This is a genomic window from Romboutsia sp. 1001285H_161024_C4 (genome assembly GCF_015550185.1).
Classification (GTDB): Bacteria; Bacillota; Clostridia; order Peptostreptococcales; family Peptostreptococcaceae; genus Romboutsia_C; species Romboutsia_C hominis.
In genome coordinates, this window is sequence record NZ_JADNAJ010000006.1 from 1 (window position 1) to 57,671 (window position 57,671).

Here is a 57,671-nt window from a genome sequence, read left to right on the forward strand (position 1 = left end):
AATATCTGGCTTGGTTTGTTTTCGATTCTTTAAGAATCAGTTATATAAATTAACCTACTGTTTAATTTTCAAAGTTCTTACTGTCCTCTCTTGGACAAGTACTACTATATCATCTTATTTTTATATGGTCAACACTTTTTTTAAACTTTTTTATTTTTTTCATTTTTTCTCAATATTTTGTATCAATATTTTTTATAAAAAGCAAGTAATAATCTAGATTTAGGTTATTTTTATTATATTATGTATTAATAAAATTTTTTAAAAATATTTTTATTTGTATTTTTAAATTCTATAAGTTTTTTAATATAAATAAAAGATGAGTATTTTGACAAAATAGATATAATAATTATTATTATTTAATCTATATAATGTATAAATTTAAAGCTTTATTTTAAATTCATATATTTAACTATAGTTTTGTAAACATATGTCAAAAAAGATGTTATAATGCTTATAATAGGTTAGTTAGGAGGGAATTTTATGTATAACGACAGCAATCAAGAATACAAAAAAGACGTACTTAGGTTAGCTTTATTTCTTGGTGAACTTATGCTAATAAATGGGGCTGAAACTTATCGTGTAGAGGATAGCGTTATTAGAGTTTGTAAGTCGAGGGGTTTTAATCATATTAGCGTATTTGCAACTCCTACCGCTATCATCATATCAGATGATAGATTTGATGGTTTATCCTTCATGAAAACGATTAGAAACCGTGGAATAAACTTAAACAAAATTTCTCTACTTAATAATTTTTCTAGAGAGTTTGTTAATGCAAAGGATATGCCTATAAAAGATGCTTTAGCAGAGCTTAAAGTTCTTGGGGAGACTCCTGAACATCCGCCTAAATTAGTTTACATAGCCACAGGTTTAGCATCTGCTTCTTTTGCTTGTGTTGTTGGGGGTAATAATTTAACTAATTTCATATTTACAACTATAATATCTATACTAGCAGTTATATGTTATAAAAAAATTATGAAGATAAGTAATATACCAGCCTTTTCTAGTTTAATAGCTTCAGTATTTATAGCTTTAACTGGGGTTTTAATAACAGAACTTGGCTTCTTAGCAACACCTAAAACCCTAATAGTTGGTTCTATAATGCCACTACTTCCTGGAGTATCTTTTATAAAAGGTATACGTGATTTAATTGCAGGGGATTTAATTTCAGGAGTAGCACGTGCTTTTGATGCAGGCTTAACTGCTATTTCTATAGCTTGTGGTGTTGGTCTTGTTCTAGATTTATGGCTTAAGTTTGGAGGTGCATTCTAATGACTGATATGAGTTTAGTTTGGCATTTTATATTTTCAGCATTTTCTACTGTTGGATTTGCTGTATTTTTAAATGGACCTATATCTACACTAGTTCCAGCAGGAATTACTGGAGGTATAGGGTGGACAATGTATTATTATTTAATGGGAATTACTTCTAATGCAATAATTTCAAACTTCATAGCTACTCTAATTGTTGCTTTTATAAGTGAAATGCTTGCTAGGAAATTAAAACATCCTGCAATATTATTTGTAATACCAGGTATAATACCTTTAGTTCCTGGACTTGGAATGTATAATACTATGCTTTATCTAGTTCAAAGAGATTATGATATGGCTGTATCAGTTGGTACAGATGTATTATTTTCTGGGGCCGCTATAGCACTTGGAATATTAGTTATGACTTCTTTTGTTAGAACTATAAATATATTCAAACTAAAGAAAATGGCAGCATTAATTCAAAAGGTTAATAAATAATTGCTTAGATTTTAATTATAAAACCTTTATAAAAAAGCTATGAAAATAGAGTTTAATTCTATATTCATAGCCTTTTTATTAATATATGAGCATGATTGACTATATACTATAAAGAAATATCTTTTCCACTTGATACTATATCCGTAATTATAGGTATATACTCTCTGCTCTCTCTAAATTTTTTATCTCTTTTTTTAAGTATAAAAAAAACAATCATCATAGTAGTAATACCCACTATAAAACTTATAACTTCTATACTACTTGTCATACTTATGCTATTTAGTATAAAATATGTAGCTATTGTTCCAATCAAAAGACCTGCTAATGGAGTAAGATATACTAAAAAGGCTGCTTTTAATACATTTACACCATCCATATTTACTTTTACCCTATCTCCAACTTTAGCACCTATGTTATTATCAACTTCTACCACTATGTCTTTTGATTCTGAACTAGTAACACATTTTCCACAAGCTGCACAAGCAGAATGCCTTTGCATTTTTAGCTTAGCAGTATTTTTATCTAAAATCTCTATTATATACCCTTGTTGTTCCACAAAACCACCCCTATTTTGTAAACTTAGTTATAGTACCCATTAATTCATTTATAACATCTTCTGTAACTTCTTCATTACCGCTTTTTATGGTGTGAGAAACACATCCTTTTATATGATTTTCAAGCACTATTGTACCCACTTTGTTTATAGCAGATCTAATTGCCGATATTTGGACCAATATATCTACACAATACCTTTCTTCTTCTATCATATTTTGAATACCTTTAACTTGTCCCTCTATTCTTTTAAGTCTTTTTATAAGAGCTTCTTTATCATTTGACTCAGCTAATTTTCTTTCCATATGTTCACCTCTTTTATTGATATATATATTATAGCTTATTTTTATTTTTTCGATGTGAATTTAATTCAAACTATCTAATACTTTATACGAATTTTTTAGAAAATATAGCCTACTAATCATTTTTAATTACAAAATAAATAGTTTTTAATAATGATTAGTAATTATATTATATAATATAATTATTAAATTCTAAATATTTTTCATATTTATATCTTAATTATAATACTATTTTACTCTTTTAAGTATAGTTTTAGCTTATTATGTTGATTATATTAATAGATTACTTTTAAAGGAGATTCTAATATGGATACTAATTCTAAATCAAATGCTAAAAAAGCTTTAAATAACTTAAGAATGGAAATTTCATCTGAACTTGATTATTACGATAGCTCAGATAATAAAACAACTAATAAATATTCACAAGATACTTTAGATGATCATGCTAAAAATTTATTATCTGGAGATAAAGCATATAACATGGAGGGTACTAAACCTTATGCGGGTGGAGAAAGATCCGTTGAAGGTGGAGAAAAGATGCTTGTAAGCAAGTACTATTCTCAAAATAATATTAAATAGTCAAACTTAAATTATAATTTTTATGTATCCACTAGGTTTATACCTTGCTCAAAAATAAATAAATAAAGAAAGTGCCTCTTAATAATCTATCTTGAGGCACTTTCTTTGCTATAATATACAAAATTTGTATATTACTTGTTTATTTCAACTTTTATATTTAATTCTTTTAATTGCGCTTCTTCAGCTACTGCTGGAGCATTAGTCATTGGACATACTGCACTTTGGTTTTTAGGGAATGCTATAACATCTTTTATGTTAGTAGTTCCTGCAAGTATCATAACTAATCTATCAAGTCCAAATGCAATTCCTGCATGAGGAGGAGTTCCATACTTAAATGCATCTAATAAGAATCCAAATTTCTCTCTAGCTTCTTCTTCAGTAAATCCTAATGCTTTAAACATTTTTTGTTGAACGTCAGCGTTAAATATTCTAACACTTCCTCCACCAACTTCGTATCCGTTTATAACTATATCGTAAGCCTTAGCTCTTAAAGATGCTTTGTCATCTCCTTCAAGCTTTTCTATATCTTCATCCATTGGAGAAGTGAATGGATGATGTTTAGCTACCATTCTTCCAGTTTCTTCATCTTCTTCAAATACAGGGAATTCAGTTACCCATAACATTTTGTATTCATTGTTGTCTAATAAGTTAAGTCTTCTAGCAACTTCAAGTCTAACTTGACCTAATGCATCAAATACTACAGAGTTTTTATCAGCAACGAATAATAATAAGTCGCCTTCTTTAGCATTCATTCTGTCAAGTATAGCTGTTAATTCTTCTTCTGTGAAGAACTTAGCTATTGGAGAAGTAACCTCTCTGTTAGCTCCTATTCTCATCCAAGCAAGACCTTTCGCTCTGTAAGTCTTAGCATGGTCTTCTATTTTACTTAATTGCTTTTTACTTATTTCATCAGATTTACCTTCAACATTTATACCTCTAACGCTCATTCCATCTTTAGTAGCATTAGCAAATACTCCAAATCCACAGTTTTCTACTAAATCAGATATATTAGTTAATTCGTATCCAAATCTAGTATCAGGCTTATCACTTCCGTATCTTTCCATAGCTTCAGCATATGTCATAACTGGAAGTGGTAATGCTACATCTACATTTAATATTTCTTTAAATATAGTTTGCACCATTTTTTCCATTATTGCCATAACATCTTCTTGTTCAACAAAAGACATTTCACAGTCTATTTGAGTAAACTCAGGTTGTCTGTCTGCTCTTAAGTCTTCATCTCTAAAGCACTTAACTATTTGGAAGTATCTATCCATACCACTTACCATTAATAATTGTTTGAATAATTGTGGTGATTGTGGTAAAGCATAGAATTTACCTTCATTAACTCTACTTGGTACAAGATAATCTCTAGCACCTTCTGGAGTTGGCTTTATTAAGAAAGGTGTTTCTATTTCACAGAAGTTATTTTCTGTTAAGTAGTTTCTTACTATATTTGCAACCTTACTTCTTAACATTAAAGTCTTTTGCATAGATGGCTTTCTTAAATCTAAGTATCTATACTTAAGTCTTAATTCTTCTGATACATTATCATCATCTTTTATATATATTGGTGGTGTTTGAGATTCATTAAGTATTCTAAGTTCAGTAGCAAATACTTCTATATCACCAGTTGGCATGTTAGGGTTTTTAGATGATCTTTCACAAACTTTTCCCTTAACAGCTATAACATATTCAGAACCTAACTTTTCAGCCTTAGCAAAAGCTTCAGCATTAACGTCAGTATCAAATATTATTTGGCATAATCCACTTCTATCTCTTAAGTCAACAAATACTAATCCACCTAAGTTTCTTTTCTTTTGAACCCATCCCATAAGGACAACTTCTTCATTTATATTGTTTTCTCTTAAGTCCCCACAATAGTGAGTTCTCTTTAATCCGTTTAGAGTTTCCATTATTTACCCTCCAGGCTTTCTTTAAATTTCCTATAGCACATAATAAACTATATTTATTTAAAAATTATTGATATATAATCTTTGTATATGTGCTTCAAAAGTCTTTCTTTAAGACCTTTTGTATAAGACTTATTATAATTTAATATTTTATCATTACTGCAATTTACTTGTCCATTTAAAATTGGCTTTCTATAATTTATGATATATCATAAATTATATTTAAAATTGTATAGTAATTTATAAATTATAATCTTTCCTTTAATTCTTTAACTATATCACTTAGTTTTATAGTAGTTTGCTCTGATGTAGCCATATTCTTAAGTGTAGCACTATCATTTTCTAACTCATCATCACCTATAACTATAGTGAATTTTGCATTTATTTTATCTGAGTACTTAAATTGTGCCTTAACGCTTCTATCTAAGTGGTCATTTTCAGCACTTATATGTTCACTTCTTAAATCTTTTAATATTTTAAAGCTCTTAGTTTTAGCTTTATCTCCTATTGTTACTATGAATATATCCATAGCATGTGGATTTTCGATTTCTATATTATTATTTTCTAAAGTTAATAATAATCTTTCAACTCCTAGACCAAATCCTATACCACTAACTCCTTTAGGTCCTCCAATTTGTTCTACTAGTCCGTCGTATCTTCCTCCACCACAAACTGTACTTTGAGCACCAATATCATTTGATATTATCTCAAAAGCAGTTTTCTTGTAGTAATCAAGTCCTCTAACAATTTTTTTGTCAACTACATAGTTTATTTCCATTTCACTTAAGTACTCTTGTACTTTTGCAAAGTGTTCTCTACAATCATCACATAAGTGATCTACCATAAAAGGTACATCTTGTAAGTTTTCTTGACATGTAGGATTCTTACAGTCTATAACTCTCATTGGGTTTTTATCTTTTCTTTCTAAACAAGTTTCGCATAATACATCTGCTTTTGAATCTAAGTATGCTTTTAGTATTTCGTTGTATTTAGCTCTACAAGTTGGACATCCAACAGAGTTTATGCTAACCACTAAATCTTTAAGACCAACTTCATTGAAAAATTGAACAGCTAAAGCTATTACTTCTGCATCTAATGATGGTTTGTCACTTCCTAAAGCTTCTATTCCAAATTGGTGGAATTGTCTTTGTCTTCCTGCTTGTGGTCTTTCATATCTAAAACAAGGTGTCATATAAAATAACTTTGTTGGTTGAGTTTCTGCATATAATTTATTTTCTATAAATGCTCTAACTACACCAGCAGTTCCCTCTGGCTTTAAAGTTATATCTCTTTTACCTTTATCTTCAAAAGAATACATTTCCTTTTGTACTATGTCAGTTGTATCTCCAACACTTCTTTTGAATAATTCTGTATGTTCAAATATTGGAGTTCTCATTTCTTCGTATCCAAATAATGCACATACCTCTCTAAATTTATTTTCAACATAATTCCATTTGTAAGCATCTTTTGGAGTTATGTCCTTAGTTCCTCTTGGAGCTTTAGTTAACATTTTTGTATATCTCCTTTCTCTTTCTTTCTATCATTTCATCAACTCTGTCTATATATTGCTCTACATTTTTAACATTGTCAACTCTTTCTATTCTATCTTCATCAACATATACAAATTTTGATATAGATCCAGCACCTACTGCATAGTTACTTTGCTTTTCTTCCATTATTTGAATGTTATATATACATTCATAACCTTCTTTAGCATATCCTATGTTTTCTAGATTTCCTAACATATGCTTTTGACGGTACATATAATATGGATTAAGTCCCATATCACGAGCATATTCCATTGATAAATCTATCATTTTTATCATTTCTTCATATCTTGTAAGTTCGTATTTATCTAGATTTTCTTTTAGATTAGATGCTCTTTTTACAGCTAATGTATGTACTGTTAAACTTTCTGGTGAAAGTTTTTTGATTTCTTCTAAAGTATTTCTAACCATATCTAAATCTTCATCTACAAGACCTAATATGATATCCATATTTATATTATCAAATCCTATTGCTCTTGCCATATTAAAACAATCTACTATATCAGCTACAGTATGGTCTCTACCTATTTTAGCTAATGTTTCATCATTCATAGTTTGAGGATTTATACTTATTCTATCTACATTATGCTTTTTAAGAACTTCTAATTTTTCTCTAGTTATAGTATCAGGTCTTCCTGCTTCTACTGTAAATTCTTTTATTGTACTTAAATCTAACTCTTTAAATAAAGCAGTTATTAAAGTATCTAACTCTTCTTTTTCTAAAGCTGTTGGAGTTCCTCCGCCAATATATAGTGTTTCTATTTCTTTATTAGTGTCTTTTAATATTTTAGAAAGTCCCTTTATTTCTTCTATAAGCTTATCTACATATTCTTTTCTTAAATGTCCAAATTGCTTTAATGGATTTGCTGGGAATGAACAATAATAACATCTTGTTGGACAAAATGGTATACCTACATATAAAGAAATTTTATTTTTATCTATTGGATATATAAATATTCTTTCTCTCTTTGCAATTTCTAAGCTTAAGTCTATTTTTTCATCCATTATATAGTATTTTTCTTTTAATATTTTTCTTATAGACTCTTCATCTACACCTTGATCTAATAGAGTGTGTACTATCTTAACAGGTCTTATACCTGTTAGTATCCCCCAAGGTACATATGAGTTTAATCTATTTTTTAAAACTTTAAATATACTTCTTTTTATAGTTTCTTTTGTAGCTTTTTTTATTTCTTGTTCATTTAATCCACTTATGTTTATATGGTCTCTAAACTCATACTTTAAATCATAATTTTCATAGTATTCAGTTTTAGCGATTATTGTATCATTATATTTTAATAATGTATTTGTTAATATTCTTCCGAAGCTTTTTCTTTCTACAAATTCAAAATCCGTAGTAAATAGTTTTATTAATTCAGCTACTTCGTATTTATAATCATGTCCTTTTAAAACTACACCTATCATTTTCTTGCTCCTTCTTAACATAATAGTTAAATTTACTTTAAGTTACTTAAATGCCTAAAAGATAGCTAATATAGCTATCTTTTAAAACTTTAGTTATATATTATCCATAAGTTATTGGAGCAATTATTTTTTATCTGCTCATATATGGATTGCTCGTCTTTTCTATTCCTAAAGTAGAACTTGGTCCATGACCTGGATGAATTTTAACGTCATTTTCATATTTTGATAATTTCTTAAGAGATTTTTCTAACTCTTTATAACTTCCTCCAATAAAATCTGTTCTACCTATACTTCCTGCAAATAAAGTATCTCCAGTAAACATATCATCATTGACCCTTATACACATTCCACCTTTTGTATGTCCTGGTGTATGTATAAATGATAGTTTTAAATTACCTAATGTTAATTTCTCTTTATCATTTACATATATGTCAGCATCTAATTCTTGTGGTCCGCAATGAGGCATCATACAACTTAAATTTTTTCTATTATCATTTAATAGCTCTTTTTCATCAGTATGTGCAACTACCTTAGCACCTGTCTTTTCTCTTATAGATTTTACTGCACCTATATGATCTCCATGTCCATGAGTTAATAATATATACTCAAGTGTTAAACCATTATTTTTTATATAATTTAATATCTTATCTTCTGCTCCACCTGGGTCTACTACTGCACATTTTTTAGTTTCTTCATCTACTAATATATACATATTTTCACCAAAGCTTGGTTCAAGTATTTTTTCTATTTTCATTTTTAAATCCCCCTAGAAAGCTTTATTTGACTCTAATAATATTGTAACTGGTCCATCATTAGTTAAATCTACCATCATATGAGCACCAAACTCACCAGTTCCAACTACTATATCATTATTCTTTGCTTTTTGTACAAACTCTTCATAAAGTTTAGTTGCAACATCTGGTCTTGCTGCATTTGTAAAGCTTGGTCTTTTTCCTTTTCTACAATCACCATATAAGGTAAATTGTGAAACCACTAAAAGTTCTCCACCTACATCTTTAAGAGATAAGTTCATTTTTTCATTTTCATCTTCAAAAATTCTTAGGTTTAGTATTTTATCTATCATGTAATCAACATCTTTTGATGTATCTTCATGAGTCACTCCAAGTAAAACAAGTAGTCCCTTGTTTATTTGGCCTGTAACACGATCACCTACTGTAACTTTAGATGATGATACTCTTTGTACAACTGCTCTCATAGTCCTTCCTCCTAGTTTATTACTCTATATACATCTTCTATTCCTGGTATAGATTTTATCTTTTTCATTAATAAATTTAGCTCATCTATATTATCAACTTCAATAAGTAGATTAACATTTATAATACCTTCTTTTCCTTTTCTGGCATTTATACCATTAAATCCTACTTTTTCAACTGCTACAGCATGAGTTATATCATTAATTATACCTTTTCTATCTACACCTTTTATTTGAATTTCTGCTTCAAATCTACTACTTTCCGAGTTACACCATTCAACTTCTAATAATCTATTTTTAAAGAAGTCTCCATTTACATTTGCATTAGGACAGTCTTTTCTATGAACAGCTACACCTCTACCTTTTGTAACATATCCTACTATTTCATCACCTGGAAGTGGATTACAACATTTTGCAAATCTAACTAATATATTATCAAGTCCTTTTACTGTTACTCCTTGAGATGTATTCTTTCTCTTTTTCTTATATTCAGAATCTGTTAAATTATGATTCTTTAAGTCCTCTACAGCATTTACTTCTTGTTCTTTTTTAGTTTTTTTGACTTCTTTTTCGTATAATTCTCTTACCTTTGGAACAACTTGTGATGCCATTATTCCACCATAACCAATAGTAGCTATTAAATCCTCTACAGTTTGTTGATTGAATTTTTTAGCCACTTGACCTAGGTACTTTTCTATACAAGCTTCTTTTGCTGGTATATTATATTTTTTAAATTCTTTTTCAAGTATTAAATTTCCACGTTCAATATTTTCTTCTCTTCTTTCCTTTTTAAACCACTGTCTTATTCTACTTTTAGCATTTGGTGTTTTTACTATATTAATCCAGTCTCTACTTGGTCCATTTGAATTTGAAGAAGTTAATATTTCTACTATATTTCCGTTTTGTAATTTATAATCAATAGGAACTATTCTTCCGTCTATCTTAGCTCCAACGCATTTATTACCTACATTAGTATGCACTCTATAAGCAAAATCTATTGGAGTTGCACCTGCCGGAAGTTCTATAACGTCCCCCCTTGGAGTGAATACATAAACTTGACTACTAAATACATCATCTTTAAGAGCATCTAAAAACTCTTGAGGATCTTTTAAGTCTTTTTCCCACTCCATCATTTGTCTTAACCATTGAAGTTTCTCTTCAACATTTTGTCTTGTATCTTGAGTTTTACCTTCTTTATATTTCCAGTGAGCTGCAATCCCGTATTCAGCTATTTGATGCATTTCTTTTGTTCTTATTTGTATCTCTACAGGTTCTCCATCTGGTCCTATAACAGTGGTATGAAGACTTTGATACATATTAGGTTTTGGCATTGCTATATAATCTTTAAATCTTCCTGGAATTGGCTTCCATAATGTATGTACCATTCCAAGTACTGCATAACAATCTTTAACATTATCTACTATTATTCTGACTGCTGTTAAATCGTAAATTTCTTCAAATCCCTTGTCTTTGTTTTTCATCTTACTGTATATACTATAAAAATGCTTAGGTCTTCCATATACATTGTATGGTATATTTACAGATTTTAATTTTTCATCTAGTATACTTAAAACTTTTTTTATATACTCTTCCCTTTGACTTCTTTTTTTAGCTACTTTTTCAACTAATTCATAGTATCCATCTGGATCTATATATCTAAGTGCTAAATCTTCTAATTCCCATTTTATTTTAGAAATACCTAATCTATTTGCTATTCCCCCATAGATTTCAAGTGTTTCTTTTGCTTTTGATTTTGCTTTTTCTGGAGGCATAAATTTTAAAGTTCTCATGTTATGAAGTCTATCTGCTAATTTTATAAGTATAACTCTTATATCCTTAGCCATAGCCATAAACATTTTTCTTAGATTTTCTGCCTGTGTTTCTTCTTTTGATTGATACTTAATTTGTCCAAGTTTAGTTACTCCGTCCACTAAATTGGCAATTTCTTGAGAAAACTCTTTTTCTATATCTTCATAAGTATAGTCCGTATCTTCAACAACGTCATGTAATATTCCTGCTGCTATAGTTTCTATATCAAGTTCCATGTCTGCTAGTATATTGGCAACTGCTAGAGGATGAATGAAATAAGGTTCACCAGACTTTCTAAATTGACCTTCATGTGCTTTTTTACCAAGATAATAAGCTTTTTTTACTAAATCTATATCAGCATTTGGAGCATAACCTTTTATTTTTTCTATTAATTCTTGTAATTCCTTATCATGCATAATACCACCTATTTTACATATGTAATTTTATAAAGCCTCATTCATTTACTCAAAGAAACAAAACCCTATATTAATTTAATACCTTTTTAATCCTATTGTGTAAACATTTTAATTCTTTATACTAAAATAGTTGGTATAATACCAACTATTTTAGTAATGCCTTTAAGCACCTTTGTAAAATAATCTAATTTATTAATATTTTATTAGAGAATTTACATCGTATTTAGATAGCTTTTCTCTTCCATTTAAGGACTCTAATTCTATTAAGAATTGCATAGATACAACTTCTCCACCTAATTTTTCTATTAGAGCCGCTGCAGCTTCCATAGTTCCTCCAGTAGCTAGTAAGTCATCAACTATTGCTACTCTTTGTCCTGGCTTTATAGCATCTTTATGTATTTGTAAAGTGTCACTACCATATTCTAATCCGTACTGATAGCTTTCTGTTTCATATGGTAATTTTCCTGGTTTTCTAACTGGGACAAATCCAACTCCCATTCCATAAGCAACTGGAGTTCCTGTTAAGAATCCTCTCGCTTCAGGTCCTACTACTATGTCTATGTTTTTATCTTTTAAATTTTTTATAAATTCGTCTATAGCATATTTAAAAGCTTCTCCGTCTTGCATTAATGTAGTTATATCCTTAAAACTTACTCCTTCTTTTGGGAAGTCTTTGATTTCTCTTATCTTTTGTTTTAAATCCATTACAATTGCTCCTCCTAATAACTTTCTCTGTATTTCTCGTTAAGAGTTTTTAAGTTTTTAAGTATTTTACTTTCATCTAAGTTTAATTTTTTGTCTGGTTTTGGTAATAACTTTATATGTATAGATTTTGTATTTAGTAAGTTATCATATACAAACTCAAAATCTAATAGTAACAATTCTTTAAACACTTTTAATATTGTAAATACTTTTAAAGGTATCATGTTAAATACCTTCTTTATATCCTTAAAATCAACATTTATTTCTTTATTTGAAAGCATAAATTTATATACGTATATAAATTCTTCTCTTTCTGGAATTAAATTATTTACAATATTGTTTAGATATAGTAAATCCGTTTGACTATAATATTTGATAATTATAGCCTCATTATTCGCTTTTTCGTATAAATGAGAATAGTCCCCCATATTATACAAATAATCATAAAGAATAATATTATTATATCTTTTTATATTAATTTTTTCAATATTTGGAGAGAATATAAGCTGAAGTTTATCACTATTTGACATAATTACGTTGTAGTTTATATCAAATCCATCTATTATATCTTCATCTACTAATGATATATCTGATATAGCTCTATAAAACCCATTTATAGTATTTGCTATAACTAATGTATCTTTAGTTATATAATCAAATATATTAATATCTTTATTTCCACTTATCATTTCTTCTATATTATCAAATCCAAATTTTTCATATAATGAATTTTTATCAACTTCTTTTATATCGTATAAGCAATTTTCACTAGGTATAGTCTTTGAAAATAGTTCAATAATATCTTCATTTGTACTACTATTTTTAGGATAAGACATTCTTATATCTTTTAATAAAAGCTGAATACTTCTTCTTCCCATAAAATTATTTTCATCTAATTGAAAAAGTACATCTACCTTATCTCCTGGCATATATCTTTCTTTAAGGTATGCCATATTAAATCCTATACATTCATAAGACTTTTCTTTTTCTATAGTAAACTTTATATGTTGTTTATTTTTACCCATAGTTATTATACTTTTAAGTATTGCATCTCTTACTATGAATCTAGGGTTAGGGTTATTTAATCCATATGGCTCTAGCTTATGAAGTTCTTCTACTAATTCTAAACTTATAGATTCTTCTTTTAATTCAAGTTCTGCTTTTACATTTTCGATTAAGTCTTCTTCAGTAAGTTCATAATCTGCAAACTTATTAACTTCATTAGAAAGCTTGTCTATGTTTTCTTTATCTAAAGATAAACCTGCTGCTTGTTCATGCCCACCAAACTTATTTAATAAATCTTTACATCTTACAAGTGCATCAAATATACTAAACCCTTTTATAGATCTAGCTGAACCTGTAGCTTCACCATCTTCTATAGTTAATAGTATTGTTGGCTTGTAATATTTTTCTGTAAGCTTTGATGCAACTATACCAATAACTCCATGTTGCCACCCTTCATTAGCTATAACTAAAACTTTATCAGTCTTGTACTTTTCATTAGCCTCTATTATAGCCTCTGCTTCTTGATACATTTTTCCTTCTATTAACTGTCTTTCGTTATTTTTCTCTTCTAATAACATAGCTATTTCTTTAGCTTTTTCTGTATCTTTTGTAGTAAATAATTCAACACCTAACATTGAGTATCCAAGTCTACCTGATGCATTTATTCTAGGTCCTATAGAAAATCCTATATGAGATGAACCTATTTTTTCTGTTTCAACTCCACAAACCTTTATAAGCTCCCTTAAGCCTATATTATTGCCCTTAGACATAAGAGTTAAACCATTTTTTACTATTATTCTATTTTCGTCTACTAGCGGTACTATATCACATATAGTAGCTAGGGTTGTTATTTCTAAATATTTATATAAACTATTTTTAAATTCTTCTTTAGGAGTAAGTGCTTGTATTAATTTAAAGGCAACACCGCATCCACAAAGCATATCAAAAGGATAATTACAATCTTCTTGTTTTGGATTTATAACAGCTAGAGCATTAGGTATTTCACTTTGACACTCATGATGGTCTGTTATTATAACATCTATACCTAATTCATTTGCTATTTTTACTTCCTCTACAGATGTAATACCACAGTCTACACTTATCATTAGGTTACATCCTTGATTATGTATGTGTCTTATAGCTTCTTCATTTATGCCATATCCTTCTTCTAATCTATTTGGTATGTAATAATTAACTGGATAGTTAATAGAGTCAAAATATAAACATAATATTGAGGTAGAAGAAACTCCATCTACATCATAATCTCCATATATCCATATGCTCTCTTTATTGTCTATAGCTTTTTTTATTCTATCTACGGATTTATCCATGTCCTTCATTAAAAATGGGTCTCTTAAATATTCTAATGATGGATTCATAAATATTTCTGCATCTTTTTCGTTATTTATTTCCCTATTTTTTAAAATTTGACTAATTTCCGGGGAAATTTTTAATTTTTTACTTAATTCGCTTTCACATACATCTCCCGTATGTTTAAGTGTCCATTTTTTATTGAACATAACTTATCCCCCTCTATTTCTTTTTATATTGAATTCTTATAATTTTGACTACTATTAATATACCTATTATAAATGATATAAAGAAACCGCTTAATGCAGTAAACCTTATCCATATATTATTAGTTATATTAGGTGATGAAATTATAAGTGAGGAACCGACTATTATAGCAGCTAATACTAAACTTAAAGACACTTGTGTAGTTAGATCCCTCATTATTTCCTCTAGTGAAGCAAACTTTATGTCTTCTAATTGAATTTTTATATTGTTTTTTTCTATATTTCTAAGTATACCTCTCATTTGCTTAGGTATAGTTTTCATATCTGATATTATCTCTTCTGTCATATGTTTTGACTTTAAGAAAGCATTTTGAGGATTAAATTTATTTATATAATAATGCTTCATAAATTCTTTACCTATAGATGACACGGAGAAGTTTGGATTTAAATCTCTTCCAGTTCCTTCTAGGGTTATTACTGCTTTTGCAAGTGTAGAAAGCTGTGATGGTATTGATACTTTATATCTTCTAAAGAATCTAAATACTTCATTCATAATATCCGATATATTTATTTTTTCTATTGGAACATCATAATAATAATGAATTAAATATAATAAATCTTGTCTTAGCCCAATTATATCCACTTCATTATTTATAACATCCATCTCTGTTAATATATATATTACCCTATCTACATTCTTCTCTACCAGAGCTACTGCAATTTCATTTAAAGCATTTAGTGTATTTCTATCTACTATTCCTACCATCCCAAAATCAATGTAAGATATAGTGTTTTGACTAACTACAAAAATATTGCCTGGGTGTGGGTCAGCATGAAAAAAGCCATACTCAAATACTTGCTTAAATAAAGACTTAATCCCTATATCACTTATTATCTTTGTGTCCCAATTAAGTTCCTTTATTTTCTCTGCATCATTTAGTTTTATACCTATAATTTTTTCCATTACTAATACTTTTTTTGTAGTAAATTCTCCATAGATTTTAGGTATATAAACTTCTCTACTATTTTCAAACATTTTCCTAAACTTCATAGCATTTATAGCTTCAAAGTTGTAATCTAGCTCTCTCATTAATTGAGTTTGAAACTCTTCAATTATCTGTATAACGTCTATAGAGCTATGTTTATTTGAATCTTTAAATGCTAAAACCATTCCCTTTAGTATTTCTAAATCTGATTTTATCCTACTTTCAATATTAGGTCTTTGTATCTTTATTATTACATCTTCTCCATTTTGAAGCTTGGCTTCATATACTTGTCCAATAGATGCCGCCCCTATTGGATTAGGATTAAATTCATTAAATACTTTTTCTATATCTAGACCTATTTCTTCTTTAAATATCTCTTTAGCAATATCCGTATCAAAAGGTTCTACACTATCTCTAAGCAAAGATAATTCATCTATTATATCTTGGTCTAACAAATCTTTTCTAGTACTTAAGATTTGTCCTAACTTAACATAAGTAGGTCCTAACTCTTCAAAAGCTCGTCTTATCTTTTCCCCCGTAGACATTTGTTTTATTTCTTCAGATGGATTGGTTATAGGTATTTTATATGCTACACCTTCAATATTTAATTTTTCTACTATATAAGAAAACCCATATTTAATTAATATGCGTATAATTTCTTTGTATCTTTTTATATTTCTGTAACTTATTCTCACTCTTATCAGCTCCATCTTTTATTGACTTAAGTAAACAATAAAAGGGCAATATTAAAATTGCCCTTTTAGTTTTCTTATTTATGATTATTTGCAGTTTCTACATATTTTAATGCTGATTTTTTAAGATTTTCTTTTTCTTCATGTGTTAGTTCTCTTATTACTTTTGCAGGTGAACCCATAGCAAGTACTCCTGATGGTATTTCTTTACCTGGAGGTACTAAGCTTCCAGCAGCAAGTAGTGTACTTTCTCCGACTTTAGCACCATCTAACACTATTGCCCCCATACCTATTAATGTATTATCTCCTATTTTACATCCATGTATAAGAGCTTTGTGTCCTATAGTTACATTGTTTCCTATTATAGTCGGTGCATCATGACAAATATGAACTACACATCCATCTTGAATATTTGTATTTTCTCCTATAGTTATGCTACTTTCATCTGCTCTTATAACTACGTTATACCATATGTTAGCATTTTTTCCTATAGTTACATTACCTATTATATCTGCACTATCTGCTACAAACACATTTTCATTAATATTAGGTTCTATTCCTTTGTACCCTTTTATCATCTTATTCTCCTTCTAACATTAATTTTGCTTGTATCATTATTGAACATTCTGTACGTTTCTTTTGCATTTCGCATCCTAATTCATATGGCTTCATTATGTCATTGTTAAAGTTTATTGCATTTGCATGACATCCACCTGAACAGTAGAATTTATTCCAACATTTTTTACAATCTTCTTTGCTGTATACGTGAGCATCTCTAAAGCTCTTTACAACTTCTTTAGGGAATACTATTTCTTCTTCCATTATGTTAGATAGTTTGTAGTCTTCATTTCCAACGAATTGGTGACATGGATACATATCTCCATTTGGAGTTATAGCAAGATATTCATTTCCTGCTCCACATCCTGTTACTCTCTTTATTACACATGGACCTTGATTTAGGTCTATTATAAAGTGGAAGAATTTAAAATCTTTACCTGATTTTAACATATCAGCATATTTTACTGCTAAGTTTTCATATTCTTCAAATACTCTTGGTAAATCTTCCTCTTTAAGAGCATATGGATTTTCATCTGCATCTACAACAGGCTCTATAGATGTAAGAGCAAATCCTTCGTTAGCAAAATGCATAACGTCTTTAGAGAAGTCTAAGTTTTCTCTTGTGAAAGTACCCCTTATGTAGTAGTACTTATCTTTATCTCTACCTTCTACAAGTTTTTTAAACTTTGGTAATATTATGTCATGACTTCCTTTATCATTTAAAGTTGGTCTCATATTATCATTTACTTCTTTTCTACCATCTAAACTTAAAACTGCATTGTGCATATTCTTGTTTATATATTCTATCTTTTCATCATCTAGTAATATACCGTTGGTAGTTATAGTGAATCTTATATTTTTATTGTGTTCTTTTTCTACACTTCTTCCGTACTCAACTAATTGCTTAACTACATCAAAGTTCATTAATGGCTCTCCACCAAAGAAATCTATCTCTAAGTTTCTTCTGTTTCCAGAGTTAGCTATAAGGTAATCTATTGCTTTTTTACCAACTTCAAAACTCATCATTTCCTTAGCTCCACCAAAGTCACCTTGTGCTGCAAAGCAGTATTTACATTTTAAGTTACAATCATGTGCAACATGTAAGCATAATGCCTTAACAACTTTCTTTCTATCAACAAATGCTGGGTGTAATTCATAGCTATCTTCTGTATATAAAAGACCTTCTGATTCTAAAGTAGCTATTTCTTCATATGCTTCTTCTAATTGCTCTTTAGTGAATTCTTCACCTAGAATCTTAAATAATTCTTCCTTTGTATTTTCTTTGTAATGATCTAATAATCTATACGCTACATCATCAACAACATGAACAGCTCCACCATTTACATCTAAAACTATATTATATCCGTTCATTGAAAACTTATGTATCATACTCATTTTGCGTCCTCCCAAGTTTTATTATTTATTCATCTATATCAACAATTTTCCTCATTGTATTTAAACTCTATCCTTCATTATATAACTTAAATAAAATATAGGCAATACTTCAAAAAATTAGCTTAATTTATATATAAAATAATATTTATGTATATAATCTATGCTAAATCACACTCATTAATTAAAATTAAAATAAGACGTCATAAGTTATGACGCCTTACTTTTTATGTTTATCCTAAACTTATTATCTTTCGCACTCTTGGTTTGCTACTGTACAAGAAGTTTTGCAAGCAGATTGACAAGAAGTTTGACATTCTCCACATCCACCTTTAGCAGCACTTTGCTTTAATGTAGCTTGAGATAAAGTTTTAACATGTTTCTTTTCCATTTTAAGTACCTCCTAGTTAAATTTCCCTATTGATTATATCACAAAATGTATTTATGTAAAACTTCTATTTGAAGTTTACACCCAAAACCCCTCCAATACCACCAGATAAGGATACTAAAAGTGCCTTATAAAGCATACCCATATCAAACATAAATTGATCTTTAGCTAAACAAACTAACAATATAAGAAACACTATATAAACTAAACCTACTAATAATCCATATATAAGACCCTTTTCTTTTATATGTTTAGTAGCATAAAAGCCCCCAAACGCTGAAGATGCTGTAGTTATAACTGAAGATGCCATAGCTATACTACTTCCTGACATATCTGTAAATGTAAGTATTAAATTATATATAAGTAAAGTAGCTAATGTTAATATGTACGCATATCCAAGACCTTTTAAGATATGATTTGTTTTTTCCATAAAAAATACCTCCCCTCAGTAATATATATATATTCTAGGAAAGGTATTTAAATTACTATTATTTAATTATTTCTCATCTTGTGGCTGAACAGTTCCTATAGCCCATTTTTCAAATGGAACTTTACTTCTGTTTGGTCCAAGTTCTAATACTACATGATCTTCTTCAACCTTTGCAACATGAGCTATTATACCACCTATAGTAGTTACCTTATCTCCTGTTTTTAGGTTTTCTCTCATTTCTTTTAATTGCTTTTCTTTTTTCTTTTGAGGTCTTATTAATAGGAAGTAGAATACAGCAAATACTGCTACCCACATAACTACAGCCATTATCATTTGTTGTGGCATTACCTTCACTCCTTTTTATTATACTAAATTCTATAATACTATAAATATTATAGATTACCCTCCTTGGATAATCTATTTATTTTTAATTAGTATTTATATAAACTATACCCCTAAAATATAGGAAGAGTTTACCTTTTCATTAATAATTATATATTAAAAATACTTTATTTCATAGTACAATTTCTATAATTTGTATCCGTATTGCTTAAAGAACTCTTCTTTAAAGTCTAATAGTCTATCTTCCATTATAGCTTGTCTTACTTGCTTCATTAAGTTTAATAGGAAGTGTAAGTTGTGAGTCGTTATTAGTCTTGCTGCTAATATTTCATTAGCCTTAACAAGATGTCTTATATATGCTCTAGTATAATTCTTACAGCAGTAACAATCACAATTTGGATCTAATGGAGTAAAGTCTTTTGCATATTTTGCATTTCTAACTACTATTTTACCAACACTAGTCATAGCTGTACCGTTTCTAGCTATACGAGTAGGTAAAACACAGTCAAACATATCTATTCCTCTTATAACACCTTCTAATAAGTCGTCAGGACTTCCAACACCCATTAGATATCTTGGCTTATCTTCTGGCATTAGAGGTACTGTATAATCTAATACTTCATACATTAATTCTTTAGGCTCTCCAACACTTAGACCACCTACTGCATATCCTGGTAAATCTAATTCTAATATTTCTTTAGCAGATTGCTCTCTTAAATCTTTGTACATTCCACCTTGAATTATACCAAATAATGCTTGTTTTTCAGTGTTTTTATGAGCTTCTTTACATCTTTTTAACCATCTTGTAGTTCTTTCTAAAGAGTTTTTAACATACTCTCTATCCGCTGGATATGGAGCACATTCATCAAAGGCCATCATTATATCTGAACCTAGAGCATTTTGTATTTCCATAGCTTTTTCAGGACTTATAAAGTGTTTAGATCCATCTATATGAGATCTAAAATGTACACCTTCTTCTGTTATCTTTCTAAGTGGCCCTAAACTAAATACTTGGAATCCTCCACTATCTGTAAGTATTGGCTTATCCCAGTTCATAAACTTATGAAGCCCACCAGCTTCCTTAACTAACTCATGTCCTGGTCTCATATATAAGTGATATGTGTTACTTAATATTATTTGAGATCCTATTTCTTTTAACTCTTCTGGAGTCATTGATTTTACTGTTGCTTGAGTTCCAACAGGCATAAATATAGGTGTTTCTATAACTCCATGTGGAGTGTGAAGTCTTCCTAATCTAGCTCCACTTTGCTTACATGTTTTTATAAGCTCATATCTTATTGCACTCATAATTTTGTCTCCTTACTATCTATTCATTTTATACGTTGTGTTGCTTCATTCTTTCTCTACAAGCTTCGCATTCTTCACATTCTTGACCTTCTTCACAGTCTTCATAGTGAATACTGGTTATATTCATAGTACTGTTATCCTTAGCTATTAAGTATTTTCTAATAATAAACAATCCTGCTATTGCTATAACACCTAATAATACTTCTGTCATACCTTCACTCTTTGGAAGTAATAGCATTTTTCTAGCTATTGCATATAGTAATACCTCTAAAAGAGCACCTGGAATATGAAGTGATAACATTACTACAAGCTCTACCCCTATAACTAAAAGTAAAATCTGTCCTAATATATCATTTAGTTGACCATAATCAACCGGTGTATGAAAATCTACTATATAGGCTGTCCATATTACTCTTAAAACGTCTATAGTTCCTAAAAATACAGCAAGTAGAACCACCATTGCTAAAATTGATTCAAAAACATAGGCTATTCTTAAAGATAAATTATTTTTATCTATATTTTTCATCAAATTCCCCCTATTTTATAATCATGGCATCTCCGAAACTAAAGAATCTATATTTTTCTTCAACTGCAACATTATATGCATTTAATGTTTTGTCTTTTCCACATAAAGCACTTACTAACATTATTAAAGTTGACTCTGGTAAGTGGAAGTTAGTTATAAGTCTATCTACTACCTTAAACTTATATCCTGGGTATATAAATATATTAGTCCATCCACTAGACTCTTGTACAACTCCATCTTCACTACTTGCAGACTCTAAAGTTCTACAGCTAGTAGTTCCAACACATATAACTTTCTTTCCATTAGCTTTTGCTTTATTTATTTTGTCAGCTGCCTCTTTATCTACCATATAAAACTCAGAGTGCATCTCATGATTTAATACATCTTCTACTTTTACTGGTCTAAAAGTTCCAAGGCCAACATGAAGAGTAACAAATGCTATATCTACACCTTTTGCTTTTATCGCACTAAGTAGCTCTTGTGTAAAGTGTAACCCTGCTGTTGGTGCTGCCGCTGAACCATTGTGTTTTGAATATACAGTTTGATATCTTTCTCTTTCTTCTAATCTTTCTGTTATATATGGAGGAAGTGGCATATTTCCTAGTTCATCTAAAACTTCTTCAAATATCCCTTCATAATAAAACTTTATTATTCTAGAACCCTCTTCAGCAAGTCCCACTACTTCTCCTATTAGCTTTCCATTTCCAAAAGAGAATTTAGCTCCTACCTTAGCTCTTTTACCTGGCTTAACTAGAGCTTGCCAAGTATCCTCTTCTGTTCTTTTAAGTAAAAGAAATTCTATTTTTCCTCCAGTATCAAGTTTTTCTCCTATCAATCTAGCTGGTATAACTCTAGTATTGTTAAGAACTAAGCAATCTCCTGGATTTAAATAATTTATTACATCTTTAAATATCTTATGCTCAATTTCTCCGCTTTCTCTATCTAAGACCATAAGCTTTGAGCTTGATCTATCCTTTATAGGTACTTGCGCTATTAATTCTTCTGGTAGGTCAAAGTAAAAATCACTTGTCTTCAATTTAAACGTCCTTTCCATAAAATTTATATAATTATCATAATAACAAAAATATCATATTTTTTCTATATTCATATTCCTAGCCATTATTATAACTCTATAAATTAATGATTTTTTATTTCGTCTTTATTTTACTTTTCTATTTTACCCTAGATTTCTTTTTAAAACAAAGCCTAGTTTTTATTTTTAATAGCTTTATTTAGTAGGGTAAGGAATTTTTAGGTGCTCATAGGCAAGTGGCATTGCCACCCTTCCCCTTGGCCCTCTATTTAAAAATCCTAATTGTAATAAATAAGGTTCATATACATCTTCTATAGTATTTCTATCTTCTCCTATTGATGCAGCTAATGTATCTAGCCCTACAGGTCCACCCTTAAACTTTTCAATTATTGTCATAAGTAACTTTTCGTCTACATAATCAAGACCTAAACTATCTACGCCTAGAAGTTCTAGTGCCTTATCTGCAACTTCGTTAGTTATATCTCCATCTGCTCTTACTTGTGCATAGTCTCTTACTCTTTTTAAAAGTCTATTTGCTATTCTTGGTGTTCCTCTAGAACGTCTTGCTATTTCTATTGCACCACCTTCCTCTATAGTAGCTCCTAATATTTCAGCTGATCTTATAACTATTTTTGCTAATTCATCAACAGTGTAATAATCTAGTTTTGATATAACTCCGAATCTATCTCTTAGTGGATTTGTAAGCATACCAGCTCTAGTTGTAGCTCCTATTAGTGTAAATTTTGGAAGGTCTAGTCTTATACTTCTAGCTGATGGACCTTTTCCAATTATTATATCCAAACAAAAATCTTCCATTGCAGGATATAATACTTCTTCTACACTTCTATTTATACGATGTATTTCATCTATGAATAATACGTCATTTTCATTTAAGTTAGTTAGTATTGCAGCTAAATCCCCTGCTCTTTCTATTGCAGGACCTGATGTTATTCTTAGATTAACACCCATTTCATTAGCTATTATACTTGATAAAGTTGTCTTACCTAATCCTGGAGGTCCATATAATAGTACATGGTCTAATTGTTCATTTCTAGACTTTGCAGCCTCTATAAATATTTTTAACTGTTCTTTAGCTTTTTCTTGACCTAAATAATCATCTAGAGATTTTGGTCTTAAGCTATTTTCTATATCTACATCTTCATTTTTCATGGTAGATGTAATTATTCTGTTTTCATCTTCAAAATCGTACATAATCCTACCCCCTTACATTTTATTGTCTTTAAACAATTTATTTAAGTTAAATTCCTTCAATCAACTTAATTTTTAGTATTTAATATAAAGCCTTGTAAATATACAATATTAAATATCCTAATTGATTCAATTTTCATTGATTCAATTTTCAACTAATATATCATATTTTATAAATTTATCTTAATGCCTTACTCATTAGATATGTTAGTGATTTCTTTATTATGTCTTCTGTATTAAGTCCGTCTTTTTTACATTTATCTACTGCTTCCTTTGCCTCAGCACTTGAGTACCCAAGAGCAAGTAATGCATCTACTGCTTCGTCTTTTGATATAGCAACTGGAGCTTGCGTAAGTAGAGTTGGCTCAAATTCTATATTATTTTTATCTACTTTATCTTTTAACTCAAGTATTATTCTTTCAGCTGTCTTTTTACCTACACCTGGTGCTTTAGACATTTTTGCTATATCTTCACTTAATATATAGGCTCCTAATTGTCCTGGTGTTGCAAAAGATAATATACCAAGTCCAACTTTAGGACCTATTTTTGATACAGATGTTAATAATTCAAACATATGCATTTCTTCTTTTGTTGAAAATCCACAAAGACTCATATCATCTTCTCTTACTATAAGTTTTGTATATATCTTTGCCATACTTCCTATTTCTAAATCTTTTATAGTGTTTGATGATGCATTTATTTTATATCCTATATTATTATTATCTATTACTATATGGTCTAAATATATTTCTTCTATTGTTCCTTTTATATAACTATACATACTTACCCCCTATATTTTTTAATGTTTTTTCCAATCTATTGGCATGAGCATGACATATTGCAACTGCTAAAGCATCTGCTACGTCATCTGGCTTTGGTACTGCTTTTAGGTTTAAAAATGAAGTTACCATTTGCTGAACCTGTGCCTTTTGTGCCCTTCCATATCCTACTACACCTTGTTTAACCTGAAGAGGTGTGTATTCATATACAGGCTTATTATTGTGTGCGCAAGCAAGCATAGTTACTCCTCTAGCTTGTGCTACACTTATAGCCGTCTTAACATTTTTATTAAAGAACAATTCCTCTATTCCAACTTCATCTACATTGTATTTTTTTATTATTAAATCAATTCCTTTGTAAACAAGTTCTAATCTTTTTAATGTATCCATTCCTGCAGGAGTCGTAACTGCTCCATAATCTATTACTCTAAATTTCGAATTTTTATACTCTATTATTCCAAACCCAACTATTGCTATTCCTGGGTCTATGCCTAGTATTATCAAATAAAACTTCCTCCCATTAATCTTTGTAACGTAAATAAAACTTATGTTCTTATACATTATAGCATAAGTTTTATTTACGTTACAAAAATAACCACAACATATACACTACGTTGTGGTTATTTCATTAACTTCCGAAGTTTTCAAGTCTTGAGTAAGCTTCTTCCTGTGAATCTACGACCACTCCCTTTTGAATTTCTTCTTGTACTGATTTTGGAAGTGAATTTATATGTATTTGAGTATCCTCTACTAATTCTCGATTTCCATCATCATCATATTTATAAAGTCCTATAAGATCATCATCTGCTTCTAAAGCATACTTATTGCTTCTAGATGCATCTTTATGTGTTTGAATTTCTGATAAAACTATCTCATATTTACTTATTTTTTCTACTTCTCTTTCTGGATATTTATTTTTTAAATATTCTCTTATTTCTTTCTCATTCATTTCTACTAATGATTTATCTACTGTTCCTACCATCATAGGAGTCTTATCTGATTCGCTACCATCTTCATTTTTCGTATGAACCCATATTTCACAATCCTTACTCAAACCAAATACTTCTTTAACCTTTTGTTCTTTTTTTATTTCTTCTTTAGCATTCACTTTTTGAGCATCTGCACTATTAGTTTTTACTCCTATATAAATACCACCTGTTAAAGCAACCACTCCTGCTATTATCATAACTGGTATTTTCCAATTAAATGGGTCTCTTCTTTCAAACATTAAAATACCTCCTTCTACATAATTTATTGTTATAGATATAAAATCTTTTATATTTAGGTAATTTTTAGTAATTATTTATATTTGAATTTTTGTCCCATTAATTGTTTTTTATACATATTATATATATCATTATTAAATTTATTTATAAGGGGGGTATTTATGTGAGTTCATACGTTAAAGAAATTTCCGATAGACTTGATTTTATAGAATTTAAGCAAAATATTTTACTTTTAAAACAACCACAACATAAGGCATCTATATTTTATGACCTTACCTTAGATGATTTTTTAAAGATAAAAAGCTTAGCTGCTAAAGTTTCTGATATCATGACACGTGGAGAAAAATATACTATATATGATTTTGAAAAAGAATTATTTGTTATCTGGCCACCTATAAAAAGTTATCCATCATCATCAACATTGGTTGCAAAAGCGCTTATGGATACTCAATATTTTGATCAATTATTTATGCACGATAACTAATATATTTATTTTTATTGTTAAATAATGATATATTTTCCTTATTCTTGGAAATACTCCTAATAGATTTATTAATTTATTAGGAGGTTAATTTTATGTCTAGTGTAAACTGTAATGTAATAAATTGTTCACATAATGATAGCGGACTGTGTTATGCAAATAAAATTGCTGTTAATGGCAAAAAATCTCATACAAGCACTCATACTTGTTGTAGTTCCTTTGTAGAGTCTAGTGATAACTTATCTAGTTCTAATAATGATCATCCATGTTCATTTATAGGATGTAATGTTAAAACATGTACTCATAATGCAGGTGTCATATGTGCACTTAATAATATAGCTGTTACTTCTAAAACGCCTAGACCAAATGAGTTATCTGAAACATATTGTTCTAGTTTTAAATGCAAATAAATACATAAAAAACCTAGACCAAATATTTTGGCCTAGGCTCTTATCTTTATAGATTATTCTTCGATTTCCCAGTTATGAGCTATAGATTGAACATCATCATCTTCTTCTAACATATCAACTAATTTTTCCATGAACTTTAATTGTTCTTCATCAGTTAATACTGTTGTAGTTTGAGGTATTAATTTTACCTCAGCAGATATAAATTCATATCCCTTAGCTTGTAACTCATCTCTTACAGCTGTAAAGTCTTCTGGAGCTGTTATTACTTCAAATCCATCTTCTTCTGTTATGAAGTCTTCTGCACCAGCTTCTAGAGCAGCATCCATTAATTCTTCTTCTGAAACTTCATCAGTGGCTTCTATTAACATTTGTCCTTTTTTATCGAACATAAATGATACACATCCGCTAGTTCCTAAGTTTCCACCGTTTTTATCAAAATAATATCTTACGTTACCAGCAGTTCTGTTTTTGTTGTCTGTTAAAGCTTCAACTATAACAGCAACTCCACCTGGTCCGTATCCTTCATAAACTATAGTCTCATAGTTCTCGTTAGCTCCACCGCCTGCTCCTTTAGCTATAGCTCTATCTATGTTGTCGTTTGGCATATTATCAGCTTTAGCTTTTTCTATAGCAGTTTTTAAAGTAGCATTGTATTCTGGATCTCCTCCACCTTCTTTAGCTGCAACAGCTATTGCTCTAGCATGCTTAGTGAATATCTTTGCTCTTTTGGCATCTTGCTTACCTTTTCTATTTATTATGTTTCCTATACGTCCCATACTTTCACTCCTTACTACGTATGATTAATTTTATATTATTTAGAAATATATATATATTTCTAATCATTTAATAAATTCTCATAAATTTATTATTACTCGTAAATTTTAGCATATATATTTAAATTAGTAAATTAGAACTTAGGAGGACCTGCTGGCGTGTGTCTTTTATGCTCACTCACTCTGTGAAGTCTGTCGATTATTTCCTTATCTTTTTGTGGAACTTCATCTAACCTTCCTTCCACTACTGCATCTATCATATCATAAGTCGTACCCATTTCATTTTCATCAGTTTGTCCTTCCCAAAGACCTGCTGATGGTGCCTTATTTATTACATCTTTATGTACGCCTAATACTTTTGCCCACTCGTATACTTCTTTTTTAGTAAGGTTTGATAACGGCACTAAATCTACTCCTCCATCTCCATATTTTGTGAAGTAACCTGTATGTATTTCCGCCGCATTATCTGTTCCTACTACTAAGTATCCTAAATTGTTTGCCACTGTATATACAGTACTCATTCTAACTCTCGCTCTTAAATTTGCATCTGTCATTTTTAAATAATCTTCTTTATATAAATTCTTTTCTTTAAGAGAATTTATTACTGTACTTAATATTAAATCTTGCGGCTGTGTTAAATCTAAGTCAAGAAATTCTATACCACATCCATTTATAACTTTAAGGGCATCTTCTCTATCATTTGGATTGCTTTTTATGCTCATTATTACACCCATAGAATTTTCAGGAAATGCTTTTTTTATAAGGTAAGCTACTACAGCTGAATCTATCCCACCAGATACTCCAACAATTAAGCCTTTACTATTAGCTTCCTTAACTTTTTCCCTTAACCACTCTACAGTTTTGTCTATCTTTAACTTTATATCTTTCATATTTATCTCCTATCCACACTTTACATATTTTGTATATTTTCATTATATCATATGTTTATAAATAAAAAAAATCCATCTATTTAGAACTAATTAATTACTTAAATAGCTATCTAAAAATAGATGGATTTTTTATTTTAAATTAGTCTACGCTTATTGCATCAACTGGACAGCTTTCTTCAGCTTCTTTAGATGCATCTTGTTCACCTTCTGGAACTTCGCCACTTATTGCTACTGCTTTTCCATCATCGTCCATTGAAAATACTTCTGGACATATAGTTGGACATAGGCCACATGATATACATGTATCTTTATCTACTACTGCTTTCATAATTGAACTCTCCTACATAAATATATTTTCAGATGATTTTCTGAATTTCTCCTTCTAATTGAAGGTATTTAAGCTCGTTTAATCATAGTATAACCATATATATAAATTAAAATTCAAAATTATTTTCTCTTAATTATTATATATTACATAAATATAATTTAGCATTTCTGTAAAAGCTATCTTTAAAAGGTGATTATAATGAAAAATAAACATTTTAATTTTAATATTAAAAATACATTAATAGGTCTTATAACAGGGTTTATAAATGGGGTATTTGGATCTGGAGGAGGTACTTTATTAGTTCCTATATTAAACAACATATTAAAGGTTGAAGAACACAAGTCCCATGCTACTGCATTGGCGATAATAGTTTTTCTTACAAGTGCAAGCTCTGTTGTATATATTTCTAATGGTACCTATGATCTTGAACTTACATTTAAAGTGGCTGTAGGAAGTGTTATTGGTGGAATATTAGGTGCTAAGCTTTTATGTAAAGTAACTGGGCGTTTTTTACGGATTTCATTTGGGCTTATTATGATTATTGCATCTTTAAGGATGGTGTTTTAGATTGCTGTATTTGATAGGATTTTTAGGTGGCATAATAGGTGGAATGGGTATGGGCGGCGGAACTATTTTAATACCAGCCCTAATCTTATTCCTAAATATTGATCCAAAGATAGCTCAAAGCATAAACTTACTTTCTTCAATTCCAATGACAATATTTGCATTAATGGTTCATATAAAAAATAAAAACACTATTTTAAAACTTATAATTCCAATTGCAACCTTCGGTGTTATTGGTGCTGTTATTGGTTCTCTAGTAGCTAACCACCTTTCATCAGAACTACTTAGAAAAATATTTGGAGTATTCCTTTTATCCATAGGATGTTTAGAGATTTACAAAGGTATAAAATGCCCTCCTAAATCTTGTAAATGTAGTTTTAAGAAAATAAAAAAATGAGTTCTAATAAATAGAACTCATTTTTTTATTTACATGTTTTGATAAGATTGTAATAATCTTATATAATGATTAGCTTCTCTTAATACATGATCTCCAAGAAGTGGAAGTATTATAGATCTTATTTTACAACTTGCAATCCCCTCTGTTCCTGCTTGTTTGAAGTTTCTAAGTTGAATAGTTTGATTTAATGTTTTATTTGTAATACTATTTATCGTTGCATTCATCATATTTTTTGCATCTTCTATTAAATCCTCAAAATCATCTGCAAATTCATCTGCAGTTTCAATTAAGTTATTTTCAGAAGGATCAAGTAGTCCCCTTATAAATAGTGCATGTTCCATCATTATTTGATCCCAGAATAACTCTGTTTCTCTAGCATCTTTAGAATCAATATCAACTCTATTATCAAGATCTTCCACTAATGAAAGATATAATTTTGCCTCACGAAGTATATGTTCAATAAGTAATGGGTAGTTAACTGTAAACAAGTTACAAGATAATACTCCATCTAATAATCTTTCCTTAAAACCAATAAGTCCCTTAAGTAATCTCTTTGCATTGTCATTAAGTTGACCTACATAATTTACTAAATTAGCGCTAACATTAGGATTATTTCCACTACGTAGCCTTGATTCTGATCTAGTTATATTTTGGTCTATTTCTATTCCTGTTAAATTTTGTGTCTTTTCTTCTGTACCTAATGTATAGTTAGTAATAATTTCTCCAGATTGTAAGACATTAGGTCTAATTATTCCATTACTAGCACTTACTGCAAATGATAGTAATTTTTCAAATTCCCTTTTGTAATGTTCTGCCTCATTAGCAAGGTCTGAGTTTTTAGGTGTAAATCCGGCCGCTAAAAAAATAGAGTGCTCCTTCATTATCCTTGCAAAAAATAGATGTAATTCAAGCGATAAAATAGCATACTTTTGATCGTTTATCATATTTCCTCCTAAAAATCAATTTTATATATAATATGCATTTAAATATCACTTAGTGAATAGAAAATTTAATTCCCTTAAATTACAAATTAAAATTTTGGTCAATATTTTAATCAAGGTAAAAATTCTATAATTAATGTATTACATCTTTCTTTATTTTCATAATAGTTAAATATCAATAAAAAGTTTACATATTAATACTCTAGTATATAAAAATAGAGTAAGTCAAAATACTTACTCTATTTGTTTTATAAGAATATCACTAAAATTATTTATGGATTTATTTTAGATTCTCCAATTAAAAAAACAACCGATGTACAATAAGCTAAAGTTATAATAACCTCTTATATTATAAGATTTTTAAAATGTAGAATTAGTGAATAAACCTAGATTAAAACTAGTTTTTTTATATGGCAATTTAATATATACTAAATTATTATTTGACCATCTTTTTCTGATAAATAAAATTCCTCACCTAATGTTATATCTGCCGTAGCACTAGTTATATCTGTCATTCTTGATGTAAGTGCATCAACCTCATTAAGTCTTGAATAAACTATCATCTCAACACTATCTTCATAAATAGTATCTTTTACAAAATACCCCATGTTCATTATCTCATTTTGTATTTTTCCAAGTTGATTGTAATCTATCTTTATTCTAACCTCTTTATACATAACCTTATCTATAATTTTACCAGCTTCAAGGCCTATCTTAGCGCCTTTAGTATATGCTCTAACAAGTCCTCCTGCACCTAGCTTAACTCCTCCAAAGTATCTAGTAACAACAACTACCACATCCCTTAAGTCTTCTTTTTTTATAACTTCTAAGCTTGGTATTCCTGCTGTTCCTTGCGGCTCTCCATCATCACTATATCTTTGTATGTTCATACTTTTTCCCACTGTATATGCCCACACATTGTGAGTTGCATCCTTATGCTTTTTCTTTATTTCGTTTATAAATTCTACTGCTTCTTCTTCTGTTTTTATAGGCTTTGCATACCCTATAAAAGTTGATTTTTCTATTATAACTTCATCCATTCCAAATTCATGCAATGTTTTGTATGTACTCATAAAAGCCTCCATCTATCTAAATATTAGTTCTTAATTTACTAAATTTATTTTATACTTTTTATAATATATTATATCGAATAAGCTATTATAAATCAAAAAAGAAAGGGCTAAACCCTTTCTCTTATTTATATTTAAATATATTATATACTTGCACTAGTTTCAACTACTTCTTTTTTTAATTCTTTGTACTTTTTATAAGATATTTCTACTAATGATTTTTCCTTTTTATGTGTTAGTTGTTCTATAGCATCCTTTACCTTAAAGAATCCACCATCTAATAATTCTTTATTTAATACACAACTAGTATCTGATGTTTCCATTATATACCAAGTAACTGAGTTGCATACTTGTTGTTGTCTGCTTCTAGAGAAAAACTCATACATACTATCTCCGGCTACCCCTAAAACTTTTCCTTCTACACCTGTTTCTTGCTTTACACTTAATATTGCACTTTCGGTTTTTAGTTCACCATTAAATATTTTACCTTTTGGAAGTGTCCATTCTCCTCTATCATTTTTTATCAAAAGAACCTTATTTGCATAAAATACTACTCCACCAGCACAATGTCTTACTATCATTTAAAACCCCTCCTATTTAACTTTCTATAGCATGTAATAAATTTTTAGATATTTTGCTTAAAAAGTAATGTTTCAAAGTTTTTATTAGATTTTCTAATGTTAGGTTTTTAATGTCTTATAGATAAATAACTAATTTGTTAATTATATGTAAAATATTTTTCCTTTATGTTAAGTTATTTATCTATATTTTCTAAATTATAAATAGCGTCTTCATATGCTCTTAATACGTAGTCTTTCTCAAATTGTTTTTTGCTTTTTAGTTGTTTTAACATCTTTAAGCTATTTTCATTTCCAATTTTAGCAAGTGCTTTTGCACAGTATTGTCTAGTTTGAGGATTGGTATCATATAATCCCCTTTGTAAGTACTCTCTACTTTTAGGTGATTCTATCTTCCTAAGGGCTGAATATGTTATCCTTCTTACGTCCGAATGTCTATGACTTGTAAGAGGATGTAGTAATTTTAGGAACCTATCATCCTTTAGCTCTCCTGTTGTCCAAATCAATATCATTAAGTCTTCTGCATTTTTTTCTGTCAGTATTCTTTTGTATAGCTTTCTTTTAAAGTCTATTAAATTTTCTTCACTTAGGCTACTTATAAAATCTAATCTGTCATTTTTGTTTTTCCCTAAAAATTTGTCTATTATGTCTTTTGATAACTCAATTTTTTCTTTTAACATTGATTTTATTTCTAGCTTTGCCTTTATTAATTGGTCATTTACCTCTGTAACTGATATATTTCTTATTTTACTGATTTGAGAAACTGTTTTAGATTCTTTGTATAGAAGATAAGTTATATAATGGTCCTCTAAGTTGCCTATATTGTCCCAACTTATATTCATATTATTACCTACTTTTCTAATATATACTCCTTATATATATTATAATCCTCTTCTAACAAATTAACATCAACTGTTATTCCATTTTCTACATATTCAAAATTTTCTACATTGTATTTATTTTTAAGTTTACTAAATATATCTCCTCTTTCATAAGGTAATAAAAGCTTAACTTGATATGTAGCTTCACTTAGGGCATTTTCTATAAGTTCTAATAACTTATCCATGTTCACACCTTTTTTAGCAGATATATATACTACATCATCTCTGTTTTTAGGGTATATATCTAGGTCTAATCTGTCTATTTTGTTATATACAAGTATTGTATTTTTATTATCTGCTCCTAATTCCTTAAGAACTTTTTCAGTTGTTTTCATTTGTATTTCATAATTTGAGTTTGTAGCGTCTACTACATGAAGTATTAAATCAGCATATTGAACTTCTTCTAGAGTTGCTTTAAATGCCTCTACTAAATCATGTGGAAGTTTACTTACAAATCCAACTGTATCTACTGCTAAAAATTCTTTTTTGCTTGGAAGTACTGCTTTTCTTAAAGTTACATCTAAAGTAGCAAACAGCATATCTTTTGCAAATACTTCTTTTTCAGCTTCATAATCTTTATGTGTTTTTATTAATTCATTTAATAATGTTGATTTTCCTGCATTAGTGTAACCCACAAGTGCAACTATAGGTATATTTGATTTTATACGTTGTACTCTTTGAGTTTCTCTTATTTTTTTAACTTCTCTAAGTTCACGTCTTATGTCAGCTGCTTTGTTAAGTATATTTCTCTTATCTATTTCTAACTTTTGTTCACCTGGTCCTCTAGTACCTATACCTGCACCAGTTCTACTCATTTGGCCACCCATTCCATATAATCTTGGAAGTCTGTAGTTTAACTGAGCTAGTTCAACTTGAAGTTTACCTTCTTTACTTAATGCCCTTTGTGCAAATATATCAAGTATTAAAGTAGTTCTATCTATTATTTTTATGCCTACTATTTCTTCTATATTTCTTATATGAGCACCTGATAATTCATCATTAAATATTACCATTGTAGCATCTAAAGATTCACAGTATGCCTTTATTTCTTCTACTTTACCTTTTCCTACATAAAATGCAGAATCTCTTGATTGCCTATTTTGAATTAAACTTCCTACAACTTCCGCTCCTGCAGCTTTTGCAAGTTCTTTTAATTCCTCCATTGATTCATTTATATCTATATCATCTGTTCTTTTTGCTGTAGAAGTTATATTAAGTCCTACAAGCAAGGCTCTTTCTTGTTTTTTTTCTTCTATATGTTCCATTATAACACCTCATTATCTTACTGATTTTCCAAAGATTTTAATGTTTTTATTATACCACTAATAGAAATATTTAGTATAATTATCTTAGTTTAATTAATTAGGAGGTTCGTCTCATGAGTGAAAATTATAAGTTTTTTAACCATAAAAATTGCGAGTATTTTCCTTGTCATAAAACTAATAAACCCGAGGAATTTAATTGTTTATTTTGCTACTGTCCTTTATACGCTCTAGGAAAAAACTGTGGTGGAAATTTTAGATATACAGACAAAGGTATAAAAGATTGTTCTCAGTGTCTACTTCCTCATAATAAAAACAACTATGACTATATTATGAGTAAATTTCAAGATATTATTAAAGTAGCTAGTGAAAAAGAGTAATATACTAAAGAGAGAGCATAATACTATTGCTCTCTCTTTCTTTTTAAAAGTCTATATATACCCTGAATAATTATACTAGATGCTAATATCAAACCTAATATCATCAAACCTGAATTCATAAAAAATTCTGCTGGCAAAATTTTTATAACAGGATCTAATATTGGATCAAATATCCAATAGTCATTGTCAAATAATAGCTTATGAAATACAACAAAGCTGCTATCAAAATCTATGACTATAGGTATAACCAACGCAACTGGCATAATTATTAATAATATTGATGTTAAATTTAAAAATCTTATATTTTTATTTCTTATGTTATAAACAATTCCTAATACAGAAATTATAAGACATACATTAAATATTTTATTAACATTTTGATATATTTCTCTAACTTCTTCAAAATGTATTTTACCTTCTTTTGAAGAAGTTAGAGTAGGCATTTCAAAATCATTTTCTTTTTTACTTGTAATATACTCTATTAAATAGTCATAATTTAACTTTATGTCTTCCTTAGACATATTAGTTAATTCTACTATATTAAGCTTATCTACATCATAGTAGTATAAAGGCTTAAAACCTACTGTAAATTTTATTACACCAGTTATTATTAATATGCTAAAGCACAACGAAAATATTATATTTATAATCTTTTTCATTAATCATACCCCTTAGTCTTATAAAATACTCTATTCTCTTAAATACATAATTATACTATTTTAGTTGTAAAGTCCTCTATATTCCATACATCATCAACTATATCACTATAAAACTCTGGCTCATGGCATACTAATAATACAGTTCCTTTAAATTCTCTTATAGCTTTCTTTAATTCATCTTTAGCTTCTACGTCTAAGTGGTTTGTAGGTTCGTCAAGAACTAATAAGTTTATATCTTTTAACATTATTTTACATAATCTAACTTTAGCTGCTTCTCCTCCACTTAAAACTCTCATTTGGCTAGTTATATGTTCATTAGTAAGACCACATTTAGCAAGATTTTGTCTTACTTCAAAGTTTGTAAGGCCTGGGAATTCCGCCCATACTTCATCCATTGGAGTAGCTGTGTTTTCTCTTGAGCTTTCTTGTTCAAAATATCCAACTTCTAAGTAATCTCCTAACTTAACTTCACCATCAAATGGTTTTATTATACCAAGTAATGTTTTAAGAAGTGTAGACTTCCCTATACCATTCATACCTTTTAAAGCTATTTTTTGATTTCTCTCTAGTGTAAAGTTTAATGGCTTTGTTAATGGTTCATTATATCCTAATACTAAGTCCTTTGTTTCAAATATAAATCTACTTGGAGTTCTTGCTTCTTTAAATCCAAATGTAGGCTTTATCTTTTCCTTTGGTCTTTCTAATATTTCCATTTTATCTAATTGTTTTTGTCTACTATTAGCCATTCCACGAGTTGCAACTCTCGCCTTATTTCTAGCTATAAAGTCTTCTAATTTCTTTCTTTCCTCAACTTGTCTATCATAAGCTTGTTCTTCTTGACGCTTTTTAATTTCATGAAGTCTCATAAACTCATCATAGTTACCTTTGTATCTATTTAATTCTCCATTTTCCATATGATATATAACATTACATGTATTATTTATAAATGGTATGTCGTGAGAAACTAATACAAAACTATTTTCATATTCTTGTAGATATCTTGTTAACCATACTATATGTTCTTCATCTAGGTAGTTTGTAGGCTCGTCTAGTATTAATATAGTTGGATTTTCAAGTAATAATTTAGTTAAAAGTACTTTTGTTCTTTGCCCACCACTTAAATCAGTAACATCTCTATCTAACCCTATTTCTCCAAGACCTAAACCATTTGCTACCTCTTGAATTTTTGCATCTATCATATAGAATCCACTATTTTCTAATATTGTTTGAATCTCAGCTGTTTCTTCCATAAGCTTTGACATTTCATCGTCATTAGCTTCTCCCATTTTATCATACATAGCTAACATTTCTTGCTCTAAATCAAACATAGGCTTAAAGGCATCTCTTAATATATCTCTTATAGTTTTACCTTTTTCAAGTACTGTATGCTGGTCTAAGTAACCTACACTTACTCTAGATGACCACTTTATATTACCTGCGTCTGGCATAAGTTTTTTAGTTATTATATTTAAAAATGTTGATTTTCCTTCTCCATTGGCTCCTACTAAAGCTATATGTTCACCTTTTCTTAATCTGAATGAAACATTCTCTAGTATAGTCCTCGCTCCGAAACCATGACTTACATTTTCTACTACTAGCATTTTCACACCTCTTTTGTTATTTTATCTTTACATTCTATAATATAATATATTCTTTTTAAAGTTAAATCAAGTAAATAGCAAACCTTTAGCATCTATAAAAAAAGAATGCTCTTTTATGAAAATTCATACTAGAACATTCTCTTCTTTATTAGTTTAAATGCATTACATCTTCAAAAAACATTACCATACATCCTGCAGTAGTTCGTTGAGCTATATTTATACTTTTTACTGCTATCAAATAAAATTTTGTATTTAAGTCAGTGACATTTTTATACATATAGTCAACATTTAAGGCATACATTGAATTATAATCAGCATATTCTTTTATACTATTTAATAAAATAGGCTCTTCATGTGCTTTAAATCGCTTTATTTTCTTATAGTTATTTTTTACATACACTTCAAACTGTCTATGATTATCTAAAAGCCTTCCTTTAGCATGTTGTGGTATTGTCAAATCTTGTATTATATGACACGCTGCTCCAAAGAAAAACATACTTCTTGTGTAATTACCTGCCTTAAAATATTTCTTCGCTTTATCGTAATATCCTATAGCTACTGTTAGAGCATTATCTTCATACCCATACTTACCTTTACCTTCCTTTGGATTATAAAAATGGTGGTATGATTTAAAGTCTTGATCAGCCCATACAAGACCTCTTTCTATATCATTTACATATTCCTTAAAAAAATTATATATTTCATAATTTCCTTCTTTTTTTAATATTTCTAGTGAATTTTCATTTATAAATAAATGTACTTCACAAGTTGTTTTTATTATACTTTTTTTTATTGGATTTACAAACTTAAAAGTATTTGTTAATGCTTTGGCATAAACACCTTCTATTTTTTTTTTCATTGTCCTCACCTAATCTAATTAGTCAAAAAATACTCTTCCACCCCGTCAGCTACACTTTGCATAAGCTTTCTTTGATATTCTGGATTTGACATCATCTGATCTTCACTATGATTACTTAAGAATCCCATTTCTATTAAAATTACTGGTACCTTAGACCAATTAAATCCTGTCAAATCATTTCTTTCAAATATACCATTTATATTTATACCATCATTTTTCATCTTTTCCTGTACTAAATTTGCGCACTTACTACTTTCTTCGTATATTGAAGTTGTATATTTACCATCCTTAGCTGGTATTAAAATCGACGCTCCTGTTTTTGATGGATTACTTATACTATCTGCATGAATTCTAATTACCATTTTTGCATTTTTATCATTTGCTAACTGAGCTCTTTCTGCATTACTTATATTAACATTATGAGATTCTCTAGTCATCACTATATTGTATCCTTTACCCTCTAATATATGCTTTAAAACCATGGATGCTTCTAAATTTAATATGTATTCTGGTTTTTTTGTTGAAACACCCGTTGCACCAGATGATACTCTTGCCTTTGTTTGACCTGAGCCAGGAGCTACCTGTTCTGGTCTTCTATCTCCTTTTTCTTGATGGCCTGGATCTATGCATATTAATATTTCCTTTTGATCAGCTTTATTCTTTTCTTTTGTACTATTGTCATTAACTTTATTATCTTTTGCTTCTTTTTCATCATTAGATTGTTCATTTTGTTTTATGATGTTACCTATTAAACCTGTCCCTTTATTTAAATTGCTCATTGGGTTTGAAGTAAATATTATTATAATTGCTATGGTCATTATGGATAATACTAATATTCTATATTTTTTCAACTACATACACCTTCCTAAATTTCAATTTATATTAAAACTAATATCTTTATATATTTTTACATTAAATGTACTCTTATATTCATTTTTAGTTAAATATTACATATTTTACTTTTTGAAATTTTTTATACTTTTATATTATGGTTTTATTTTTTTATTGAACTCATATATATTTATATGACCTTTTATAGGAGGTGGTTATAAAAATGAATGATAAGTGTAATGATAAAAATAAGCCTAGACTATGTAAATTTGGTTATGTTGATTATATAGTGTTAGCTTCAACTATATCCATTGCCCTTGCAGAGGAGTTTGATACTCAAGATTTGAGTATCTTAGCTTCTTTTTTTGCAGTATTGTCTGATGAACTTGCTTTAATTTCATCAGTTGAAGCATGCTTTTCAGAAGATGACTCAGAACCAGTTCCATCTCCTATTCCAGATGTTGCTATAACTAATATACCTACTAAAAAAATTAGAAATAAATCTTATAAAAGGAAAGTTTATAAAAAAGTAAAAAGAAAAAACACTTAACAATTTTTGTATAAGTGTTTTTATTTTTTTGTGAATATTTTTTATGTAAATACTTTAACTGTAATTATTTTTTATTTTATTTTTAAAATACCCTATATTATGAACTATAAATGAATACTTTTTATTTTTATTTTGATATTTGATTATGTATTTATATTTTAAAAAGTATTTTTTTCTAGGTTATTGATTAATTATTTATTTATGTAATCTAAAACTATATTGCTTCTATTTTACAAGGATTAAAAGAAAATTAGTGTGCAATATATTATTAAGGCACCAAAATCAATCAAGTATAGACAGAAAGAAGGTGTTTTATGTATAAATTTTTAGATTTAAAAAATAAAAGTTTATTAAAGTTAAAATTTATCTTATTTGTATCATTTTTATTATATTTTCTCTCAACTAATTTAATTTATTCACATTCTATCCAAAAAGATGAAGATTACCTAATTCCTATGGGAAATCTAATCCAGATAGATGCTGAATTAGAAAATTTAGTTGTTAAAAATTTTATTGAAGGTTCTTCATTTTGTGTGGGAGATTCAATTTTAAAAGTTAACGGAACTCAGGTTAATAGTTACAAAGATTTTACAGATTTATTATCTAATTTATCTACTAAAGATGATGCAGTTGTTCTTGTAAAAAGAGGCGAAAATACTTTTTCATTTAAAACTACTAAAAATGAATTAGAAAAGGTAAATTGTAACAACTATATAAGTGGATTTGCTACACTAACTTATATAAATCCTAAAACAAATAGATTTGGAGCTGTCGGCCATCCTATAAGTATTGGTTTAGCAAGAAAAGTTCCTATCAAAAATGGTAATATATATACTACAAAAGATTTAACTATCGACAAGTCATGTAGAGGTCATGTTGGTTGCATTAATGCTGTAAGAAAAGATGTTATTGGTGAGTTTACCCATAACTCAGATTTTGGTATAAAAGGTGAAATAGCTACATTTAAAGATTCTTTGTTAAAACCTTATAAAGTTGCTTCTTTGGATGAGGTTAAACTAGGAAAAGCTCAAATAATCTTACAAACTGGTTCTTATACAAAAGATGCATTTGATATACAAATAGTTGATATACAACTTCAACATTCTCCTAAAGCTAAAACTTTTAAAATAAAAGTAGTAGATAAAGATTTATTAGCTCTTACAGGTGGTATTGTTCAAGGTATGAGTGGAGCTCCTATTGTTCAGGGTGATAAAATTATCGGAGCTGTATCACATGCTATTGAAAACAATCCTGCTCTTGGATATGCAGTTTATATAAAGTGGATGAATGAAAATTAATGTAAAGATAAGTCAGGTTAATCCTGGCTTATCTTTATATTTAAGGAGATACATTTAGTAAACCTTTTTCTGGTAAATTAATAAAGCTATTTGGTACATCTCCTACTATTATAGTTTCACATATAGGTACTTTAGCTTTAACTTCTTTAGTTGATGTTGTAAGTGGTATTACTACTCTTACTTGTGTCTTAACTTGAAGATATATTGTATGTCTAGTTTGATTTATACCAGATGATTCAAACTTAGTTTCAAAATCTACTGATACTGTTCCTATTGGTTCAATAGATACCTTAATTTGAGGACCGTATTTAGCAAGTATGGGACTTTTAAGAGCTGTTCCTATAGGTATGTATGCAGTTGTTGATTTTACCTTTTTTAATTCTTCTTGAATTTCTAAAGCAACATCTGAAGCTATTTGATTCATCATTATAGTGTTGGCTTGAATCATAGTTATTTTTCCCTGAGAATCCATATTTGTATTCATTAAATCTGAATAATTAATCTTATCTTTTACAATGTCTCCAACAGCTTTATTTATAGATCTGTTTGCCAGTTCTATTGCTTTTGTTTCTGCAAGAACTGTTATTGTTGGTCTTAAATTTTTATCTACATATATAAAGCTTCCTATTAATATAGATAATATAGATATAATTAAAAATATTATTAGTGGTTTTTTAATAAAGCTATTTTTAAAATCATATCTATTTTTATTCAAAATATCACCCCCATAATATTTTATGCAAACAAAGTATCACATATTTTTTATATTATTAGATAAAAATAATTATTATTAAAGTTATAATAATTTTTTAAATTATATAATTAATAACATGTTTGTTTTGGAAGTATTTTGCAGATTTTTAGTATATATAAATTATGACTATTTTATTCTGTAATTAGAAAATTTCATATATATATGGTATAATATTGCATTAAGTAAGGAGGTTAACTTAATGAATAATGATAATAATGAAAATAGAAATAAAATAAGAAGAAAGAAAGCAAGTTCTTCTTCTTCAACAGCTACTCGTAATTCATCTACCACTCGTAGTTCATCTACTTCTCGTGGTTCATCTACTAGTAGCTCAAATAAAAAAACTAAACCAAAAAAGAAAAAAGATAAGTTTAAGACTCTCAGGTCTATTTTGGTAGTTTGTTTAGTTTTATTAGTTGCTGGAGTAGCCGTTGGAACTGGTGTAGTCTTTGCTTCATTAAGAAACGCTGAGCCAATATCAAAAGCTCTTTTAGAAGAAAAGACTTATCAAACAACGCGTATATACTATGCTAATAATGATCTACTTTCTAATGCCCCTAGTGTAAATAAAAAGCAACCTGTACCTCTAAAAGATATGGGTAAATATCTTCCTAAGGCAATAGTAGCTATAGAAGATGAGCGTTTTTATGAACATGGTGGAGTAGATATAAGAGGATTGCTAAGATCTGTAGTAAAAACTCTTACTGGAGATAAGCAAGGTGGTAGTACAATACCTATGCAGGTATCAAAAATGTTACTAACATCTACTGAACAAAGCCTTCCTCGTAAAATAAAGGATATATACTATGCTCATGAAATGAGTAAAGTCTTAAGTAAAGATGAGATATTAGAACTTTACTTAAATAACTTCTTCGTTGGTAAGGGTCTAGCTGGTGCTGAGGCTGGTGCTAGAGGATATTTTGATAAAAAAGCATCGCAACTTACTCTTGGTGAGTCAGCATTACTTGCAGGTTCTACTCAAAACCCGTCAAGATATTCAGCTTATATTACTGCTAAGTTAGAAGGTAATGAAACTAAGGATGATGTTGCAAATAGATTACTATTTTTCATAAATACTCCTGATGATACTCTTGATGATCCTACTCCAATGGAATTAGATATGGTTGAAAAGTTAAATTCTTGGGGACTTATTCCTAACGATGATACTTACAAGCAATTAAAAGCTGGTACTATGGTTGTTAGAAAAGCTGTACCTAATCCTAAGGCTAAAGAAAGACGTAATATTGTTTTAGGTAAAATGCTACAAACTGGAGCTATAACACAATCAGAATACAATGAGGCTGTGGCTGAGGAAATAAATATAAAACTACCTAAGCCTAAAGAAAGTGTTTCTTCTTCAGTTGAGGATTTAATAGAATATAAAGTTATAGATGCTTTAGTAGCACAAGGTAATACTAAAGACGAAGCATATAATATGTTCTATAATGGTGGTTTAAAGATACACACTACTATAGACCCTAAAATGCAAAAAATATTAGAAAAAGAATATGATAATGATAATAACTTCCCTGGTAGCCGTCATAGCAATGGAATGACTCAACCTCAATCATCTATGGTTATATTAGATTATAAAACTGGTGAAATAAAAGCTTTAGTTGGTGGTAGACATATAACAGGAAGAAAAACTCTAAATAGAGCTACTACTCCTCAACAACCAGGTTCAACTATAAAGCCATTATCAGTTTATACACCTGCTATAGATACACTTAAATTAACTCAAGCTACTGCATTAAGTGATACTACTGCAAATCTTACACCTTATAAGTTTAAGGAAAATAATAAGTGGAATCCAAATACGACTACTCCTGGTAAAGATATCATGAGTTTACGTAAAGCTTTAGCTTACTCATCAAATACTATAGCTATAAGAACTGCCGAACTTTTAGGTGATTCTTATAAAGATTGTGTTGATATAATGATGGATTACTTAAAGAATTTTGGTATAACAACTTTAGTTGATAGTAATACTGCAAATGCAGAAAGTAATGATAGAAGATTCCCAGCATTAACACTTGGAGGTATGACTCATGGTATATCACCTCTTGAAATGGCTTCTGCTTATGGAACTTTAGCTAATGGCGGTGTTTATATAGAGCCAACTATATTTACAACTATAACAAGTTATGATGGACAATTAATAGTTAAAAATACTCCTGAACAACACAAAGTTGTTGATCCTGATGTTGCTTACGTAATTACTGATATGCTAAAGGCAGTTATAACTGAAGGTATCGGTGGTAAAGCTGCTATACCTGGTGGAATGCCTGTTGCTGGTAAAACAGGAACAACTAATAAAGCCTTAGATGCTTGGTTTGTTGGTTACACTCCATACTACGTTGGTGCAACTTATATAGGTGATGATGCAGGTAGAAAAAATCCTACTACAGGAGAATTTATACCTCGTGAAAGTGTTGAAGGTGGAAGTGGTTCGGCAGCAAAACTTTGGTCTATAGTTATGAGACAAATTCATGAAAACTTAAAGAAAGTTGATTTCAAAGTTCCTGATAAAGTATACTTTGCTAAAATTAACTTAATAGATGGTGGAAGATCTTCATCTGGTGTTAAAGCAGCATTTATAGATGGAACATCTCCAACTAAATATACTTCTAGAGCCAATGCTGTAAAGCCAAAACATGAAGAATCTACTACACCTCCTGAAAACCAAAATAATGAAGGTACTGTAGATAATAATACTACTCCTCCTGCTGATAATGGCGGTGGAAATACTACTCCTCCTACTGATAATGGCGGTGGAAATACTACTCCTCCTGCTGATAATGGTGGCGGAAATACTACTCCTCCTGCCGATAATGGTGGCGGAAATACTACAACTCCTCCTCCTAATAATGGCGGCGGAACTGCAACTCCTCCTCCTAGTAATGGTGGTGGAAATACTACTCCTCCTGCCGATAATAGCGGTGGAGCTACTAATCCAGCTAGTAATCCAACTGGACAATAGTTTAATATATATAAAAAAGACTATTCTCTATTTTGAGATAGTCTTTTTTTATTTATGCCTTATATTATAATATTTTATATAACTTAAATTATTAACTTATATACATTTATTAATTTTAAGGTTTAGCTTTTGGTGTAAAAATAAGTGCCATCATATATCCAAAAAATATAGCTCCTGCTATTCCTCCTGCAGTTGCAATTGTACCTCCTGTGAATATTCCCATAAACCCATCAGTCTCTATTGCTTTTTTTACGCCATTTGCTAATGAATATCCAAATCCTATTATAGGTACTGTCGCTCCTGATCCTCCAAACTTAACTATAGGTTCATATATCCCTAAAAATGTTAAAATTACTCCGCTAGTAACATAAGATACCATTATATAGGGCATTTGTACTTTAAAGTAATCAAGAAGAATCTGACCAATAAGACAAATTATTCCTCCTACTATAAATGCCCTTACATAATCCATAAGCATATTTAATCACTCCTTATTTTCAATAATTACTGCATGAGCTACACAGGGTATTGTTTGTTTTTGTAAAGTACTAGTTGGTGATAATAAAGCCCCTGTTGATACTAGCATTACTTTATTGAATTCTTTATTTTTAAGTTTTTTGTAAATATATCCACAGAAAACAGTAGCTGAACATCCACATCCACTACCTCCACAGTGTACATCTTGTTTTTCCATATTAAACATTTCTATTCCACAATCCATATATACTTTTGATATATCAAGTCCCCTTTGAGCTAATAATTCTTCTGTTATTTCTTTACCTAGTTTTCCCAAATCTCCTGTAGCTATTACATCAAAGCTATTTGGGTCATCTTTTGTATCATTAAAATATGAGTATATAGTATCTACTGCTGCAGGAGCCATAGCTGCTCCCATATTATTACCATCATCTATACCCTTATCTATTACTTTTCCAATAGTTACATGGGTAACCTTAGGCCCTTGCCCTTTTGGAGATATTAATACACTACCTGCACCAGTAACGGTCCATTGAGCTGTCATAGGTTTTTGATTACCAAATTCTAGAGGAAACCTAAATTGTCTCTCTGCTGCACAAAAATGACTAGATGTTCCAGATAGTATCAAGTCTGCAAATCCTCCGTCTATAAGCATAGAGCTTATACACATACCTTCTGCCATAGTAGAACATGCTCCATATATTCCTATAAATGGTATAGATAAGTCCCTAGCAGCAAAAGATGCAGGAAATATTTGATTGAGCAAATCTCCACCTATCATATAATTTATATCTTCTAATTTTTTATTAGCTTTTTCACATGTTTTTTTCATAGCAGTTTTTACCATATCACTCTCTGCTAATTCCCATGATTTTTGACCACATAAGTCATCCTCAAGTATAATATCAAAATATTCTCTTAATGGTCCTTCTCCTTCTTTGGGACCAACAACTGAACTAGCTGATATAATAGTTGGCTTATTTTCTAGTTTTACTGTTCTATTTCCAATTCTTTTACTTTTCATATTTTAGTCTCCTTATTTTATAAGATTGAAAATATAGTATATAAATCCACATAGAATAGATGAGCCTATTCCATATACTAATACTGGACCTGCAATTTTAAATAAGTTTGCTCCTACTCCAAGTACATAACCTTCTCTTTTAAACTCCATAGCAGGTGATACTATAGAATTTGCAAATCCTGTTATAGGTATAGCTGAACCTGCACCTGCCCTTTTTCCTATAAGATCATACACACCAAGACCTGTTAATAAAGCTCCTATAAATATCAAAGTTATTGATGTAGCGCCTGCTGCATCTAGTTTACCAAGCCCTACAAAATTCATATAAAAATCATTTATACCTTGTCCTATTACGCATATTATTCCACCAACTATAAATGCTAATATATAGTTTTTCGCGTATGTTGGTTTTGGGCTTTTTTCTTCAACATACTTTTTGTAATTTTTATCCATAAATTAACCTCCTTGAATTATAGACCATCCTATTAAAGATCCAATTACTTTTCCCACAAGCATTGCTATAATTATATATTTTAAATACAAAGCAGGTATTTTTAATCTTCTTGCAACTACAGGTATATAATCTAATATCTCTGTTAGGCCCGAACTTAAAAAACCTACGAATGCTCCATAAGCAAGCCCTGCTACTAAAGCACCCATTTTACCTATGCGTATATTCATGCCTTGAATTGAAATTAAGCTTCCAAATAAAGTTCCTATAACCAGTAGACTTTCATATGCCCCTATAAATTCTTTTGTCTTACTTATTTGTGCCATTCTAGGTATTATACCTACAAGTATTAGTAAAGAAACTACTCCTGACCCAACAACTACTCCTGATGATATTCCAAATATTATTAAAAATAATTTCACAAAATACCTCACTGTTTTTTTCTTAGTTGATTTTCTATTTCTTTATTTAATGAAACCATCTTTAAATCTAAAGGACTAGGCTCTCCTCTAGAATAATTTGGTATGAATTTATTAAAAAATAATGCTACGCCAATTCCTATACCAATTGAGTATGGTATTTGAAAATATGGCATATAAGACTTTGCATCTTTTGTGATTGCATTTACCATCATAAATTGCGAATGAGCCATATTTACATCTGCATGAAAGTTCATTATTCCCATTATAGAACCCATAAGTACTACTACTGCTACTATGAAAACTCTTATGTATTTAGTTCTATCTTTTTTGTAGCTGTCAAAGAAGATTATTATATCTTCAGGTTTCAAAAAATTTAACCTTAATTTTGGAAACCTATTATTTACTTCTTCTATAACTTCACCTAAATGTATTACATCATATTTAGATGTATTATTGTCGTAGCTTCTTAAGCATATATCTTTTATTTTCGCTTCATAAGCCTCTGGATAGATAGTATATATTTCACCTAAATAAATCTCTTTTTTTGATATGTTAAAAGGTTTTATACTCTTAGGTATTAAGTAAATATCATCCATATATAATACCTCCTTCTTACTTTATTATTTGTTTAAGCTAATAAAATATTCTAATATATTAAAACTTAAGCAGCATTTATATAAATTTTAACCTAGGTTGTTTTTACCTATAATTTATTTCAAATAAAAAGCACCCACTAAACAAATATTTGTCTATTGGGTGCTTTTTATTTTTATTAACTAATATATGATTTTAATTTAGCTAATACTTTTTTCTCTATTCTAGAAACTTGTACTTGAGATATATTTAACATATCCCCAATTTCACTTTGAGTTTTATCTTCAAAATATCTAAGCATTATTATCTGTCTTTCTCTTTTTTCTAATTTGCCTAAAACTTCTTTTAAAAGAAGATTATCTATTACTTTCTCTTCTTCACACTCTCCCTTTAAGCTAATCTTATCTATTAAGCAAATTGGATTTCCTTCTTCTTCATGTATAACTCCATGTAAATACTCTACAGAAAAATTAGATTCCATTGCCATAACTAAGTCTTCTTTTTCCACTTCTAATACATTAGCTATTTCTTCTATACTTGGTTCTCTTCCTAGTTTCTTGCTAAGTATTTCACTTTGTGTTTTAGCTTTTATAGCTATTTGCTTTAAAGACCTAGATACTTTTACCATTCCGTCATCTCTTAGATATCTTTTTATTTCTCCTAATATCATTGGTACAGCATATGTAGAAAACTTTACATTAAACTTAGGATCAAACTTATATATAGCCTTTATTAAACCTATTGACCCTAATTGAAATAAATCATCTCTATCATAACCTATATTTAAAAATTTAGTTACAACACTTCTAACTAATCCTAGATTGTTAGTTATTAGTATTTCCTTAGCTTCCTCATCTCCATTTTGTGCTTTATCTATTAATTTTAATGTTTCTTCATGACTAAGCAATACTCTCTTTTCTTCTTTTATTGCAATTATCCCCATAATAAAACCTCTATTCTTTTGGACTTTATTGTGGTAAGTTTATTTTTTTAGTCATTACAATTTTAGTCCCTTCACCCTTTATTGAACTTACCCATACATCATCCATAAAGCTCTCCATTACAGTAAATCCCATTCCTGATCTTTCAAGCTCTGGCTTTGATGTGTAAAGTGGTTGCATAGCCATTTGAACATCTTCTATACCATTACCTCTATCTTCTACTACTATTTTTATAGTATTTCCTTCTATTTCACATCTTAAATATACGAATTCTTCTTCATTTTCATCATATCCATGAATTATTGAATTGGTTACAGCTTCTGATACTGCAGTTTTTATATCTGCTAGTTCATCTATAGTCGGATCTAATTTCGCAGCAAATGAAGCTACTATAACTCTAGCAAAACTTTCATTCTCAGATTTAGCAGAAAATTTAACTTCCATAATGTTCTTCATTTTGTATTCCCCCTTATATAGAACTTACTACTTCATCTGTATTGTTTATGTCTATAATTTTATTCATTCCAGATAAATTAAATACTTTCTCAACTCTTTCATTTGCATTTATTATAGATACTTTTCCACCTTCAGCTGATATTTTTTTGTATCTACCTATAATTACACCTATCCCTGATGAATCCATAAATTTAATATTTCTAAAATCAAATATTATGTTTTTTATAGGCTTAGATAGTAATATATTATCTATTTCATCTCTAACCTCATTTGTTATATGGTGGTCTAGTTCTGTAAATACAAACTCTATTGTTAGAGTTTTTTGTTCTAAGTAGTAGTTTATCATTTGTATCCCCCCTGATTATTGAGTATATTAACTCTTAATCAATTCTATTATATTTACTTTTTATCCTTCAACAAAATTTAACTACTTTTGTTTTATTATGTCTTAATCAACATCAGACATAAATTATATAATTAATGATGTTAAATGTTGGCAATCCACATATTTATTATTTACATATTTTTTATTAATATACATTTTTTTCTATTAATTTATTTATCTTTATATAAAGTAATAATTAATAGAAAATTTTTGCATATAAAAAAGCATAGCTTTTGCTATGCTTTTTATCTATCTTCTTTTGTTGTTTGCTTTTTCTATGTTTATCTTGTTACCTTTTATTTTTATATCTTTCATCTTTTCTAATACTTTTTTAGCATTTTGCTTAGGTACTTCAACGAAAGTATATTTGTCATATATATCTATAGTTCCTATAAGTTTTCCTGGTATCCCAACTTCTCCAGCTATTGCACCTAATATATCTTTAGCTTGAACTCTTTGGTTTCTACCTACATTTATAAATAATCTAGCCATACCTTCTTGAGCCCCAGTTGATCCACCTTTAGAACGCGCTTCTCTACGTTGTCTTGGTTTTTCCTCTACTATTTCTTCTTTAAGTTCTTCACCTAAAGCTAATTTTAAAAGTGCAGCAGCTACATCAACTGTAGAGTAATCTTCTTCTTGACAGAATGTTTCTAACCATTGCATTTGTTTAGTTAATTGCCCTTGTTCCATAGTTGATTTAACTTCTTTGAAGAATGCACTTACTTTCTTTTCTTCAACATCAGCTATTGAAGGTATACCATGCTTAATTAACTTAGTCTTAGTATATCTTTCTATATCTTTCATCTTTCTCATTTCTTTTCCAAATACAAAACTGAAAGATATACCTTCTCTACCAGCTCTACCAGTTCTACCTATTCTATGAACATAGTATTCTTCATCTTGAGGAAGATCATAGTTAAATACCGCTTCAACATCATCAACGTCTATTCCTCTAGCTGCAACATCTGTCGCTACTAGTATGTCTATAGTTCCCCCTCTAAACTTATCCATAACTATATCTCTTTGAGTTTGTTTTAAATCCCCGTGTAATGCATCTGCAAAATATCCTCTAGCCTGTAATTCACTAACTAATTCATCTGAACCTCTCTTAGTGTTACAGAATACTACTGATAATTTTGGATTGTAAACATCTATTAATCTACATAATACTTCTAATTTATTTGCAGATCTAGTTTCTATATAGTATTGCTTTATATTAGGCACTGTAAGTTCTTTTCTAACAACCTTTATGTGCTCTGGATTTTTTTGGTATGCCTTTGTTAACTCTAATATCCCTTTTGGCATAGTAGCTGAGAAGAATACTGTTTGTCTATCTTCTGGAGTTCTACTTATTATAGTTTCTATATCTTCTCTGAACCCCATATCTAACATTTCATCCGCTTCATCTAATACAACCATCTTAACATTATCCATTTTTAATGTTTTACGGTTTATATGGTCTATAACACGACCTGGAGTTCCTATTACTATTTGAACTCCCCCTTTTAAAGACTTTATTTGTCTATCTATTGGTTGCCCACCATATATAGGTAAAGTTTTTATTCCGTGCATGTATTTAGATATTTTTCTTATTTCTTTAGAAACTTGTATTGCAAGTTCTCTAGTAGGACAAAGTACCACCGCTTGTAAACTTTTATCCTCTGGATTTATAGTTTCTAGTATTGGTATACTGAATGCTGCTGTTTTTCCCGTACCTGTTTGTGCTTGACCTATAACATCTTTACCTGATAATACAACAGGTATAGATTGAGCTTGTATTGGAGATGGTTCTTCAAACCCCATGTCCGATATAGCTCTTTTTATATCATCACTTATTGGTAAGTCTTCAAATTTTATTGTGTTCATATATTATTTCCTTTCCGTTATCTAATTATATTAACTTATCTATTATATATTTAATTCGAATAATATGCAATTAGTATTTTATCCCTTACTCATCTATAATATTCAAGATAATACAACTTGTTTTATACCATTAAGCAACGATATATATATAATATAATGTAGCCATATATAAAAGATATGTTGAAAGCATTAGCATTCCCTGCCATCTATGTAATTTATGTTTTTTAATAGTTGGTATTATTAAAATCAAAAGTAGAGCTATCATAAAAGGAAAATCTATTTTTGCTGTTTGTGCCAAAATTGGTATATCATTTGGTATTGCTGATATTCCTATTACAGATACTATATTTAATATGTTAGCACCTAATACATTTCCCACTGATATAGCATGATGCTTTTTCCTTATAGCAGTTATTGATGATACTAATTCAGGCAGTGACGTACCTAGTGCTATTACAGTAAGACTTATTATTCCTTGTGGTATGCCTATAATTTCTGCTATTTTTATCCCATTATCTACTAATAATTTTGAGCCTAAAACCATCATTACTAATCCAAGTATAAAAAAGACAGCTATTTTCAATGTTTCCTTTATATTTATACTTCCTCTATTATAATTTTTACTTAAGTCTGTTTTACTATCTTTTTCTACACTTTTATAATTTGTATACATATATACTAAAAGCATTAAAAGAAGCAATAATGCATCTATTCTATTAATATTTCCATCTATACTAAGTAATATTGTTAAAAATACTGATATTAAAAGAATTATTGATTTTGAAAAAAACATATTTTTATCTACTTTAAATGGACTTATAAATGCTACTAACCCAAGTACTAAGCCTGTGTTACAAATAATAGAACCTACTGCATTCCCTAGGCTCATTGTTGTATGCCCTTGTAAAGATGCTACTGTTGACACTGTTAACTCTGGAAGAGTTGTTGCAAAACTTACTATCGTAGCACCAAGTACCAATTCCGATATATTAGTCTTCTTCCCTATTATTACTGTATAGTTTATAAATATATCTGCTCCTTTTGTTATTAATATAAAACCTAAAATAAATAGTATAATAATAAATAACATAATATCCCTCCCCTATATAAGATAGATATTCATTATTTGGACATATATACTATTTTTTTATTTTTAAATTTTTTTGTTTTAGCATAAAAACACTTGGGTATTATATGATTATAAGGAAAACAAATTCAGATTAAATTTAAAAATTATCGACAATATTTATGCGAAAGGTTGTATACAAAATACCTTTTATATGTTATGATTATATTGTCTAAAAATTATCTAGCTAGATTAATAATATAAATTTTTTAAATATTTAAATTTAAATAATAATATTAAATATTTAAATTTAAATAACAATAAATAACTTTACAAATTTTAAACCCTAACAAGGAGGCTATTCACATGAATGCATGGCAAGGATTTAAAGAAGGTAGATGGACTAAAGAAATAGATGTTAGAGGGTTCATCCAAGAAAACTACACTCCATATGAAGGAAATGATTCTTTCTTAGCTGGAGCTACTGAAAACACTAAAAAATTATGGGAAGAAGCTATGGCTCTTTTCAAAAAAGAAAGAGAAAATGGCGGAACTTTAGACGTTGATACTAAAACAGTATCTATGATAGATGCTTATGCACCAGGATACTTAGATAAAGAATTAGAAACAATAGTTGGTTTCCAAACTGACGCACCATTAAAAAGAGCTGTTATGCCTTTCGGTGGTATAAAAATGGTTGAAAATTCTTGTAAGGCTTACGGATACGAATGTGATCCTGAAATAAGCGAAATATTCACTAAATATAGAAAAACTCATAACCAAGGGGTATTCGATGCTTACACTCCTGAAATGAGAGCTGCTAGAAGATCTGGTATAATAACTGGTTTACCAGATGCTTACGGAAGAGGTAGAATAATAGGTGACTACAGAAGAGTTGCTTTATACGGTGTAGATAGATTAATAGAAGATAAATTAGCTCAAAAAGCTGAATACGAAGTAAGATGTATAGACGAAGAAGTTATAAGAGCTAGAGAAGAAATATCTGATCAAATAAAAGCTTTAGAAGCATTAAAGAGAATGGCTTTATCTTACGGATTCGATATATCTAAGCCAGCTACTAACTCAAGAGAAGCTGTTCAATGGTTATACTTCGGATACTTAGGAGCTATAAAAGATCAAAACGGAGCTGCAATGTCATTAGGTAGAACTTCTACATTCTTAGACATATACTTCGAAAGAGATTTAGCTAACGGAACAATAACTGAAGAAGAAATTCAAGAAATAATGGACCACTTCGTTATGAAGTTAAGAATGGTTAAATTCTTAAGAACTCCAGAATACAACGATTTATTCTCAGGAGACCCAACTTGGGTAACTGAATCAATCGGTGGTATGGGTATAGATGGTAGAACATTAGTAACTAAAAACTCATTCAGAATGTTAAATACTCTTTACACTCTTGGACCATCTCCAGAGCCAAACTTAACAGTATTATGGTCTACTAGATTACCTCAAGGATTCAAAGACTTCTGTTCAAAAGTTTCAATAGATACAAGTTCTGTTCAATACGAGAACGATGACTTAATGAGACCATACTGGGGAGATGACTACGGTATAGCTTGTTGTGTATCTGCAATGAGAATAGGTAAACAAATGCAATTCTTCGGAGCTAGAGTAAACTTAGCTAAGACTTTATTATACGCTATAAACGGTGGTGTTGATGAGAAGTCAGGAGTACAAGTTGGACCTAAATTCGAAGCAATAACTTCAGAATACTTAGATTACGATGAAGTTATGGCTAAGTTCGAACCATTCACTGATTGGTTAGCTAACTTATACGTAAATACATTAAACATAATCCACTACATGCATGATAAGTACTCTTATGAAGCATTAGAAATGGCTTTACATGATAGAGAAATATTCAGAACTATGGCTTGTGGTATAGCTGGTTTATCAGTTTGCGTTGACTCATTATCTGCTATAAAACATGCTAAAGTTAAAACTATAAGAAACGAAGCTGGTATAGCTGTTGACTTCGAAATAGAAGGAGATTATCCAAAATTCGGAAACAACGATGACAGAGTTGACCAAATAGCTTGTGACTTAGTAGAAAACTTCATGAACAAAATAAGAAAGAACAAAACTTACAGAGATTCTTACCATACTCAATCTATATTAACAATAACTTCAAACGTTGTTTACGGTAAGAAGACTGGTAACACTCCTGACGGAAGAAGAGCTGGTGAGCCATTCGCTCCAGGAGCTAACCCAATGCACGGAAGAGATAACAGCGGAGCTTTAGCTTCATTATCTTCAGTTGCTAAATTACCATACGAGCATGCTCAAGATGGTATATCTAATACTTTCTCTATAGTACCAGGTGCTTTAGGAAAAGATATGAACGAAAGAGTAAACAACTTATCTTCAATGATGGACGGATACTTCGCTCAAGGAGCTCATCACTTAAACGTTAACGTATTTGATAGAGCTACTTTAGAAGATGCTATGGAGCATCCAGAAAAATACCCTCAATTAACTATAAGAGTTTCAGGATACGCTGTAAACTTCATCAAGTTAACTAGAGAGCAACAATTAGACGTTATAAACAGAACATTCCACGGAAAAATGGCTTAATTTATAACATCTATAATCTTACATCAGATAGTTTAACAATTATCAAGAATCAAAGTATATAATTTTTCAGAGTGTAAGTCTCATCAACTTACACTCTTTTTTTATTTATTTTAAAATTAATTGTATGTAATAATATTATAATCTAAAATTTTTTTACATATATAGTTTGTATAGGTACTTACTGGGTATAATTAAAATATAAGGAATTATACATTACTTAAACAATATAGACTTTAAAGATATAATAATTTATAATATATTTAGACGATATTATGTATACAGTATATTTGAAACTTAATTTATAAAACGACTTAGAGGTGGATATTATGATAAAAGGAAGAGTTCATTCAATAGAAACATTTGGTACAGTAGATGGTCCAGGAATAAGATTTATAGTATTTATGCAAGGATGCCCATTAAGATGTAAATATTGCCACAATAGAGATACATGGGATGCAAAAGGTGGAAAAGAATATACAACTGACGAACTAATCACTGAAGTACTTAAGTACTCATCTTATATGAAATTCTCTGGTGGCGGTTTAACTGTTTCAGGTGGTGAAGCTACACTTCAACCAGAATTTGTAGCAGAATTATTTGCTAAGGCTAAGAAAAATGGTATACACACTTGCTTAGATACTTCTGGATTTGTAGATATAGATAAAATAGATCCAATACTTGATAATACTGATTTAGTTTTACTTGACTTAAAACATATGATAGATGATAAGGCTAAAGACTTAACAGGTGTAACAATCCAAAAAACATTAAAGTTAGCTAAACACTTAGATGAAAGAAATATACCTGTTTGGATAAGACACGTTTTAGTCCCTGGTATAACAGATGATAGAGAAAACTTAGAAGCATTAGGTAAGTTTGTATCTACTCTTAACAATGTAGATAGACTTGAATTATTACCATATCATACAATAGGTGTTCACAAATGGGAAAGTATGGGGATCGAGTATGAGTTAAAAGGTGTTCCTGATGCTACTCCAGAAGATATTAAAAAAGCTAGCCAAGTCTTAAAAGAATTTGGTGTTGAGGTATTTAATAAATAAGCCCTTAAATTTTTTTGAATAATTTATATATAACAAAAAAAGAAGTCCTAGGACTTCTTTTTTTGTTATATATTTTAATATTAGTATTTTAGAATTAGAATTCTAAATCTTCTACTTCTATGTTTTCTATAGCATCTTGTATTAATTTTTCTACATCTAATGCATTTTCTGACTTTTCAATTCTCTCTAATCTAGGCTTAGTCACAGGTTTTTTAGGAGCAAATACTGTACAACAGTCTTCTTCTGGAAGTATTGATGTTTCAAATGTTCCTATTTTCTGAGCTATATCAACTATTTCAGTTTTATCCATAGCTATAAGAGGTCTAAATACAGGTATACTAACTGATGCATTTGTGCAAGTTAGTCCTTGTATAGTTTGAGATGCAACTTGTCCTATACTCTCTCCTGTAACTAAAGCATCACAGTGTCTTTTTTCTGCTACTGCTTGAGCTATTCTCATCATAAATCTTCTTGATATTATAGTCATTTCTTCATCTTTACAATTTAAACCTATAGCTTTTTGTATTTCTAACATATTAACTTTATGAAGTCTTACTCTTCCACAGTACTTAGCTAATATTTTTCCTAAATCTCTTACCTTCTCTTGAGATTTTTCACTAGTAAATGGATAACTGTGGAAATGTATACATTCTAGTTCCATACCTCTTTTTGCTACCATCCAAGATGCAACTGGTGAATCTATTCCTCCAGATAATAAAGACATCGCTCTACCATTTGTTCCAAGAGGCAATCCTCCATACCCTGGTATAGTATCACTGTATACCATTACATGATTTTCTCTATATTCACAACGTATTCTAACTTCTGGATTTCTTATATCTACTGCTATTTTGTCTTTAACTTGAGATACTAAGTAACCTGCTATATCTCTACTCATTTCTTGAGAAGTAAATTTAAAGCTCTTATCTCCTCTTTTACTTTCTACTTTAAAGCTCTTTGCCCCTGCATCTATTTTTTCTTCTAATACTTCTAATGCTAATTCTTTTAATTTAGTATAATCTTTTTCAGCTCTTATTGCTGGACATACTCCTACTATACCAAATACTTTTCTTACTTCTTCTGCAACTTCTTCATAATCATAGTCTTCTAAGTCTACATATATTCTTCCAAATTCTTTATAAACTTTAAATTCACCTAATGGCTTAAGCATATTTTTTACATTTTTTATTAACTTATTTTCAAATAAGTATCTATTTTTTCCTTTTACACCTATTTCCCCGTACTTAACTATTAATATATTATACAAATGTATCACCTCATATTTTGATTATCGTCTTCTTGTTGTTTTTCTTAAAAATTCAACTTCTTCTTATTATTTTTCTTAAAGATTCAACTTCCTCTTTAAGTATTTTTACAGCTTCTAAAATCTCTTCTTCTGTATTTAAATCTGATAAGCTAAATCTTATAGCTCCTTCTATTTCTTCATTAGTTAATTTCATTTGAGTTAGTACATGACTTCCTTTTTTCTTAGAAGAACATGCAGAACCTGTAGATACATACATACCTTTTTGCTCTAAGCAATGAAGTAACACTTCTCCTTTTATATCTTTAAATGAGATATTAAGTATATGACACACTCCATCTTCTGGAGAATTTATTTTTATATCTTCTATATTTTTAGATATTTCTTCTTTAAGTAAATTCTTTAAAGAAGATATTTTTTCTATTTTAGAATTTAAATCATCATTTATAATTTTTATAGCCTCGCCTAATCCATATATACCAGGTGCATTTTCTGTCCCTGCTCTTACACCGATTTCTTGTCCCCCACCAGTTAACATAGGTTTTATCCTGTTAGTTTCCTTTATATACATAAATCCTATACCTTTAGGCCCGTGGAATTTATGCCCACTAACACTCATAAAATCTATATTATATCTTGATGGTCTAAAGTTTATCTTAGAATATGATTGAACTGCATCTACATGTAAATAAACTTTGTCTTTTAATGACTTAAGGTACTTACCTATTTCTTGGATAGGTTGTATGGATCCTACTTCATTATTTACGTGCATTATAGTTACTAAGCATGTAGTAGGCTTTATAGCTTTTTTAAGTTCCTCTAAATCTATTTTACCTTCTCTATCAACATCTAAATATGTTACCTCACATCCATCGTTTTCTAAATCCTTTAATGTATTTAAAACTGATGGATGCTCTATACTCGTAGATATTATATGGTTTTTTCTTTTTTTATGTAGATTGACTACACCTCTAATTATAGT

Annotated in this window: 61 protein-coding genes (1 of these 61 running past the window's edge); 13 read left to right on the forward strand and 48 right to left on the reverse strand. The window is 29.3% G+C overall.

The annotated features are described in order from the left end of the window. Nucleotides 1-480: 480 nt before the first annotated feature. Nucleotides 481-1,269 (forward strand): threonine/serine exporter family protein, encoded by a 789-nt coding sequence (locus I1959_RS10730; RefSeq protein WP_195238285.1) that lies wholly within the window; start codon nucleotides 481-483, stop codon nucleotides 1,267-1,269. Then, complete coding sequence (locus I1959_RS10735; protein WP_092923811.1) at nucleotides 1,269-1,745, forward strand: threonine/serine exporter family protein; 477 nt, start codon at nucleotides 1,269-1,271, stop codon at nucleotides 1,743-1,745. The genes I1959_RS10730 and I1959_RS10735 overlap by 1 nt, the downstream gene beginning before the upstream one ends. 106 nt (nucleotides 1,746-1,851) lie before the next feature. Here I1959_RS10735 and I1959_RS10740 read toward each other — a convergent pair whose 3' ends face one another. Then, nucleotides 1,852-2,301 (reverse strand): SoxR reducing system RseC family protein, encoded by a 450-nt coding sequence (locus I1959_RS10740; protein ID WP_092923808.1) that lies wholly within the window; start codon nucleotides 2,299-2,301, stop codon nucleotides 1,852-1,854. A 10-nt stretch (nucleotides 2,302-2,311) separates the two neighbouring features. After that, nucleotides 2,312-2,602 (reverse strand): metal-sensitive transcriptional regulator, encoded by a 291-nt coding sequence (locus tag I1959_RS10745; protein ID WP_092923805.1) that lies wholly within the window; start codon nucleotides 2,600-2,602, stop codon nucleotides 2,312-2,314. 303 nt (nucleotides 2,603-2,905) lie between these two features. Between I1959_RS10745 and I1959_RS10750 the strand changes: the two genes are divergently transcribed. Then, a complete protein-coding gene (locus I1959_RS10750; protein ID WP_166505983.1) occupies nucleotides 2,906-3,178 on the forward strand; it encodes a hypothetical protein in 273 nt (90 codons plus the stop codon). 131 nt (nucleotides 3,179-3,309) lie between these two features. On the opposite strand, the gene aspS is transcribed toward I1959_RS10750, so the two are convergent. The 21 genes from aspS to I1959_RS10855 all read right to left on the reverse strand — a co-directional run bounded on the left by aspS (nucleotide 3,310) and on the right by I1959_RS10855 (nucleotide 25,596). Beyond that, on the reverse strand, nucleotides 3,310-5,094 hold the full coding sequence (aspS, locus tag I1959_RS10755) for an aspartate--tRNA ligase (protein ID WP_092923800.1): 1,785 nt from the start codon (nucleotides 5,092-5,094) through the stop codon (nucleotides 3,310-3,312). A gap of 244 nt (nucleotides 5,095-5,338) precedes the next feature. Then, nucleotides 5,339-6,601, reverse strand: coding sequence for a histidine--tRNA ligase (hisS, locus tag I1959_RS10760; RefSeq protein ID WP_092923797.1), 1,263 nt, complete (start codon nucleotides 6,599-6,601; stop codon nucleotides 5,339-5,341). Then, nucleotides 6,591-8,063, reverse strand: coding sequence for a coproporphyrinogen dehydrogenase HemZ (gene hemZ / locus I1959_RS10765; RefSeq protein WP_092923794.1), 1,473 nt, complete (start codon nucleotides 8,061-8,063; stop codon nucleotides 6,591-6,593). Before hemZ ends, hisS begins: the two co-directional genes overlap by 11 nt. Before the next feature lie 130 nt (nucleotides 8,064-8,193). Beyond that, nucleotides 8,194-8,817 (reverse strand): MBL fold metallo-hydrolase, encoded by a 624-nt coding sequence (locus I1959_RS10770; RefSeq protein WP_166505984.1) that lies wholly within the window; start codon nucleotides 8,815-8,817, stop codon nucleotides 8,194-8,196. A 12-nt stretch (nucleotides 8,818-8,829) separates the two neighbouring features. Further along, complete coding sequence (gene dtd / locus I1959_RS10775) at nucleotides 8,830-9,279, reverse strand: D-aminoacyl-tRNA deacylase (protein ID WP_092923788.1); 450 nt, start codon at nucleotides 9,277-9,279, stop codon at nucleotides 8,830-8,832. 11 nt (nucleotides 9,280-9,290) lie between these two features. Next, nucleotides 9,291-11,501 (reverse strand): RelA/SpoT family protein, encoded by a 2,211-nt coding sequence (locus I1959_RS10780; RefSeq protein WP_166505985.1) that lies wholly within the window; start codon nucleotides 11,499-11,501, stop codon nucleotides 9,291-9,293. Nucleotides 11,502-11,693: 192 nt separating this feature from the next. Next, nucleotides 11,694-12,206, reverse strand: coding sequence for an adenine phosphoribosyltransferase (locus I1959_RS10785; protein WP_092923782.1), 513 nt, complete (start codon nucleotides 12,204-12,206; stop codon nucleotides 11,694-11,696). Between the two features lie 14 nt (nucleotides 12,207-12,220). Then, a complete protein-coding gene (recJ, locus tag I1959_RS10790) occupies nucleotides 12,221-14,728 on the reverse strand; it encodes a single-stranded-DNA-specific exonuclease RecJ (RefSeq protein WP_195238286.1) in 2,508 nt (835 codons plus the stop codon). Between the two features lie 13 nt (nucleotides 14,729-14,741). Next, entirely contained in the window at nucleotides 14,742-16,406 is a 1,665-nt protein-coding gene (locus I1959_RS10795; protein ID WP_092923776.1) for an ABC1 kinase family protein, read from the reverse strand. A 74-nt stretch (nucleotides 16,407-16,480) separates the two neighbouring features. Then, a complete protein-coding gene (locus tag I1959_RS10800; protein WP_195238287.1) occupies nucleotides 16,481-16,981 on the reverse strand; it encodes a gamma carbonic anhydrase family protein in 501 nt (166 codons plus the stop codon). Nucleotide 16,982: 1 nt separating this feature from the next. Then, complete coding sequence (gene scfB / locus I1959_RS10805) at nucleotides 16,983-18,356, reverse strand: thioether cross-link-forming SCIFF peptide maturase (protein WP_166505987.1); 1,374 nt, start codon at nucleotides 18,354-18,356, stop codon at nucleotides 16,983-16,985. A 244-nt stretch (nucleotides 18,357-18,600) separates the two neighbouring features. Continuing rightward, the gene (scfA, locus tag I1959_RS10810) at nucleotides 18,601-18,744 is read right to left on the reverse strand and encodes a six-cysteine ranthipeptide SCIFF (RefSeq protein ID WP_092923767.1); all 144 of its coding nucleotides are present in this window, start codon (nucleotides 18,742-18,744) and stop codon (nucleotides 18,601-18,603) included. Nucleotides 18,745-18,808: 64 nt separating this feature from the next. Next, on the reverse strand, nucleotides 18,809-19,171 hold the full coding sequence (locus tag I1959_RS10815; RefSeq protein WP_092923764.1) for a TIGR04086 family membrane protein: 363 nt from the start codon (nucleotides 19,169-19,171) through the stop codon (nucleotides 18,809-18,811). A gap of 66 nt (nucleotides 19,172-19,237) precedes the next feature. Beyond that, on the reverse strand, nucleotides 19,238-19,516 hold the full coding sequence (gene yajC / locus I1959_RS10820) for a preprotein translocase subunit YajC (RefSeq protein ID WP_092923761.1): 279 nt from the start codon (nucleotides 19,514-19,516) through the stop codon (nucleotides 19,238-19,240). A gap of 183 nt (nucleotides 19,517-19,699) precedes the next feature. Next, nucleotides 19,700-20,821, reverse strand: coding sequence for a tRNA guanosine(34) transglycosylase Tgt (gene tgt / locus I1959_RS10825; RefSeq protein ID WP_092923758.1), 1,122 nt, complete (start codon nucleotides 20,819-20,821; stop codon nucleotides 19,700-19,702). 28 nt (nucleotides 20,822-20,849) lie between these two features. After that, nucleotides 20,850-21,347, reverse strand: a complete 498-nt coding sequence (locus I1959_RS10830; protein WP_092923755.1) for a phosphate-starvation-inducible PsiE family protein — start codon at nucleotides 21,345-21,347, stop codon at nucleotides 20,850-20,852. A 10-nt stretch (nucleotides 21,348-21,357) separates the two neighbouring features. Beyond that, nucleotides 21,358-22,383, reverse strand: coding sequence for a tRNA preQ1(34) S-adenosylmethionine ribosyltransferase-isomerase QueA (gene queA, locus I1959_RS10835; protein ID WP_279309989.1), 1,026 nt, complete (start codon nucleotides 22,381-22,383; stop codon nucleotides 21,358-21,360). A 192-nt stretch (nucleotides 22,384-22,575) separates the two neighbouring features. Beyond that, a complete protein-coding gene (gene ruvB / locus I1959_RS10840) occupies nucleotides 22,576-23,592 on the reverse strand; it encodes a Holliday junction branch migration DNA helicase RuvB (protein WP_092923749.1) in 1,017 nt (338 codons plus the stop codon). Between the two features lie 175 nt (nucleotides 23,593-23,767). Beyond that, entirely contained in the window at nucleotides 23,768-24,370 is a 603-nt protein-coding gene (ruvA, locus tag I1959_RS10845) for a Holliday junction branch migration protein RuvA (RefSeq protein ID WP_092923746.1), read from the reverse strand. After that, entirely contained in the window at nucleotides 24,363-24,872 is a 510-nt protein-coding gene (gene ruvC, locus I1959_RS10850; RefSeq protein WP_092923743.1) for a crossover junction endodeoxyribonuclease RuvC, read from the reverse strand. The genes ruvA and ruvC overlap by 8 nt, the downstream gene beginning before the upstream one ends. A 124-nt stretch (nucleotides 24,873-24,996) precedes the next feature. Further along, nucleotides 24,997-25,596 (reverse strand): hypothetical protein, encoded by a 600-nt coding sequence (locus I1959_RS10855; RefSeq protein ID WP_195238290.1) that lies wholly within the window; start codon nucleotides 25,594-25,596, stop codon nucleotides 24,997-24,999. A gap of 161 nt (nucleotides 25,597-25,757) precedes the next feature. On the opposite strand from I1959_RS10855, the gene I1959_RS10860 reads away from it, so the two are divergent. Continuing rightward, complete coding sequence (locus I1959_RS10860) at nucleotides 25,758-26,078, forward strand: hypothetical protein (protein ID WP_195238291.1); 321 nt, start codon at nucleotides 25,758-25,760, stop codon at nucleotides 26,076-26,078. A 92-nt stretch (nucleotides 26,079-26,170) separates the two neighbouring features. After that, a complete protein-coding gene (locus I1959_RS10865) occupies nucleotides 26,171-26,485 on the forward strand; it encodes a DUF1540 domain-containing protein (protein WP_195238292.1) in 315 nt (104 codons plus the stop codon). A 53-nt stretch (nucleotides 26,486-26,538) separates the two neighbouring features. On the opposite strand, the gene I1959_RS10870 is transcribed toward I1959_RS10865, so the two are convergent. The 3 genes from I1959_RS10870 to I1959_RS10880 form a co-directional block, all read right to left on the reverse strand. Further along, entirely contained in the window at nucleotides 26,539-27,261 is a 723-nt protein-coding gene (locus I1959_RS10870) for a YebC/PmpR family DNA-binding transcriptional regulator (RefSeq protein ID WP_092923731.1), read from the reverse strand. Between the two features lie 131 nt (nucleotides 27,262-27,392). Next, nucleotides 27,393-28,148, reverse strand: a complete 756-nt coding sequence (gene nadE / locus I1959_RS10875) for an NAD(+) synthase (RefSeq protein WP_166505989.1) — start codon at nucleotides 28,146-28,148, stop codon at nucleotides 27,393-27,395. A gap of 139 nt (nucleotides 28,149-28,287) precedes the next feature. Next, a complete protein-coding gene (locus I1959_RS10880) occupies nucleotides 28,288-28,476 on the reverse strand; it encodes a ferredoxin (protein WP_092923725.1) in 189 nt (62 codons plus the stop codon). A gap of 198 nt (nucleotides 28,477-28,674) precedes the next feature. Between I1959_RS10880 and I1959_RS10885 the strand changes: the two genes are divergently transcribed. Next, nucleotides 28,675-29,043: a sulfite exporter TauE/SafE family protein gene (locus tag I1959_RS10885; protein ID WP_195238293.1), complete on the forward strand. Its 369-nt coding sequence runs from the start codon at nucleotides 28,675-28,677 to the stop codon at nucleotides 29,041-29,043. Nucleotide 29,044: 1 nt separating this feature from the next. Further along, nucleotides 29,045-29,437, forward strand: coding sequence for a sulfite exporter TauE/SafE family protein (locus I1959_RS10890; protein WP_166505991.1), 393 nt, complete (start codon nucleotides 29,045-29,047; stop codon nucleotides 29,435-29,437). Nucleotides 29,438-29,466: 29 nt separating this feature from the next. On the opposite strand, the gene I1959_RS10895 is transcribed toward I1959_RS10890, so the two are convergent. From I1959_RS10895 to hflX, 5 genes are all read right to left on the reverse strand, one after another. Beyond that, nucleotides 29,467-30,381: a DUF2935 domain-containing protein gene (locus tag I1959_RS10895; RefSeq protein ID WP_092923716.1), complete on the reverse strand. Its 915-nt coding sequence runs from the start codon at nucleotides 30,379-30,381 to the stop codon at nucleotides 29,467-29,469. A gap of 425 nt (nucleotides 30,382-30,806) precedes the next feature. Then, a complete protein-coding gene (locus I1959_RS10900) occupies nucleotides 30,807-31,451 on the reverse strand; it encodes a YigZ family protein (RefSeq protein ID WP_166505992.1) in 645 nt (214 codons plus the stop codon). 140 nt (nucleotides 31,452-31,591) lie between these two features. Next, a complete protein-coding gene (locus I1959_RS10905; protein WP_092923710.1) occupies nucleotides 31,592-32,029 on the reverse strand; it encodes an NUDIX domain-containing protein in 438 nt (145 codons plus the stop codon). Between the two features lie 173 nt (nucleotides 32,030-32,202). Beyond that, entirely contained in the window at nucleotides 32,203-32,868 is a 666-nt protein-coding gene (locus I1959_RS10910; RefSeq protein WP_166505993.1) for a HEAT repeat domain-containing protein, read from the reverse strand. Nucleotides 32,869-32,876: 8 nt separating this feature from the next. Then, nucleotides 32,877-34,172: a GTPase HflX gene (gene hflX / locus I1959_RS10915; RefSeq protein WP_092923704.1), complete on the reverse strand. Its 1,296-nt coding sequence runs from the start codon at nucleotides 34,170-34,172 to the stop codon at nucleotides 32,877-32,879. A 113-nt stretch (nucleotides 34,173-34,285) separates the two neighbouring features. Here hflX and I1959_RS10920 point away from each other — a divergent pair, with 113 nt between their 5' ends. Beyond that, a complete protein-coding gene (locus tag I1959_RS10920; protein WP_092923702.1) occupies nucleotides 34,286-34,549 on the forward strand; it encodes a cysteine-rich small domain-containing protein in 264 nt (87 codons plus the stop codon). 23 nt (nucleotides 34,550-34,572) lie between these two features. Here the strand turns inward: I1959_RS10920 and I1959_RS10925 are convergent, their stop codons facing one another. The 4 genes from I1959_RS10925 to I1959_RS10940 all read right to left on the reverse strand — a co-directional run bounded on the left by I1959_RS10925 (nucleotide 34,573) and on the right by I1959_RS10940 (nucleotide 38,519). Then, the gene (locus tag I1959_RS10925) at nucleotides 34,573-35,208 is read right to left on the reverse strand and encodes a TIGR01906 family membrane protein (protein ID WP_166505994.1); all 636 of its coding nucleotides are present in this window, start codon (nucleotides 35,206-35,208) and stop codon (nucleotides 34,573-34,575) included. A gap of 50 nt (nucleotides 35,209-35,258) precedes the next feature. Continuing rightward, on the reverse strand, nucleotides 35,259-36,809 hold the full coding sequence (locus I1959_RS10930; protein ID WP_092923696.1) for an ABC-F family ATP-binding cassette domain-containing protein: 1,551 nt from the start codon (nucleotides 36,807-36,809) through the stop codon (nucleotides 35,259-35,261). 148 nt (nucleotides 36,810-36,957) lie between these two features. Then, the gene (locus I1959_RS10935; protein WP_092923693.1) at nucleotides 36,958-37,668 is read right to left on the reverse strand and encodes a zinc dependent phospholipase C family protein; all 711 of its coding nucleotides are present in this window, start codon (nucleotides 37,666-37,668) and stop codon (nucleotides 36,958-36,960) included. Between the two features lie 14 nt (nucleotides 37,669-37,682). Next, nucleotides 37,683-38,519, reverse strand: a complete 837-nt coding sequence (locus I1959_RS10940) for an N-acetylmuramoyl-L-alanine amidase (protein ID WP_092923690.1) — start codon at nucleotides 38,517-38,519, stop codon at nucleotides 37,683-37,685. Nucleotides 38,520-38,722: 203 nt separating this feature from the next. Between I1959_RS10940 and I1959_RS10945 the strand changes: the two genes are divergently transcribed. Both I1959_RS10945 and I1959_RS10950 read left to right on the forward strand, forming a co-directional pair. Continuing rightward, nucleotides 38,723-39,049: a hypothetical protein gene (locus I1959_RS10945; RefSeq protein WP_092923687.1), complete on the forward strand. Its 327-nt coding sequence runs from the start codon at nucleotides 38,723-38,725 to the stop codon at nucleotides 39,047-39,049. A gap of 455 nt (nucleotides 39,050-39,504) precedes the next feature. Further along, entirely contained in the window at nucleotides 39,505-40,347 is an 843-nt protein-coding gene (locus tag I1959_RS10950) for a SpoIVB peptidase S55 domain-containing protein (RefSeq protein WP_243240038.1), read from the forward strand. A 40-nt stretch (nucleotides 40,348-40,387) separates the two neighbouring features. On the opposite strand, the gene yunB is transcribed toward I1959_RS10950, so the two are convergent. Beyond that, the gene (gene yunB / locus I1959_RS10955) at nucleotides 40,388-41,062 is read right to left on the reverse strand and encodes a sporulation protein YunB (protein ID WP_207733579.1); all 675 of its coding nucleotides are present in this window, start codon (nucleotides 41,060-41,062) and stop codon (nucleotides 40,388-40,390) included. A 238-nt stretch (nucleotides 41,063-41,300) separates the two neighbouring features. Between yunB and I1959_RS10960 the strand changes: the two genes are divergently transcribed. After that, complete coding sequence (locus tag I1959_RS10960; protein WP_166505998.1) at nucleotides 41,301-44,081, forward strand: transglycosylase domain-containing protein; 2,781 nt, start codon at nucleotides 41,301-41,303, stop codon at nucleotides 44,079-44,081. A 115-nt stretch (nucleotides 44,082-44,196) separates the two neighbouring features. On the opposite strand, the gene spoVAE is transcribed toward I1959_RS10960, so the two are convergent. The 10 genes from spoVAE to I1959_RS11010 form a co-directional block, all read right to left on the reverse strand. Continuing rightward, nucleotides 44,197-44,559 carry a stage V sporulation protein AE gene (spoVAE, locus tag I1959_RS10965; protein WP_166505999.1) on the reverse strand — a complete coding sequence of 121 codons (363 nt, stop codon included), beginning with the start codon at nucleotides 44,557-44,559 and terminating at the stop codon, nucleotides 44,197-44,199. Nucleotides 44,560-44,565: 6 nt separating this feature from the next. Then, nucleotides 44,566-45,582, reverse strand: a complete 1,017-nt coding sequence (gene spoVAD, locus I1959_RS10970; protein WP_092923672.1) for a stage V sporulation protein AD — start codon at nucleotides 45,580-45,582, stop codon at nucleotides 44,566-44,568. 12 nt (nucleotides 45,583-45,594) lie between these two features. Further along, entirely contained in the window at nucleotides 45,595-46,035 is a 441-nt protein-coding gene (spoVAC, locus tag I1959_RS10975; protein WP_092923668.1) for a stage V sporulation protein AC, read from the reverse strand. 3 nt (nucleotides 46,036-46,038) lie between these two features. Then, the gene (locus I1959_RS10980; RefSeq protein ID WP_195238298.1) at nucleotides 46,039-46,455 is read right to left on the reverse strand and encodes a stage V sporulation protein AB; all 417 of its coding nucleotides are present in this window, start codon (nucleotides 46,453-46,455) and stop codon (nucleotides 46,039-46,041) included. Between the two features lie 8 nt (nucleotides 46,456-46,463). Beyond that, complete coding sequence (locus I1959_RS10985; RefSeq protein WP_092923662.1) at nucleotides 46,464-47,051, reverse strand: stage V sporulation protein AA; 588 nt, start codon at nucleotides 47,049-47,051, stop codon at nucleotides 46,464-46,466. 176 nt (nucleotides 47,052-47,227) lie between these two features. After that, nucleotides 47,228-47,992, reverse strand: a complete 765-nt coding sequence (gene sigF, locus I1959_RS10990; protein WP_092923659.1) for an RNA polymerase sporulation sigma factor SigF — start codon at nucleotides 47,990-47,992, stop codon at nucleotides 47,228-47,230. A gap of 25 nt (nucleotides 47,993-48,017) precedes the next feature. Next, nucleotides 48,018-48,446, reverse strand: coding sequence for an anti-sigma F factor (gene spoIIAB, locus I1959_RS10995; RefSeq protein ID WP_092923656.1), 429 nt, complete (start codon nucleotides 48,444-48,446; stop codon nucleotides 48,018-48,020). A gap of 13 nt (nucleotides 48,447-48,459) precedes the next feature. Then, nucleotides 48,460-48,792: an anti-sigma F factor antagonist gene (spoIIAA, locus tag I1959_RS11000; RefSeq protein WP_092923653.1), complete on the reverse strand. Its 333-nt coding sequence runs from the start codon at nucleotides 48,790-48,792 to the stop codon at nucleotides 48,460-48,462. A 288-nt stretch (nucleotides 48,793-49,080) separates the two neighbouring features. Further along, complete coding sequence (locus I1959_RS11005; protein WP_195238301.1) at nucleotides 49,081-50,700, reverse strand: DEAD/DEAH box helicase; 1,620 nt, start codon at nucleotides 50,698-50,700, stop codon at nucleotides 49,081-49,083. 130 nt (nucleotides 50,701-50,830) lie between these two features. Beyond that, the gene (locus tag I1959_RS11010; RefSeq protein WP_092923647.1) at nucleotides 50,831-51,790 is read right to left on the reverse strand and encodes a calcium/sodium antiporter; all 960 of its coding nucleotides are present in this window, start codon (nucleotides 51,788-51,790) and stop codon (nucleotides 50,831-50,833) included. Between the two features lie 342 nt (nucleotides 51,791-52,132). Here I1959_RS11010 and pflB point away from each other — a divergent pair, with 342 nt between their 5' ends. Together pflB and pflA are read left to right on the forward strand one after the other, a co-directional pair. Continuing rightward, the gene (gene pflB / locus I1959_RS11015) at nucleotides 52,133-54,364 is read left to right on the forward strand and encodes a formate C-acetyltransferase (protein WP_195238302.1); all 2,232 of its coding nucleotides are present in this window, start codon (nucleotides 52,133-52,135) and stop codon (nucleotides 54,362-54,364) included. A gap of 326 nt (nucleotides 54,365-54,690) precedes the next feature. Next, nucleotides 54,691-55,425 carry a pyruvate formate-lyase-activating protein gene (gene pflA / locus I1959_RS11020; RefSeq protein ID WP_092923641.1) on the forward strand — a complete coding sequence of 245 codons (735 nt, stop codon included), beginning with the start codon at nucleotides 54,691-54,693 and terminating at the stop codon, nucleotides 55,423-55,425. Between the two features lie 94 nt (nucleotides 55,426-55,519). Here pflA and thiI read toward each other — a convergent pair whose 3' ends face one another. Both thiI and I1959_RS11030 read right to left on the reverse strand, forming a co-directional pair. Continuing rightward, nucleotides 55,520-56,692, reverse strand: coding sequence for a tRNA uracil 4-sulfurtransferase ThiI (gene thiI / locus I1959_RS11025; RefSeq protein WP_195238303.1), 1,173 nt, complete (start codon nucleotides 56,690-56,692; stop codon nucleotides 55,520-55,522). Nucleotides 56,693-56,744: 52 nt separating this feature from the next. After that, on the reverse strand, nucleotides 56,745-57,671 hold the 3' portion of the coding sequence (locus I1959_RS11030) for a cysteine desulfurase family protein (protein WP_092923635.1). 225 nt of this gene lie beyond the right edge of the window; 927 of the gene's 1,152 nt are visible here — the last part of the coding sequence; the start codon falls outside the window, past its right edge; it ends in the stop codon at nucleotides 56,745-56,747.

Bases quoted from the DNA above. Each gene is read 5' to 3' on its own strand.
- I1959_RS10730 (WP_195238285.1), top strand. From the start codon at position 481: ATGTATAACGACAGCAATCAAGAATACAAAAAAGACGTACTTAGGTTA.
- I1959_RS10735 (WP_092923811.1), top strand. From the start codon at position 1,269: ATGACTGATATGAGTTTAGTTTGGCATTTTATATTTTCAGCATTTTCT.
- I1959_RS10745 (WP_092923805.1), bottom strand. From the start codon at position 2,602: ATGGAAAGAAAATTAGCTGAGTCAAATGATAAAGAAGCTCTTATAAAA.
- I1959_RS10750 (WP_166505983.1), top strand. From the start codon at position 2,906: ATGGATACTAATTCTAAATCAAATGCTAAAAAAGCTTTAAATAACTTA.
- aspS (WP_092923800.1), bottom strand. From the start codon at position 5,094: ATGGAAACTCTAAACGGATTAAAGAGAACTCACTATTGTGGGGACTTA.
- hisS (WP_092923797.1), bottom strand. From the start codon at position 6,601: ATGTTAACTAAAGCTCCAAGAGGAACTAAGGACATAACTCCAAAAGAT.
- hemZ (WP_092923794.1), bottom strand. From the start codon at position 8,063: ATGATAGGTGTAGTTTTAAAAGGACATGATTATAAATACGAAGTAGCT.
- I1959_RS10770 (WP_166505984.1), bottom strand. From the start codon at position 8,817: ATGAAAATAGAAAAAATACTTGAACCAAGCTTTGGTGAAAATATGTAT.
- dtd (WP_092923788.1), bottom strand. From the start codon at position 9,279: ATGAGAGCAGTTGTACAAAGAGTATCATCATCTAAAGTTACAGTAGGT.
- I1959_RS10780 (WP_166505985.1), bottom strand. From the start codon at position 11,501: ATGCATGATAAGGAATTACAAGAATTAATAGAAAAAATAAAAGGTTAT.
- I1959_RS10785 (WP_092923782.1), bottom strand. From the start codon at position 12,206: ATGGATTTAAAACAAAAGATAAGAGAAATCAAAGACTTCCCAAAAGAA.
- recJ (WP_195238286.1), bottom strand. From the start codon at position 14,728: ATGTTCAATAAAAAATGGACACTTAAACATACGGGAGATGTATGTGAA.
- I1959_RS10800 (WP_195238287.1), bottom strand. From the start codon at position 16,981: ATGATAAAAGGGTACAAAGGAATAGAACCTAATATTAATGAAAATGTG.
- scfB (WP_166505987.1), bottom strand. From the start codon at position 18,356: ATGAGTATGATACATAAGTTTTCAATGAACGGATATAATATAGTTTTA.
- scfA (WP_092923767.1), bottom strand. From the start codon at position 18,744: ATGGAAAAGAAACATGTTAAAACTTTATCTCAAGCTACATTAAAGCAA.
- I1959_RS10815 (WP_092923764.1), bottom strand. From the start codon at position 19,171: ATGGAAAAAACAAATCATATCTTAAAAGGTCTTGGATATGCGTACATA.
- yajC (WP_092923761.1), bottom strand. From the start codon at position 19,516: ATGCCACAACAAATGATAATGGCTGTAGTTATGTGGGTAGCAGTATTT.
- tgt (WP_092923758.1), bottom strand. From the start codon at position 20,821: ATGAGTGCAATAAGATATGAGCTTATAAAAACATGTAAGCAAAGTGGA.
- I1959_RS10830 (WP_092923755.1), bottom strand. From the start codon at position 21,347: ATGAAAAATATAGATAAAAATAATTTATCTTTAAGAATAGCCTATGTT.
- ruvB (WP_092923749.1), bottom strand. From the start codon at position 23,592: ATGTACGATTTTGAAGATGAAAACAGAATAATTACATCTACCATGAAA.
- ruvA (WP_092923746.1), bottom strand. From the start codon at position 24,370: ATGTATAGTTATATAAAAGGAACAATAGAAGAAATATATTTAGACCAT.
- I1959_RS10855 (WP_195238290.1), bottom strand. From the start codon at position 25,596: ATGTTTGAAAGAAGAGACCCATTTAATTGGAAAATACCAGTTATGATA.
- I1959_RS10865 (WP_195238292.1), top strand. From the start codon at position 26,171: ATGTCTAGTGTAAACTGTAATGTAATAAATTGTTCACATAATGATAGC.
- I1959_RS10870 (WP_092923731.1), bottom strand. From the start codon at position 27,261: ATGGGACGTATAGGAAACATAATAAATAGAAAAGGTAAGCAAGATGCC.
- nadE (WP_166505989.1), bottom strand. From the start codon at position 28,148: ATGAAAGATATAAAGTTAAAGATAGACAAAACTGTAGAGTGGTTAAGG.
- I1959_RS10880 (WP_092923725.1), bottom strand. From the start codon at position 28,476: ATGAAAGCAGTAGTAGATAAAGATACATGTATATCATGTGGCCTATGT.
- I1959_RS10885 (WP_195238293.1), top strand. From the start codon at position 28,675: ATGAAAAATAAACATTTTAATTTTAATATTAAAAATACATTAATAGGT.
- I1959_RS10895 (WP_092923716.1), bottom strand. From the start codon at position 30,381: ATGATAAACGATCAAAAGTATGCTATTTTATCGCTTGAATTACATCTA.
- I1959_RS10900 (WP_166505992.1), bottom strand. From the start codon at position 31,451: ATGAGTACATACAAAACATTGCATGAATTTGGAATGGATGAAGTTATA.
- I1959_RS10905 (WP_092923710.1), bottom strand. From the start codon at position 32,029: ATGATAGTAAGACATTGTGCTGGTGGAGTAGTATTTTATGCAAATAAG.
- I1959_RS10910 (WP_166505993.1), bottom strand. From the start codon at position 32,868: ATGAATATAAGTTGGGACAATATAGGCAACTTAGAGGACCATTATATA.
- hflX (WP_092923704.1), bottom strand. From the start codon at position 34,172: ATGGAACATATAGAAGAAAAAAAACAAGAAAGAGCCTTGCTTGTAGGA.
- I1959_RS10920 (WP_092923702.1), top strand. From the start codon at position 34,286: ATGAGTGAAAATTATAAGTTTTTTAACCATAAAAATTGCGAGTATTTT.
- I1959_RS10925 (WP_166505994.1), bottom strand. From the start codon at position 35,208: ATGAAAAAGATTATAAATATAATATTTTCGTTGTGCTTTAGCATATTA.
- I1959_RS10930 (WP_092923696.1), bottom strand. From the start codon at position 36,809: ATGCTAGTAGTAGAAAATGTAAGTCATGGTTTCGGAGCGAGGACTATA.
- I1959_RS10935 (WP_092923693.1), bottom strand. From the start codon at position 37,668: ATGAAAAAAAAAATAGAAGGTGTTTATGCCAAAGCATTAACAAATACT.
- I1959_RS10945 (WP_092923687.1), top strand. From the start codon at position 38,723: ATGAATGATAAGTGTAATGATAAAAATAAGCCTAGACTATGTAAATTT.
- I1959_RS10950 (WP_243240038.1), top strand. From the start codon at position 39,505: ATGGGAAATCTAATCCAGATAGATGCTGAATTAGAAAATTTAGTTGTT.
- I1959_RS10960 (WP_166505998.1), top strand. From the start codon at position 41,301: ATGAATAATGATAATAATGAAAATAGAAATAAAATAAGAAGAAAGAAA.
- spoVAE (WP_166505999.1), bottom strand. From the start codon at position 44,559: ATGCTTATGGATTATGTAAGGGCATTTATAGTAGGAGGAATAATTTGT.
- spoVAD (WP_092923672.1), bottom strand. From the start codon at position 45,582: ATGAAAAGTAAAAGAATTGGAAATAGAACAGTAAAACTAGAAAATAAG.
- spoVAC (WP_092923668.1), bottom strand. From the start codon at position 46,035: ATGGATAAAAATTACAAAAAGTATGTTGAAGAAAAAAGCCCAAAACCA.
- I1959_RS10985 (WP_092923662.1), bottom strand. From the start codon at position 47,051: ATGGATGATATTTACTTAATACCTAAGAGTATAAAACCTTTTAACATA.
- sigF (WP_092923659.1), bottom strand. From the start codon at position 47,992: ATGGGGATAATTGCAATAAAAGAAGAAAAGAGAGTATTGCTTAGTCAT.
- spoIIAB (WP_092923656.1), bottom strand. From the start codon at position 48,446: ATGAAGAACATTATGGAAGTTAAATTTTCTGCTAAATCTGAGAATGAA.
- spoIIAA (WP_092923653.1), bottom strand. From the start codon at position 48,792: ATGATAAACTACTACTTAGAACAAAAAACTCTAACAATAGAGTTTGTA.
- I1959_RS11005 (WP_195238301.1), bottom strand. From the start codon at position 50,700: ATGAACACAATAAAATTTGAAGACTTACCAATAAGTGATGATATAAAA.
- I1959_RS11010 (WP_092923647.1), bottom strand. From the start codon at position 51,790: ATGTTATTTATTATTATACTATTTATTTTAGGTTTTATATTAATAACA.
- pflB (WP_195238302.1), top strand. From the start codon at position 52,133: ATGAATGCATGGCAAGGATTTAAAGAAGGTAGATGGACTAAAGAAATA.
- pflA (WP_092923641.1), top strand. From the start codon at position 54,691: ATGATAAAAGGAAGAGTTCATTCAATAGAAACATTTGGTACAGTAGAT.